This window comes from Sinomicrobium pectinilyticum, from assembly GCF_003725735.1.
In the GTDB taxonomy this organism is placed as follows: domain Bacteria; phylum Bacteroidota; class Bacteroidia; order Flavobacteriales; family Flavobacteriaceae; genus Sinomicrobium; species Sinomicrobium pectinilyticum.
The window spans coordinates 115,343-173,013 of the sequence record NZ_RJTM01000029.1; the positions used below are offsets into that span (position 1 = coordinate 115,343).

Sequence of the window (57,671 nt, forward strand, 5' to 3'; positions counted from 1 at the left end):
TGTTCTGTGTCAGTACAGGAGTGTAGCGTTTAGGAATGGCACCGAGGGTGAGGGACATGTCCAGGACCTGATCGTAAAAGCTGAAATCGTTACAGGGCACCAGGTCTATACCTGCCTCCTGTTGTACTTTCCAGTTCTGCCTGCGGAGCCCTTCCGCAACGGAGAGCAGTTCGTTCCGGTCAATGCCGCCCGACCAATACTGTTCACAGGCTTTTTTCAGTTCACGCCGGGCGCCGATACGGGGGTAGCCCAAATTGTTTTTTTGCATTTTAAAATAGCATTAAGTTAAACATCAAATACATTAATGTTCCTTACCAACTATTTTTCCGTATGCCTTAAATGAATCGTAGAAGAGAGGATAAATCCGTCAGCAGAACACACCACCCGGGCAGGTGATTTTTCCGCAAAAATATCCCGACTACTGCTTCAAAACCGCGAAAGCATACGTCTCTGCATTATAAGCAAGTCTCCTGGCTTGTAACATTGCTGCCATCCTTCTCATCCCGGGAGCTGTAGGGACAATGGATTGTGGTACGGCAGCAACTTCGCGTTACTTACAGTTGCGCGTCAGCCCGTGATTTTCACACGGTTCCTTTTTAAGAAGTAACCCCTGATATTTGGGTGCAACTTCACTTATAATGGGAAATAGTATGTATGAACGGTACAAAGGTAGTTAATAAAAGTTAGAAGTACGAAGTTGGAAGTTAGAAGTTCCGGGTCATTCAGGTAGTCAAGAGGCCCCTCGCGGGCTCAGGGTGATAAGGAATGCTTAGAATAGTAAGGTTTTTACTTCGTACTTCTAACTTCGTACTTCCAACTTTAGTTCGTACTTTTGCCGCAAAATCTGGTTCGGCATTGCCGATGAAAAGGGAACCGGGTGTAAAACCCGGGCTGTACCCGCAACTGTAAGCTCAGTCCCGTCCCGATCCCGATAATTATCGGGATTATCGGGAGCTATCGGGATGCCTGTTACAATCACTTCGTTGCCACTGTTCCGATAATTATCCGAACGGGAAGGCCTGTAACAGGACGCAAGCCAGGAGACCTGCCTGATTTTAAACGGATGTCAAACTTTCGGGATAAAAGTTTGCGTATGCATAGCCATACTTTTTCCCATGTATTAAACACAAAAATGAAGAAAAGAACAATTTCTTTCGGTGCTCTGGCACTGCTATGTACTGCGGGTTTTGCCCAGGAAGTACAAGAACTGGACGAAGTAGTCGTTACAGATTCCCGCTTTGAACTGAAACGGGAGAATTCCGGAAAAACGGTAATTAAAATTACCTCCGAAGAACTGGAGAAGAACCAGGGAAAAACCCTGGCAGAAGTAATCAATACCAAGAGCGGTATAGAAATAGGGGGGAGCCGCAGTAATGCCGGGCAAAACCTGGGGTATTATATCAGGGGCGGAGGTAACCGGCAGGTACTGGTGCTTATAGACGGTGTGCAAATGAGCGACCCGTCTTCCATTTATAACGATTTCGACCTGCGCCTGGTAGATCTCAGCAAGGTAGAATCCGTAGAGATCGTCAAAGGAGCGGCCAGTACCCTTTATGGTAATGCCGCCGCTACGGCAGTAATAAACATTACCACCAAAAAAACGGCAGACAAACCCCTGTCTGCAACCTTCCGTTCCAGTATAGGTACTAACCAGTCGCACAATGACCAGGATTACGACCTGGCCGATTTTTCCAATAGTGTTGCCGTAAGCGGAACTTCCGGTAAGGTAACCTACCAGGCAGGTTTTGCACAACAATATACGGACGGGCTTTCTGCTGCCGTATCCGGAACGGAAAGAGATCCTTTTTCCCGTTTCAATACCAATGTAAAAGTAGGTTATAAAGCAACAGAGCGGTTTTCCGTGGATGTATTCGGTAACTATGATAAGTTCAAGGCGGATATAGACGGGTATACGAACGAAGGTTTTTCCGATACGTCCGACCGGAGTCTGAGTAAACAATACCGTACGGGCATAGCTCCCAGATTTACCTACGGGAACGGCAGTGTACAGGCCAGTGTTGCTTATAACAAGATAGAACGGGAAACCATATCTGACTTTCCTTCGGCATACGATGCCAACAGCCTGGTGGTGGACCTGTATAACAAATACAATTTTAACGACCGTTTCTATACTATAGTAGGGGTGAATTATATTCGCAGCGAAGCGGAATTTGACCGTGACCGTGACTTTACCATTGCCGACCCCTATGCCAATGTGGTATGGGTGTCCGGTTTCGGGCTTAACATGAACGCCGGGGCAAGGCTGAATAACCACAGCGATTATGGCACACATTTTACGTATAACCTGAACCCTTCTTTTACTTTTCCGTTACAGGAAAAGAGTTATATCAAGGCTTTGGGGTCTTTCAGTACATCGTACATAGCTCCCAGCTTATCGCAACTTTACGGAGATTTTGGCCCGAATCCGGATTTGGAACCGGAAGAAGACCGTACGTTGGAAGGAGGATTGGAATACGGTTCCGGGGCGTGGCGGTTAAGTGCTTTGTACTTTAACCGAAAAGAAGAGAATCGTATTGATTACCTGTTGATAAACCCGGATAATTTCGTGTACCAATATAGGAATGTAATGGGGGACTTTACCGTGAATGGTGTAGAAACCGAACTTTCTGTAAAGCCTGTGGACTTCCTTCAGCTGGATGCGAATTATACCTTTACCGAAAAACGCGACCAGGTAGCACTTCGTATTCCGAAACATAAAGTCAATGCCACTGCCGGGTTTACCCTGTGCCCCACAACTTTTGCGTCTGTCAGTTACCAGTACGTGGATGACCGCCTGGACTCCGGCGAAATCCTGATGGATAGCTTTTCCACTTTCGATGCCTATATAAGCCACAGCATCCTGAAAAACAAAATGAAACTCTTTGCCAATGTAAGCAATATTTTCAATGAGGATTATGTAGAACTGGTAGGGTATACGACCAGGGGGAGGAATGTGAGAGTAGGGTTTAGTTTGGTGTTTTAAGCAAACAAATAAGTAAGAAAATAACGCCCCGGGTTCGCATAAAAGATCCCGGGGCGTTATTTATGGCAGATTGAAATTTGCGATTAGGTTTTTATTCTTCCGGATCTTTAGGTGTTATATACATATTATCTTTCATTGGGGTAAATCTTTTACTGTCCGTCAGTATTTCAATGGACATTCCCGGCCCGGTTTTCGCCAGCCTTGCAGAAACTCCGGTTATTTCCTGGATAGCCCTGGCCAAAAGCGGTTCATTGGTGCTACCCAATATTCCCATATTTTCCAGGTCTTCATAAAGTTCGATATCGGGAATAAGTCCCTCAGTGTAATCCGAAAAGCCGTCCGCATTTTCGCTTCTGCCTATAAGTGGCTGCATTCCCCAGGAGTTGTTCGGGTTGATTGCGTTTTTGCGAGATTCATTATATATATAATTATACTCAGGAGCATCTACCAGGGTTATGGAAAATTCATTTTTTCCTGTGGTTTCTGAACCGATATGGATTACATCAATGTACGGAGCTAACCCATTCATCACTAATTCACTTGCTGAAGCACTGCTTTCTAATGCCAGTACATATACCTTGTTTAGTCCGAGGCTGTTTATTGCCGTTCCGTCCGAGAGTTCGTCCGGGAAATAATCCTCTAAATCACTTTTTGAAAATTGAGATTGTAACTTTTCATTATAGCGCTGCTTAATAAATAATTCTCCGGTGAACTGGCCGGTAATCATGCTTGACAATTGAAGTGCCGAATTAACGGAGCCTCCCGGGTTGTATCGTAAATCCAGGACGAGGTCTGTTACGCCCTGGCTTTTAAAGTCACTGAAAACATCGTTCAGTGTATTATCGAAAGAAGCTGTAAAGCCATTATATACAAGATACCCTATTTTATGACTTCCAATGGTAAATACATCATACAGGTAAACAGGATCTTCGGTATATTCATGTTTGGTCAGTGTTACTTCTTCGCCGTTAGGAGAAATAGTATTATTCTCTACATCACCCATATTGAGTGTGTAAGTATCATTTTGCCCGAAAAGTAACTCACTATAATTGTCGACGGTAAGCGTTGTTCCGTTAACAGCTACAAATACATCCCCACGCCGGATATTTTTGGTAGAAGCATCGGAATTGGGTAATATATACCTTACATATCCGAATACATCATCGCTGTTCGAATACTTACTCAATCCAAACTCTACGCCATTGGTTTTGTATATTCCCTGTTGCGAATTGACAAGTTCATTATAGTCCTCCACGATCCAGGAGAAACGGTCCCTGTCTGATTCACTTCTGTTATATTTTAAGTGCTCAAACAATGCTTCCGGATCGGAATAATTACTTAAAAAATCTCGGTATTCCTGGTTACTGGAAAACCGTGTATCGCTAAGGTCAGCGACATCTCCCTGCCAGTAATACCACAAGTTAAGCGCCTTCCAGACAAAATCCTGGACTTCCAGGTTTTCCGATGGCTTAGGTACAAAAGCATCATCGTCCTTATCGGAACAGCTCCATAAAACCAGGCCGGATACAAAGAGGTAAAAAAGCTTTTTCATACATTTATGTTTTTTGATCGCAAGACAAAAGGCAGGGGGGTGTGTTTCGTCTTTGGTACAGTTAGGATTAGGTTATTGAAATTACTATTATTTGTTGGTTAAACTAACACATAGATAACGGTTATCCGTATAAGCAAGGAGGGGGCACCCGGTTATAAAACGCTAAATTTACTTTAATTATTGGCTTTTGGAAATTTTTTGTAACATTTTTTCAACTCGTTCGTCTCCCTTTTGAACGACCGCTATTAAGGTACCTTTAAAAACAGATGCGGAACAGAAAAAACAAAGTAACCAATAGTAATTGTTTTCCCGGGAAGGAAACAGACTAACCGACAAAAAATGAAACAGGCAGAGTTTTTACATACTGTGATGCCTTTTAAGGACAAGCTGTTCCGGCTGGCCAAACGGCTCCTAGTATCTACTGAAGAGGCTGAAGATGCCATGCAGGAGGTACTGCTGAAATTGTGGGCCAATAAAAGTAAGATAGGTACCTACAGAAGTGTAGAGGCCTTTGCGGTTACGGCGACCAAAAATTATTGCCTGGACAGGCTGCGTTCCAAACAGGCAGGAAACCTGAAACTGGTGCACAGTAATTATACGGATGAAAATATTTCTTTGCAACGGGAGATAGAGGCCAGAGACAGCGTGTCCCTCATGCAGGAGATCATGGAAAGCCTGCCCGAACAGCAAAAGATCATATTGCAGTTGCGGGATGTGGAACAATACGAATTCGAAGAAATAAGTGAAATGCTGGACATGAACCCCACCGCGGTGCGGGTAGCCTTGTCGAGAGCCCGGAAAACGGTCCGGGAAGAACTGATAAAAAAACACAATTATGGAGTTGGCTAGGATAGAAAAACTGGTGGAAAAGTACTTTGAGGGTACAACCACAACAGCAGAAGAAAAGGAACTTAGGGCTTATTTCTCACAAGACGAGGTGGCTCCGCACCTGGTGGCTTACCGGCCTATGTTCCGGTATTTTTCGGAAGCAAGAAAAGAAAAGTCTGAAAAGGAATTTCGGATTAAACCCGGTAAGAGACGAAATTACGCCTGGCTTTCGGTTGCGGCTACAGTAGCAATAGCTGTGGGGATATGGTTTTCCAGCCGTCCGTCCGCGGAAGAAAAAGAGGCTTTGCTCGCTTACCAGGAAACTGTAGAGGCCCTCTATATGATAGGGGAAAACCTGAACAAAGGGACAGACAAAATAGAATACCTGAACGAGTTCGAAGAAACAAAAAATAAAATATTACCTGTAGAGAACAGGTGAAAAACCGAAAACAAAAAGAAAAAACAAAACCATAACGATTTACAGTAAAACAGAAAAAGATGAAAAAGTTGAGAGAATTCCATGGACTTTCCTGTTCGGAAAGCCGGGAAAAGCACGGTAAAACCTCCGGATTGACCAGAATGACGAGCAGAAAATGGATGGTGTGCATGCTGCTTGCGATATTGCCTGCCCTGGGGTTTTCACAGTCCGAATTTGATAGGTTTGAGGCTATGGATGACGTGTCGGCAGTGATAGTAAACCAGAACATGTTTAAATTATTTTCAAGAATAGAAGCAGACGATCCGGAAGCGAAGGAGTTTATGAGTATGGTGAAATCATTGAAGAACCTGAAAGTGTTCTCTACCGAAAACAAGGCCATAGCGAAAGAAATGCAGTCTACCATGAATGACTATATTAAAAAATCCTCCCTGGAAGAACTCATGAGGGTCAAAGACAAGGGGTCCAATGTAAAGTTCTATATCCGTCCGGGCCGCGATGAAGACCATGTAAGCGAATTGCTGATGTTTGTTTCCGGAATGAAAGACGTGGAAATAGGAGGTACCAATATAGAAACGGTATTGCTGTCCCTTACCGGGGATATAGACCTGAACAAGATAAGTATGCTTACCAAAAAAATGAACCTTCCTTCCGAACTGGATGAGGCCGGGAAGAACCGATAGGTAGAGTTGACAGGGGAATTTCGGGTAGCGTTAAGGCATGACTGAAAAGCGGAGACCTTTATTCTGCCCGGAATCCTGTAATTAAAACCGGAAACTAACCGGATATATGGAGAATAAAACAGGATGTAATCAAAATAATATACCAATGAAGCGACGAAATAATTTATGGACAGGTGCATTTCTGGCCCTCTTTCTGGCGGTAATGAGTGCGTGCGGTGACGGGCAGAGCCTTCAGCAATACTATGTAGATAGTGCTGAAAAAGAAGGCTTTATCAGCCTGGATATACCTTCCAGCATGCTGAATATATCTAATGCCGATCTTACGGAAGAACAGAAAGAGGCTTATAGATCAGTTAAAAAGCTTAATGTCCTCGCCCTCCCGGTGACGACAGAGAACAGGGAAGTCTTCGAGACTGAGAAAGCAAAAGTGAATGCCATACTTGCGGAGGGTGGTTTCCAGGAATTATTCCGGATGTCCGATAAAAACAGGCGTGCGGTGCTGAAATATCTTGGAGATGACAAATCTATTGATGAAGTAGTGTTTTTCGGGGCAGACCCCGATCGCGGTTTTGCTTTGGTACGTATTCTCGGAAAAGGAATGAACCCGGAAAAAATGATGGAATTCGTAAAGCTCATCGAAAAATCGGATATCGATGAAGGACAGCTCGGAGACCTGAAAAAGCTTTTGGGGGAATAGTTTAAAGAACAGGATCGCTCTAAAAAAAGATGTCTGAAAAGTAACTTATTTCCTGTTATTTTCAGACATCTCCTTTAAATTTCCCTTTTTCAGATCCCTGTATAATTGGCAGGGGTTATTTGCTTCAGTTCGTTCTTAATGGCGTCCGGGACATCTAGGGTATCTATAAACTTTGCTATGGATTGACGGTTTATTTTCTCATTGGTACGGGTAAGGCCTTTCAGGGCTTCGTAGGGGTTAGGATAACCTTCCCGCCGGAGTATGGTCTGAATGGCTTCCGCTACAACAGCCCAGTTGTTTTCCAGGTCTTCGGCAAATTTCTCTTTATTCAGCAGCAGTTTGTTTAATCCTTTAAGGGTAGACAAAAAGCCGATCAGCGTATGTCCGAAAGGTACACCGATATTTCGCAGCACGGTACTGTCCGTCAGGTCGCGTTGCAGCCTGGATACGGGTAGTTTGGCCGACAGGTGTTCGAATATGGCATTGGCAATTCCCAGGTTTCCTTCCGAATTCTCAAAATCTATCGGGTTCACCTTATGCGGCATGGCCGAAGACCCCACTTCACCTTCTTTGATCTTCTGTTTGAAATAGTCCATGGAAATATAGGTCCAGATATCCCTGTCCAGATCAATTAAAATGGTATTGATGCGTTTTAGTGCGTCGAACAGGCCGGCCATATGATCGTAATGTTCTATTTGCGTAGTGGGGAAAGAATGGCTTAATCCCAGCATTTCTTCTACGAAATGGGTACCGAAGGCTTTCCAGTTGGTTTCGGGGTATGCTACGTGGTGTGCATTGTAATTTCCTGTGGCCCCACCGAATTTAGCAGCATACGGAATGGTTTTCAGGACTGCCAGCTGCTCTTCGATACGGGTAATGAAGACCTGTATTTCCTTGCCGAGACGGGTAGGGGAAGCCGGTTGGCCGTGTGTGCGGGCCAGCATGGGAATATCGGCCCAGCCGGCTGCAAGTTCCTTTAGCTTTACAAGTACTTTATCCAGGCACGGAATATATGTTTCCTCCACCGCTTCTTTCAGTGACAAGGGGATGGATGTATTGTTGATGTCCTGGGAGGTAAGTCCGAAGTGGATAAATTCCTTCGAAGCGGACAGCCCGAGGCCATCGAACTTTTGTTTGATGAAATATTCCACCGCTTTCACATCGTGGTTGGTGGTTTTTTCGATCTCTTTTATAGCTTCGGCATCTTGTGCTGAAAAGTTGGTATATATACCTCTCAGGTCTCCGAAAAGGGCCCGGTCAAAATCCTTTAATTGCGGTAAGGGAAGGTTGCAGAGGGCAATAAAATACTCGATCTCTACCCGTACCCGGTATTTGATAAGGGCTTCTTCGGAAAAGAAAGGGGCCAGGTTTTCGGTTTTGTTCCGGTATCTCCCGTCAATAGGGGAAATGGCATTCAGTTCAGTAAGTTGCATTGTTGATAGTCTGTAAAAGAGATGATTTATTCGGTTTTGTGAAACAGTATTTCTTACAGGAATATGATAATCCCGAGCCTCAGTTCGTTCAGGTCCAGGCCGAAACCGTAGTTGTCCGAATCTTTACCTTCATTATCATAACCGAACCGGCCTATGATGGCGTCAAAGGCAATGCTGTCGTTGAGCCGGTAAGTGAGGCCGGGCCGCAGGTTAACACCCCACGCAAAATTGTCCGCACTACTGTCTTTGGCCCACCCGAGTCTCACGTCTCCCTGTGCAAAGGGCATCAGTTTTGAAGCAGGAAACCAGTATTTCCTGGCGTAGGGAAGTACGCCGTAAAATTCTTTTTTGGAACTTACCCCGTCAATTTTTACTTTGGATTGTTCGTATCCGGCACTGAGACCTACTACAAAATCATTTTCCAGGAAAATACCGATGGAAGGTAATATGGAAAAATCGGTGGTCTCGGTGCCCGAGTTGTTATCTTTGGAAAAACCAAAAGATCCCCCTACCATCCATTTTCCCTTAAGTAGCTCTTCGCCTTCCTGTGCATGAAGGTTGGAAACGGCAATAAAGCCCATGGCCATTAACAATACGATCTTTTTCATTTTATCAGCATTTAGGTGTTAATCTGGCAAAAATAAGATATATCCCGAAGTTAGGTCATAACTTAGGCATTAAATAGTCTCAAAAGCCGGTGTTTTTCGAATTATTGTCGGGTTATGATGAGGTGGAAAAGGTGTTTTGATCTTCCCTGAGGTATTTTTTCTCGGCGTAAAAGGTACCGAAAGGTAGCAGCGCGGCGATAAAGAGCAGCGAGAACCGTTTCAGTCCCCAGTTCTTTTGATAACATACCAGTACGGCAAGAATCACATAAAGAATAAAAAGAAAACCGTGGATATACCCGATCATCATATTAGTGGCCGTATGTGCAAAAATATATTTTAACGGCATGCCTACCAGAAACAGCAATAAATATGAAATACCTTCCAGAATGGCGGTTATCCTGAAGCTTTTTAACATGATATAGGATTTAAAAAAAGCTTCCGCTAAAATACCGCAGAAGCTTTTGTATGGTGTTAGGTTATCTCTTAGAGATGGATTACTTCGTCATAAGCATCTGCAACGGCTTCCATCACTGCTTCACTCATTGTGGGGTGTGGGTGTACGGCTTTGAGTACTTCATGACCGGTAGTTTCCAGTTTCCGGGCTACAACGGCCTCTGCGATCATGTCGGTAACCCCGGCGCCGATCATATGGCAGCCCAGCCATTCGCCATACTTGGCATCGAAGATCACTTTTACAAAACCATCGGCATTGCCACTGGCTTTTGCCTTACCGGAAGCAGAGAAAGGGAATTTACCTACTTTGATATCATATCCTTTTTCCCTGGCCTGTTTTTCGGTCAGTCCTACGGAAGCTACTTCGGGTATGCAATATGTACATCCGGGTATGTTGCCATAGTCCAGGGCTTCCACATGCATACCTGCAATTTTCTCTACGCAGAGAATACCTTCGGCAGAAGCTACGTGTGCCAAAGCCTGCCCCGGAGTTACATCGCCTATGGCATAGTATCCCGGTATATTGGTCTGGTAGTAATCGTTAACCACTATTTTGTCCCTGTCGGTAGCGATACCGACGTCCTCCAGGCCTATGTTTTCGATATTGGTTTTGATACCTACGGCAGAGAGCACAATGTCCGCTTCCAGTACTTCTTCGCCTTTTTTGGTTTTTACCGTGGCTTTGACCCCTTTTCCGGAAGTGTCTACTTTAGTAACTTCGGCAGAGGTCATTATTTTTACTCCTGCTTTTTTAAAGCTTCTTTCCAGTTGTTTGGAGACGTCCTCGTCCTCTACGGGAACGATATTCGGCAAATATTCCACTACGGTCACTTCCGTTCCCATGGTATTGTAGAAGTAAGCAAATTCGATCCCGATGGCCCCGGAACCTACTACAATCAGTTTTTTAGGTTGTTCCGGCAGGTTCATGGCTTCGCGATAGCCTATCACTTTTTTCCCGTCCTGTGGCAGACTTGGTAATTCCCTGGAACGTGCGCCGGTAGCTATGATAATATGATCGGCCTGGTATTCGGTTTTTTTGTCATCACTTCCGGTTACTTCTACCTTTTTACCCGGTTTCACCTTCCCGTAACCGTTGATAACATCTATTTTGTTCTTTTTCATCAGGAACTGTACTCCTTTGCTCATGCCATCGGCAACACCCCTGCTTCTTTTTATTACGGCACCGAAATCCTTGTCATATTCCTTTACACTAAGTCCGTAGTCTCCGGCATGTTTCAGGTATTCGAATACCTGTGCGCTCTTGAGCAATGCCTTGGTAGGGATACAACCCCAGTTCAGACAAACGCCCCCCAGGTTCTCTTTTTCTACAATAGCGGTTTTAAAGCCCAATTGTGAGGCTCTGATGGCAGTAACATATCCTCCGGGGCCACTGCCCACAACTATGACATCGTATTTACTCATTTTTATCGTTTTTTATGACCAAAAAATTCGGTTACGAAGGTACGCAATTAGTTTTAAAATTCGGGAACGGCATTTCCATATTATGACAGCTGTGACATTTTGGGTCAAAACGGTGATAAATGAGGCATGATGGTATGTGAGAGGGATGTGTGTCTCACCGGTATCAGGGTTTTTCCGGAACTATTTTTACAATACCTTTGCCTTCTATGGCGGCATAGATATACCCGTCGGGTCCTTGTCTTACGTCGCGTACACGGCCTGTACCGGGGAGCAGTTTTTCCCGGTAGGTCACTTCGTTGCCGTTCATTACAAGCCTTTCCAGGTACTGGAATGACAGAGAACCGGCAAGGAGATTTCCCTTCCAGTCCGGGTATATATCGGAAGTAACAAAAGCCATGCCGCTCGGGGCTATGGAAGGTACCCAATAATATACGGGCTGTTCCATACCTTCTTTTTCGGTTTCTTCGGAAATGACCGTACCGTCATAATCGATACCATAGGTAATGACCGGCCAGCCGTAATTGGCTCCCTTTTTAACGATATTTATTTCATCTCCGCCTTTCGGGCCGTGTTCATGCACCCATATCTCCCCGGTTTCCGGATGAACGACCATACCTTGCGGATTGCGGTGGCCGTAACTGTAAATGGCATGTTTGGCTTCGGGATTCCCGGTAAAGGGATTATCCCGCGGAATGCTGCCGTCTTCCTGAATGCGGTATACTTTTCCGCCATCGCGGGTAATATCCTGTGGATTAATATCACGATCGCCACGTTCCCCTATGGAAAAATAAAGATAACCGTCCCGTCCAAAAACCATACGCGACCCGAAGTGGTGGGATTTGCGGGTATTGGGTGTGCCTTTATAAAGAAGCTGTTTGTCGCTCAGGGCATTACCCTGGATTCTAGCTCGTATAATAGCAGTATGGGCCCCGCTTTCTTCGCCTTCGGGGGAAGCGTAGGACAAGTATATCCAGCCGTTGTTTTCATAATCCGGGTGAAGCAGTATGTCCATTAGTCCGCCCTGTCCGCGGGCGTATACTTCAGGTACATTGCTTATAGTGGTTTTTTCTCCGTCTCTGAAGCGGATCAGCTCTCCCGATCGTTCGGTAATAAGCATGCTGCCATCGGGAAGAAATGCCATGCCCCAGGGAACGCTGAGATCGTCTACAATAGTTTCTACGGTATAATCTACACTTTCGGGTTCGTGTATTGTAGTGTCTTTCTGTTGTGCACAGGCAACTAAGGAGACAATAAACAGCAAAGGAATTATATGTATTTTTCTCATCAGGTCCTTATGAAAATCAGGGTTAATTATTGATTACGGTATGTGTCGTATTTTGCTTTACCTGAACAATTTACAAAGTTTTAGGTGTAAAAAACACAATCGGAATTTTTTTAACAAAAAAATCCTATATTTGCAGCCTTCATACACTTTTAGTTGTATTTCGGGGTGTAGCGCAGCCCGGTAGCGCGCGTCGTTCGGGACGACGAGGTCGTAGGTTCGAATCCTGTCACCCCGACTTTTCAGTATAAAAAGCACTGTTAATCGTATGATTTTCCAGTGTTTTTCATTTTTTATGATCTGAACTGAAATCATCTGAAATCTATGACTGTTTTTCCGGGCATTAAACGTGAGGCCCGCGTTAAATGCTGTTTTGGCCCTGCCACGGACAGGTATACTTTATTATGGCTCCGTTGTTGTGGCTAATCATTCCATTTCCGGCGTTTTGGATTTATTGCAGTTACTGTGGCTTTTATAAACTTTTTTTGCGACGAGTACCCGAATACTTCTAAATATATTATCAGTCATTAATAAAAAGTGCATTTTATTAAAAATCAATTTGTATATTATTCCGTAAATCCAAAGCAATGTATAAGAACCGAAGGATAGCATTTAAAACAGTTTCTTAAACATTTATTAATAACAGCCTCCCGTAAATTTTATACTATTGCCTTTGCTACTATGGAAGTTACAGATAACAAGCTTTTTGACCTTATCCGGGAAAACAACGAACTCGCTTTTCACGAGATCTACAACAGGTATTGGCAGAAACTCCTTGCAATCTCCTTTTCTATTTTACAGGACCGGGAGGCTGCAAAGGATGTAGTGCAGGATGTTTTTATCCGCATATGGATAAAACGCGGGGAACTTGATATCGAAAATGTCAATGCCTATCTGCACCAGGCGGTAAAGCTCAAGTGTTTCGAATATCTTCGCAAAAACAAGATCAATCAGAAACTGCTGGACCGGGTTAATCATATCCTCCATGCCAATGATGTCGAAGAGGCAATGAACCTGAAAGAGACCCAGAGCATCCTTCAGAAAAGTATCCAGTCTATCCCGGCCAAAAGCCTGGCCATATTCCGCATGAGCCGGGACGATTCCATGTCGAACCGGGAGATAGCGGAAAAAATGCAGATATCCAGAAAAGCGGTGGAATATCACATCACTGTTTCCCTGAAGCACCTTCGCAAACTTATCACGGAATCTACGGTTCTCTTTTTATTTTATTTTTTATAATTTTTTAGGGTCATTGCTTTTTTGTGCATCTATAAGGGTAGAAGATCACTTATAGACAGATGGACGAAAAAGAACTACAACGGCTTTTCCGCAAATATGTGGACGGAAAATGCTCGGAAGACGAGAAAAAACTGCTGGACGGGCTTTTTGACAGTTATACCGAAGAGCATGACCACTCCGAATACCTCGATATACAAGGTTCCCGTATAAAAAAGGAAATGTTTTCCAATATCCGGAAGGGTATTCGCAAACACAAAAACAACAGCAAAAAGAACATCTCCGGGCGCTGGATGGCCATCGCTGCCTCTTTTCTTATCCTGATCGGGTTGGGAGCCACCGTATGGCACTACCAGGATGTGCCTATCGGGGACAAAAGCATTTATGAAACGGTAACCACTCCTCAGGGACAGCGCTACAACCTGACCCTGGAAGACGGGACCCGGGTGAAATTAAATGCGGGAAGTACGCTGAGGTTTCCCGACAAATTTCGCGGTGACTCCCGGAAAGTGGAACTTACGGGAGAAGCATTTTTTGAAGTGACCTCTAATCCGGAAAAGCCGTTTATCATTCACTCCGGGGGACTTAATACCACAGTCCTGGGCACTTCCTTTAATATACAGGCTTACCCCGAAAATGAAACGGTAAAGGTTACCGTGGCCACGGGAAAAGTAAAAGTAACTCCGGAAAAAGACAGCCCCGGAGAAGCCACAATATTTCTCACTCCCGATCAACAGGCTGTTTTTGACAAACAAGCCCATACCATACACACGCGAAAAGTAAATACGGCACATTTCCTGGAATGGACTGACGGTGTCATACGTTTTGACGATACTTCACTTAGTGAAGCCATTGCCATACTGGAGCGCTGGTACGGAGTGAAGATCCTCCGGGAAGGCAACCTGCAACAATGCCATATCACCGCAAAATTCGAGAAAGCGGAACTTCCCGTAATACTGGAAAGCATCACTTTTGCCAAGGAAGGACTGCAATACGAGTTTGTCTCGGAGAAGACTATTATCCTGAAAGGATCCTGTAATAACTAATCATTAAAACACCGGCCTATGATATAAATCCTCAGAAAACAAAAGGCAGCCCGTAACACTTTGGCGAGCAGAACGGGCCGCCGGAAGCTTAACAGTATTGTATAAACAACAACCATTAAACATTATGTAAAAGTATGAATTCATTAACTGGCAAACAATTACTAAGAGTGACATTCCATGTATTTTGCTATCTGCTCATCTTTACGCTGCTCAACCCTATCCTCGCTGCAGAGATCAAGGGGCAGAATCTCGGAGACGTTAACGTGAACCTTTCTGTCAGGAAAGCATCGGTTACGGATATCCTGAAAGATGTGGAAGCACAGACCGAGTTCCGTTTTGTCTATGACAGAAAGGTGAATACTATCGAGAAGAGGTTCGATATCGACAGGGAAAAAATATCCCTGCTAGAAATCCTTGACCTTATTACAAAAAACACAGGGCTGGCCTACAGGCGTATAGACCAATACATCTCGATCGGGATGACCGGCACCGCCGCCGGGGGGAATACCCCCGCATTTCAGACCGTAACAGGTACGGTCACCGACGAAAACGGGCAGCCACTCCCGGGTGCTACCGTTGTCGAAAAGGGGACTTCCAGGGGGACTTCAGCCGATTTTGACGGCAACTTTACCATAACCCCGTCTTCCCCGGATGCCATTCTGCAAATATCCTATATGGGATATGCCACCCGCGAGGAACCGCTGAATGGCCGTACCTCACTGACCATCAGCCTGCAACCGGACAACGAACTGCTGGATGAAGTAGTAGTCATCGGCTACGGGCAACAGGAACGAAGAGAAGTTACCAGTGCCATATCATCCTTTAAGCCCACCGAGGAAAATGCCCGCCCCGTACTCGGGCCCGACCAGGTGATGCAGGGAAGAATGCCCGGTGTTTATATTTCGGCAGGAGCAGGGACTCCCGGCAGTGACGTGAGGGTGAGCATACGGGGTATAGGTTCCCTGAGCGGACAGAACGAGCCCCTCTATGTTATTGATGGTATTCCCCTGGTAAAACACAACGCCGCCATGTATGACATGGGGGAGAGCATGAACCCCCTGGCCGAACTCAATCCCAATGACATCGAGTCCATAGAAGTGCTGAAGGATGCGGCTTCTGCCGCCATCTATGGTTCCCGGGCCACTAACGGGGTGGTGATTATTACTACGAAATCGGGAAAGGCAGGACAGTCTAAACTCGATATCAGCATGCGTTCCGGCATGCAATACCTGCCCAACCTGGACAAACTGAAAATGGCCGGTTCTGACCTTTACCTGGAAGTACTGAACGAAGCCGTTAACAATTACAATAAGCAGTACGGCTACGTTCCGGGCGACAGCGGGTTCGTACGCTATTACGAAAACCCGTATCCCGGCCTTCCGGATACCGATTGGCTCGACCTGGTGCTGCGGCATGCTTTTGTAAATGATGTAAACCTGTCTTTCTCCGGTGGTACCGAAAGGACCAAACTCTATCTTTCCGGAGGATATTTAGACCAGGAAGGCGTTGTAAAGACCAACAAATTCCGGAAATATACCGCCAAGGTAAACGTAACCCACAAACCGCTGGACTGGCTGGAAGTAGGCACCAATTCCAGCATGAGCTTCACCCGGAACAACCGGATACCCAACGGGGAATTCGGTTCGGCCATCATGCTGCGAAGCGTCGGGCAAAGACCGTTTGACCGCCCTTATAAACCCAACGGTGATTACTATGTGGGCGGTACAGAAGAACTCCGGTATCACAATAACCTGCAAATACTCAACGAACAGGATGCACAACTCGACAACTACCGCTACCTGGGGAACTTTTATGCAGATTTTAAATTCAGCCCGTCCTTCAGCCTGAAAAGTTCCTTCGGGGCCGACATCATCCACACGGAAGATTTCCTCTATTATACGGAAACGCACCCCTATGGTGCGGGAGAAGGGAGGATATTGGACAGGAGAAGGACCATCAGGAACCTGTTGGCAGAGAACACGCTCCATTTCAACAAAACCTTCGGGAACCTGAAGATCAATGCCCTTGCCGGACATTCTTTTCAGAAGGTTACCACCAGTACGTCATACATAGACGGGCGGGGATTTCCTTCGCCTTCTTTTGATGTGATCTCCGTGGCAAGTGAAATTGCCGATGCTTCCACAGGTTTTGGCGAAAGTGCCCTGGAATCGTATTACAGCCGGGTCAACCTGTCATGGGCAGACAAATACCTCCTTTCCATGTCTATCCGGACTGACGGTTCTTCCAAATTTTCGTCTGAAAAACGTTACGGCGCTTTTCCTTCCGTATCGGCAGGCTGGAATATTTCTGAAGAATCCTTCTGGACCTCGGACCGGACAGACCTGAAATTAAGAGCGAGCTTCGGGGCCACGGGGAACCAGGACGGTATAGGCAGCTATGCCTACCAGGCACTCATGAGCGGTGGGGCCAATTACTCCAACAACAGTGGTATTGCCATTTCCACCTACGGAAACCCTGACCTCACCTGGGAGACCGCCGAACAATTTAATGTCGGTACGGATCTTTCCTTCTTCCGGGGAAAACTCAACTTTACGGCCGATTATTTTATTAAAAACACCAAAAACCTGCTCTACAGCATGCCTATTCATGCCACCAGCGGTTTTTCCAGTATTACGAGCAATATCGGCTCCATGCGGAACAACGGCCTGGAACTCTCGTTCAATATCAACCATTCCCTGGGCCCCGTAACGTGGACGAGCGATTTTAACATCTCCTTTATCAGGAACAGACTTACCTCCCTCCTGGGGGACGAAGCCCTTCTTATCGGTGCCAACAGGACCTTGCAGGTAGGGGAAGAAGTAGGAAGTTTCTATATGTATAAAATGCTCGGCATTTTCCAATCGGACGACGAGGTCCCCGAACAGCAATACGAACAGGGGGTCCGTGCGGGTGATGTACACTACGAGGACGTCAACGGCGATGGTATCATTAATGTGGATGACCGCCAGATCATCGGATCTTCCAACCCGGATTATTTCGGGGGATGGTCTAACATGTTCCGCTACAAAGGGTTCGATCTGAACGTCTTCTTTACCTATTCCTATGGCAATGACATTTATGCTACCTGGAGAAAGACTACGGACAGGATAGGTTATGGCGATCAGGGATTCCGAGAAGAAGTTGCCCTGAAACGATGGACCGGTCCGGGAACCAGTAACGAAGTGCCACGGGCCATACATGGTAACAATCATAATCTCGACAACTCCAGCCGTTTTCTGGAAGATGGCTCTTTCATCCGTTTGAGGTCGTTGACGCTGGGTTATTCCCTGCCCAAACCCCTGCTGGAAAAACTGGGGATGTCCAGATTAAGGCTTTATCTCCAGGGCGATAACCTTCATCTCTGGACCAATTACTCCGGAATAGACCCCGAGGTATCCAAGAACTTCGACGCGAGATTCATGTCTGACGATAACATGAACCTGCCGCAGCCCAGGACCATCAGCCTCGGTATCAATGCTACTTTTTAACACTAAACCAAAATGATCATGAAATGCCCGTCAGTCAATGGTAAAGAGTCGATAATACCCGTGCAGCTATTATTTTATTATTGGAACTCGTGAAACCTGACGTAGTGGTTCAGCATGGCTCATCTTCGATCTCCATTTGACCTGCTGGAAACAACTGCGGAGCATATCAATGAACATTGCCGGGAAATAAACAATAAGTGAATTAAATAAAAAAGAACAGATGAAATCACTTGCAAAGATATTCCTTATAACAACGGTCCTTCTTTCCGCTTCGTGCAATAACGAGCTCGACCTGTATCCCAGGTCTGCCGTTTCCTCGGACACGGAATTGACGGAAAAGGACGTGGAAACCTTTTTAATAGGTGTATATAATTCCGTGCAAAACAACCCCCGCCGGGAATCCTATATCCTCGGTGACCTTCTCGGGGGCGATCTTAACAGTGGCGGGTCTACCAACGGTGGAGGGACCAATGCTTTTATCAGCAATATCCTCCGGCCCGAACATTCCGTGGTAAACAATACCTGGTCGGGCTATTTTGCAGCACTCTACCAGGTAAATACCCTTCTCAAGAGCCTTGAGGCCCTGCCTGCAAACGAACGCCTCGAAGAAGTAAAGGGTACCGCCCACTATTTCCGGGGGTATCTGTATTACAACCTGGTGACCAGGTACGGAGGCGTTCCCATACTCCGGGAAAACACTTTGGAAAAACTACCCAGGAATTCCGAAGAAGAAGTATGGCGGTTTATCGAAGAAGAACTGGAAACGGCGATATCCCGGGCCCCCTCATTCGGACAGGGGATCGGGGGAGATTTTTATTTTGTTTCTTCAGAAGCGGCCATTGCCCTCATGGCCAGGGTCAAACTGGCGCAGGGAAAAAGAGAAGAGGCTGCAGCACTGGCAGAACAACTGATCAGTTCTCCGGTCTTCCAACTGGATGATTTTAACAAGATATTCCGTAAACAGGGCAATACGGAGGTGATTTTTGCTTTTGAGAACCTGACGGAAGAATCCGGTATTACCCTTTCTACCTTGTTCTACACTTACGCCCACCCCCAGAGCGGGTCATATGTCTACAAACCCAATCCCCAGGCTATGGACATGTTTGAAAGCGGGGATCTGAGAGCCGGTATTTCAGTGGATACTTATGAGGGGCTGAATGTGGTGAACAAATATCCCAGCGGACAAACGGGAACAGATCCGGTGATCATCAGCAGGCTGGGCGAACTTTATCTCATCAGTGCGGAAGCGCAGGGATTGCAGGGCATAAACAGGCTGAACGAACTCCGGGAAGCCCGTGGCCTCGGCCCGGTAAGTGCTTCTTCGGAAGGTGAATACCTCGACCTTATCCTCGAAGAACGCAGAAGGGAACTGTTTGCGGAAGGCTTTCGCTGGTATGATCTCGTCCGCACCGGTAAAGCACAGTCCGTTATCGGCATCATGGACAGGGAAATCCTGCTGCCCCTTCCGGAAACAGAGCTGCTGCTCAATGAAAACCTTACCCAAAATCCCAGTTATTAATCCAGAAACATAAAAAATATACATTATGAATACTTATATCAAACATTATATCTCCTTATTCCTGTGCGTTTTCCTGATGCTGTCTACGGCCAGCTGCCAGAACGATGACGATACCTCTGTAATTGTTGCCAGAGAATATGCCCCGCTGACCCAAACCCTTTTAGAAAATACCGAACTGGTAAGTAAGGTCTTTAAGGATACTACTTTTGTTGTGGCCCCCGGTGTGGAAGAAACCGATATCCATTACCTGTCCATGAAAGGGCTTACCATGCGTATTTTTATACTGAAGGCCGATATGGCACGACAGGATGTATCCCTTGAGCCCCTTACACCTTACGGTAGTACGGGTTATGCCATGCAAACCGTGCCCGACATGCTGAAATGGTTTGATGTTCCCGGGCAAAAAGCCGTTGCGGCCATCAATGCCGATTTCTTTAACATGACTACGGGCGAACCCCGCGGCATTGTCCATATTGAGGGGGAAGCCGTCCGTACAACACCATTGGCGGGCAGGTCTTTTTTCGGAACTACTAAGAACGGTGAGATCATCATCGCCCATACCGACGACTATCCGGAAATGCAGGACCGGCTGCAGGATGCCCTGGGCGGAGGTGACCTGCTGATCAAAAATCATATCCGGACAGCCATCACCAACGAGGATGTGCACCCCCGGACCGCAGTAGGCCTCACGGCTGATAATGTGTTGTATTTCATCGCTATTGACGGAAGGCAGTTCGACTATTCCAACGGCATGACCTTAGCTGAAATTACCGACGTTTTTGAGGCACTCGGGGCCAAAGATGCTGCCAATCTCGACGGGGGCGGCTCTACCACTTTCGTAACCCTGCATTCACTTGCGGACGTATATCATATACGCAACAGGCCTTCTGACGGCGAACCAAGGCCCGTAGGAAACGGATGGGCTATTACCGTATCCGAACAGTAATCCGTTAAACCGAGAAAAACAAAAGGCATGAAAAATATATATCTGTTATTCACCCTGGCGCTGACCGTTCTGTTCAGTGCCTGTAGTTCCGATGACGATACACCGGAAAGGGACCGCTCCCCGATGGTTATGTCCGTTTCTCCCGGACAAGGTATGGCCAGTGACATCATTACGATCCACGGGCGTAATTTCAGCCCGGTAAGGGCACAAAACAAGGTTACCTTTAACGATGCCGAAGCCGTAGTGCTGGAAGCCTCGGAAACCAGACTGGAAGTCGTGGTACCCGAAGGCGAAGGGCAGGGCGAAATTAAAGTGATAGTAAAGGACCTGCCGGCTTCCGGTACCTTGCCGGCTTTCAGCTATATTGCCCCGCAGGAAGTCTATATGGTAACCACCCTTGCCGGAAGCCTGGAATACGGTCTGGCAGACGGGGAGGGGACCGCCGCCCGCTTTCGGAACCCGGAAGGTGTGGCCATGGCTCCGGACGGTACTATTGTGGTTACGGACAGGACGAACAACAGCATACGACGGCTCACTCCCGGGGGTACGGTGACCACTATTACCGGAAACGGTACCAAGGGCCATACGGACGGACCGGCGGACCAGGCCCTGCTCAACTACCCGTGGCGTTCCTGCGTGGACAAGGAAGGGAATATCTACGTCGCCGACAGGGACAACCATGCCATCCGGAAAATCAGTACGGATGGTATGGTGAGTACAGTGGCGGGCACAGGAGTCAGGGGGGGTAAAGATGGCCCTGCTTCGGAAGCACAGTTCAACCAGCCCATTGATGTGGATATCGATGAGGAGGGTAATCTCTACGTAGCCGATAATATCAATCACCGTATCCGCAAGATCACTCCGGACGGGATGGTAAGCACGGTTAGCGGGTCGGTATCCGGATTTAAAGACGGGAACGTATCTGATGCCCTTTTTGCCAATCCTTCCGGTATCAGCCTCGATACTGAAGGAAATATCTATGTGGCCGATCGTTTTAACCACCGGATACGAAAAATAACCACAAACGGTGAGGTGACCACCATAGCCGGAAAAGGAGATGTCGGTGCCGCAGACGGTGATGCCCTCAGCGCACAATTCAATAACCCTTATGGCCTTGATGTAGCGGAAAACGGGGCTATTGTGATAGCCGACCTGTCTAACCACAAGGTACGGCTCATCTCCGAAGGTAATGTGACTACGATAGCCGGGACTTCTTCCGGTTTTCTTAACGGAGCAGGCTTTACGGCAAGATTTTCCAATCCTACGGACGTCGCCATCTCAGGAGAGGTTATTTACGTCGCTGACCTGGGAAACCACTTGGTAAGAAAGATAACCAGGGAATAGCCCCTGCAGGAAACCGGAGTATCCGGCTCCGGTTCCCTGTTTTTATACCTCTTTGCTTTCTTCCGGAAAAAGTTAACCTGATGGACTTCCTTATGAAAAACACCAGAATTATCTTCGGCATTGCCGTATTCCTATGTATGATGCCATCTGTAACCGGCCAGGAAAAACAAGCCAGGTACACCAACGGAAGTGAACTTACCGTTCTGGGTATTTCAGGAGCGGGAGATCCTGTTTCTTTTCACAGGGTAGATTCCGCCAATCTCAACGGTCTTCCTTCAACCGTAAAAAAACTGGCCAAAAACCCTGCGGGCGCTGCTATCCTGTTCAGGACAGATTCGCGGTTCATCAAGGTGAAATGGAGACTCGAAAACTATAAGATATGGTGGAACATGAGCCCTTTGACGGTTAACGGAACAGACCTTTACGGGTGGAACGGTAAATCCTGGCAATATGTAGCATCCGCAAGGCCTTCGGATGCTGAAAATGAAACCGTGGTCATTCGCAATATGGACGGGAAAATGCGACATTATATGATGTACCTCCCGCTGTATTCCACCCTGAAATCTATTGCCGTAGGTATTGAAAACGGAGCTACCATTCAAAAAGCCGATCCGGAATTCCTTCCGGAGCACAGGATCGCCATTTATGGTTCCAGCATTACGCAGGGAGCCTCGGCATCAAGGCCGGGAATGGCATATCCGTCTGTAATCGGCAGGGCATTGAATGCGGAAGTTTATAATTTCGGTTTCAGCGGATCGGGAAAAATGGAACCAGGTGCGGCCGATTTCCTCAAAAAATCGGATGCGGATGTCTATATTCTGGATTGTGTTCCGAATCCATCGCCGGAAGAGATCAGAAGCAGGACGGTACCTTTTGTAAAAAGACTGCGTAAAGCACAGCCGGATACCCCCCTGGTCATGGTGGAAAGTGTATTCCGCGAGCACGGACACTGGGACCTGGAAACGGGAAAACGCGTAAGAGCACAGAACCGCGCTTTTCATGATGCCTATAAACAACTCATAAACAGCGGAGAGAAAAACCTCTATTACATTCGGGGAGATGAACTGACCGGGAGTGACCATGAAGCTACGAGTGACGGCACCCATCTTTCGGATATAGGCCACCATCGTATGGCACAACACCTTATCCCGGTCATCAAAAAATTACTGAGAACGGGGAAGTGATAGTCAGGGGTGATCCGGAAGTTGCTTTCATGAATGTTATTACCGGTAACGAAGCTTTTATACAAGAATTTTCAGCTCAGCTCCGGGTTGCGACGGAATTATTTTCTTTGTCCGCTCGATGTCCTTGTTATATTCCCCAGGGGTAGGTTTCGGGCATTTGTAAGCTATCGGGTTCGATAAGTAAGGGGTGGAGGGCTTCCGTCTTGTCAAGATGAATAAACGCCTCGTAGCGTTCCGGAATGATACTCGGCACATAATTTCCGTATTCGTAATCCGGATCATATACCACACCAATGGCGCGGTGACCGACTGGTGATACCAGGTGCTTAAGATCCCTTGAAAAAAGGAGTTTATCATGGGCCCCTGCCCCGTGTAACAGGTGTTCCCAGCTGCCTTGCCTTGCCCTGGGCATGCGCATTCTTTTCATGGGGGCTCCCCAGTTACGGCCCGCCATTACATTTCCTTCATAAGAGCCGAAACCTATCCGGTATACCCCTTCTTTATGATGTTCTTCCTTTAGTAACTGGCCTATGTTGATAAGTCCTGTTTGCTTCATATCCGTTGCCCTGGCATCACCAATATGCGTATTGTGTTCCCAGATGATTATTTTAGCATCCGGGCCATGAAATTTCATCAACCTGTTTACGGTGTCAAACATGTGACGGTCACGGATGTTCCATGTGAATTCGCCTCCCTTGAGCATGGTTTGGTAATACTTTTCTGCGTTCACGGCTACAAGGGCGTTTTGTTCTGCACTGAAAGCCCCTTCGGGGTCCTTGTCAAACCAGGGCATACGGTTCCTGATATTAACCAGAAGATCTTCGACTTCCTTTTCACAGGAAGAAGGAATGCCATAACTCCTCTCGGCATAAGAAAATCCTTCTTTTACGTTAAAAGGTTCGAAACAGTCCATTGCTTCCTGTACGACTTGAAGTGCCCCGGGATCTTTTTCCTCCAGGTATGCAAAAATCGCATCCATTGATTCCCATAGGCTGTAAACGTCCAGGCCATAAAATCCTATCTTGCCGGAAGACCGTCCGGAGTTGTACTCGCGCAGCCATTCTGCCAGTGCCACAATTTCCCAGTTTGCCCACATCCAGGTAGGCCAGCGGTTAAATGCTTTGAGTATATCTTTGGCGCTTTCGCCTGAATTTTCATAGCCTTTGATATAACGGTTCAGGCGATAGCAATCAGGCCAATCGCCTTCAACGGCGATCATCGAAAAATTTTTTTCCCTGATCAGCCGCTTACTGATATGCATTCGCCAGGTATAATATTCGTGTGTACCATGACTTGCCTCGCCCAATAAAACGAATCTTGCCTCGCCGATTTCGCTTAAGAGCACATCGAGATCGGTATCTGTCTCCAGCGGATGGGAGACCTCTTTTATCAGTTGTTCAATATCGGTATGTATATGTTTTGTAACCTGATCCATTTTCCTGTTTTTTGAGTAGATATTCCTAAAAACGGTTAGTATTCGCAAGCAATAGCTTTACTTCTTCATCGCTTACCTGGGTAAAATCGGTATAATGCAGACCTACGCCGAGAAAAGACGCGGGGGTAAACAGACAGATAAAATCATCTGCCTGTTGCCTGATTTTTTCAGCAGTTTCACGAGGAGCAACGGGGAGGGCTACTACAATTTTTTTTGGTTTTTTCCTCCTGAGCATTTTAATGGCGGATATAATGGTATTACCGGTGGCCGCACCATCGTCAACAATAATCACGGTCTTGTTTTCTACGGAAGAGGGGGGATGGCCACCTGTGAAAGTCTTGTATCGCTCCCTTAATGATTGACGGATACTTTTTACCTGGCTGTCAATATAAGATTGTGGCATGTAATGTTCATCGATAATATGATCTTCCGGGGTCACAGCCCCTATGGCAAATTCGGGATGAGCGGGATGACCGATTTTTTTTGCCATAAGCAGATCAAGTGGCAGATTGTAAGTTTTGGCAATTGGACTGGCAACGGGAACTCCGCCACGGGGAATAGCCATGACCACGCTCTCTTCTTTCCCGTATTTCTTCAGAAGCGGGACCAGTTTGTGCGCTGCATCATTCCTGTTTTTAAAAACCATAATATTTTTAATTTGCCGGGGAATCAGTTTTTTGAAGGGACAGCCGGAAGGTCTTTTAAGCCGGATCTTTTACCGGCCGGATATATGTATTCCACGTAGGGGCTAACCTTTGTTTTTCGGATTATATGAAATTCTTTTTTCTATTTTCCCCGTTTTCCGCTGTATGGTCAATGTACCGTTAACTTCCTTAGTTTCGCGGCGTGCCTGTTTAACTGCTTCCTGCTTGGTATGAAAAACCTTTTCCACTTTTTCCCTTCCTTCCACTTTAATGGCCCATTCTTTTTCATAAGGGATCACATAGCGATCCTGGCCATGTACTTTAACATCGGTACGCTTTGATTTTTCGGGATTATCTGTTTTTTTACCATGTTCGGCTGCCCAGTCTTTGGCTCTGCTGATGGCAGTAGCTATTGCGATTCCTTCCTCCATCTTACGGTCTTCAAGTAGTGCATTGGCTATTTCAATAGCTTTATTACGCACCGCAGCCGGGAGATTCTTCATCGAATTCGGATAATCTGTTTTTGTCCAGGGCATAACTCTCCGTTTTTGTATTTCTTCTGTTCTTTCCGGTCTTTAACCCGGGCGTCCGGGAAGATATGAAAGCCCATATCATCAAAGACCAGGGTATTTACGGTGAGGTTTTTCCGGAAGAATGGTTGGCAACTGCTTTATTTCTACAGGCAATTTCTTGGCTGTAAAAACTTTACAAGCCGGGAAAAACAGGTGTTAATCCCGGCTGTTATGATCAGGTCACCGAAATCTCCTTTTTCGGTTTGGATACGGTTACTTCCTTTTTAGGAATGACTATCTCCAGCATGCCATTATCGTATTTTGCACTGATGTCGTTTTCCTCCACATTATCCGGTAAGGTAAAACTGCGGGAAAAACTGCTGTACAAAAACTCCCTGCGGGTATAATTTCTTTCTTCCTTCCTTCTCTTTTTCTTCTTCCTTTTCACTGCTTATTGTAAGAATACCATTTTCGATATCCACTTTAAAATCTTCCTTGTTCATGCCGGGCACGGACAGGTCGAGTTTAAATTCCTTGTCGGTTTCACTGATATTTACAGGTGGCCCTCCCATATCCGTACTAAAGAGATCATCGTCCGGATCGAACAAGGGGGGAGTGAAGAGCCGGTTGGCAAAAAAGTCGTTCAGGGAAGGAAATAACCCGCTGTTTCCATTTCTTCTTTTCGTCAATTGTGTCATAGTTGTCAAATTTTAAGGTTACTTCTGAAATCAAAAAATGTTTCCGGAGACCGAAAAATTGAACTCATTCTGCACCAGAGTAGGAAAGCACCAAAGAAAATGATTTCAGGTCTTTTAGTCTCCGGGCTTTATCTCAATACTATTCCATCTACTTATTATGGACAATAACGTCTATCAAATTTAAGATTTGTAATGCACAATCTCAACTTATAACAGTTAATTAGCAAAAGAATAACTTTTTTTATTAAAATGTTAATTTCTAAATATTTGCACGCTGTAAAAGCCATTCCGAATGCCTCTGAAATTCCACAGTTACGTGCTCCAAAAAAGCCTTATCGGGAGAATACCCGGATCACTAACCCGGTTGATGATAATCCCGACCGGGTAGACATTGTCCGCTGTGTCTGATGGCAAAGATATTTTGCTGGTTCATCGTTGACCGATTCGTTCATACATGGTTGTACCGAAACGCGCTGATCCTGGCAGGAAATAGTGCTTGCAGCCGTGGCGATCCTTTATTTTGACCATTTCCCAAAAATGGCGTTTATACCAATACCATCCATTACCCGTATGAAGGTAGTCGGGTGACAGCCATCTGAGTAACGTCGCTTACCTTACTGAATGATTTCATATCGTCCGCATGAAGGAGTTTCACATAGTAAGAAAACCGGCCTGAAATCACATTCCCTACATTCCGCTCTGTTCGGCAATGCTATTCTGCTCAACATCTGGCTTTGGTATCGCCCGTCGGGATACTGAAGATTACTTGTTGGCGCTGACCCGCCATATAATACCGGCCTCATCGTCATTCACCAGGAGATCGCCTGCGGGAGTCACGGCAACACCAACCGGACGCCCATAAACTTCACTTTTGTTATCGTTGGCAATAAACCCGGTAAGAAAATCTTCCGGCGGTTGGGGTTTTCCGCCCTTAAAAGGGATAAAAACCACTTTATAGCCACTAAAGACAGATTTGTTCCAGGAACCGTGCTGGCCTACAAATGCGCCGTTTCTGTATTTTTGAGGAAAGGCCTCAGCATCATAAAAGGTGAATCCCAGGGAGGCAGTATGGTTGCCCAGGGGCACATCGGGGACGATGGCCTTTTCCATCAGCTCCAGGTGGGGATCATCTTTCCAGCGCGGATCAGGGATTTGTCCGAAGTATGAATACGGCCATCCGTACCATCCTCCTTCCTTAACACTGGTGGCATAATCGGGTACCAGCCCGTCGCCCAGCTCATCCCGTTCGTTTACTGCGGTCCATAGTTCACCTGTCACCGGATTCCAGTCCATGCCCACGGGATTGCGTAGTCCCGAAGCGTAAACCCTTTTTTCACTTCCGTCAGGATTTACTTCAAAGATCAGTGCCCTGCCTTCTTCTTTTTCCATACCCTGCTCGCCGGCATTACTGGCCGAACCTACTGAGATATATATCTTGCTTCCGTCGGGATTGCTGATGATATTGCGGGTCCAGTGGTTGTTGTAGCCGCTTGCAGAAAGCTCCATGATCTTTTCGCCCCCGGCTTCCAGTTTGGTAGCTCCTTTAGTGTAAGGGTAGCGGTAGAGCCCGTCCGTATTGGCTACATAAAAGTAATCGTTCAAAACCAGCATTCCCAAGGGCTGATTAAGGTTTTCCAGGAATACTTTGCGTAAATCAGGATTACCGTCCCCATTGGTATCGCGCAATAAGGTAATTCGGTCCGCACTGTTTTTAGTATCGGCTTCCGCTACAAAATAATCGCCATTAGGTGCCACATAGGTCCAGCGCGGACTGTCCAGGTCAGTAGCAAAGCGGGAGACCGTAAAGCCTTCCGGTGCCCGGGGACCCTGGTTTTCTCCCCATTCCACCAATTTACTCTCTTTAGTTACTGATTTCGTAGCATATGGTGGCGGGAGCACAATATTGCCCACCGCAGTGGTAACGGTTACCGAATCGCTCGCCCGGACAACTTCTTTCTTTTCCTCCTTGGAAAGCTTTTTCTCGTTTTTGCAACTGCCGAAAACAAAAAAGATCAGCAGTATGCTTATAGATATTACAGGTGTTTTCATCGGTTTAATTTTTATGGTTTTTATGGGACAAACAGAACCTTTAGCCATTTAAAATGATTATCCCTTATAGGGTTAATTATTCTTCTAAACATGTCAGTTTCAGGATCTGTTTAATTTTAATAATATAATGAATTTCTATGGTTTAAGTGTGCTTCAACATCCGGATTAATATATTTTTAACGCTTATTTCTTTTTTGTAATTTCCATGATCTCCGGTTGGTTTTTATGTGTGGAAGGGAAAATAAAAACATCACTTTTCTGTGAATGTGAAATAAAGAAGGCAGTCGGATTATATGTTTTTTAAGATGTAATATGTCCTTATAAATAGATTTAAAAAAAATGTACATTGCACTTATAATTGTGTCGGCAGAAATTCTGGCACCCACAGCAAGTTTTTAATGACATCTGACTTCAATCCGTTATTTCAGAAAATAATTTCACTATTCGATTTGTCGGATGGTGAAAAAGAATTGCTTATGGCTGAGGCAACACTTTCGGCTGTGCCTAATGAAGCATTTTTAATAAAAGAAAACACTCCGGTCACCGGGCTGTATTTTTTACAAAAAGGGATGGTAAGAAGCTTCTACACCAAAGACCATAGGGAAATTAATACCGAATTTTTCTTCGAAAATAATTTTTTCACGGCATTGGCAGGTTTTCTAACAGGTGAAAAGACCAGGCTTAATTTTCAATGTCTGGAAGATTGTGAGGTGGTGACCATACCCAAAACAGCCATAGACCGGTTATTGAACCGGGATAATAAATGGTACAGGCTTACCCATAAGATATTGGAAGAGGAATTTATTAAAAAATGCAGGAGAGAAAGTTCATTTTTACTACATAATGCTGCTGAACGTTATTTTTATTTCCTTTCCCGGTTTCCCAAAGCAGAAACCAGGATTCCTCTTTTTCATATTGCATCCTATCTGGGCCTGAGCCCGGAAACCTTAAGCCGCATCAGAACAAAAAGGATCGGACAAATTGATATAGGTCAAGTGGATAAGATTTGAGGTTTATGATCTTTGCCGTAAAACAATTCATATGGATAAAAGAGTAAAATTCGATTTTGAAATATACTTCACTAACGGGGGGAGTATAAAAGGCGAGGATTTCAGGCTCGATATTACGGGCAATGATATTTCGGACAGGGAACTTGCCGACTATATCGTAGAAGACCTGCGGTTGCTTATGGTGGGGCGTACCAAAATACTCAACAAGGAAATTTTCGCCGAACCTCATAAAAGAGTGCCTGTAAACACAAAAACGGAAGGGGACCTTCTTATTGATCTAAGCCATACCATCGAAGATGGGCTTATTACATATAAAGGTTTACCTGCCCCTGTTATTTGCGATTATCTAAGCAGGGAAGATTCCAGGTCGTATTATGAGGAAGGCACGGAATTTCAGATCGGTAAAATTGAAATGGTTACCAATACGGGCACTTATATCGATTGTCCCTTTCACCGCTTTGAAAACGGAAAAGACCTGGCCGAGACCGGCCTGGCCTGTTTTACGGATTTGGAGGCTACCGTCATTAAAGTTCCTTTCGAAAAAACTCTGGCAATAACAGAAGAGCACCTCAGAAATTACGAAATCAGGAACAGGGCCGTGCTTATCAATACCGGTTGGGACAGGTATTGGAAAACAGACCGGTATTTTGAAAACCACCCGTACCTGACAGAAGGAGCTGCACAATATCTGAAGGATTGCAGTGTAAAACTTGTGGGGATAGACGCTCATAACATAGACAATACAACAGGGAGAACCAGGCCCGTACATACCATACTGTTAGGATCGGAAATATTGATCGTTGAACACCTTTGCAATTTACACTTACTGCCCCCGGATGGGTTTACCTTCAGTGCCGTTCCGCCAAAATTCAAAGGCGTTGGCACTTTTCCCGTCAGGGCCTTTGCTTCTGTCAGGAAAAACTTCCGTTAACAAACCGTTCATAATGCCCCCGGTGGTTTCGGTATGACAACCCGAAGGTTACCCTCAGATACCTCTTTTATGTGTAAAGTGGAATGGAGAAGGAGAAAATTCCGATGCATTGAGGGAGCTGAGCAATTTTCGGAGAAAAGCATATCGAAACCACCGTTTCAACTATTACTGTGTTCGATCTCTTTGTAGGCTTCAATAATATTTTTTACCAGCCTGTGGCGTATCACATCCTTGTCATCCAGGTAAACCATGCCTATACCGTTGATGTCTTTCAGGACAAGCAGGGCTTCTTTCAACCCGGAGATCACCCTTCTGGGCAGGTCTATTTGTCCCGGGTCGCCCGTAATCATAAACTTGGCATTTTTTCCCATCCGGGTGAGGAACATTTTCATCTGGGCATGGGTAGTATTCTGGGCTTCATCGAGAATAACAAAGGCGTTGTCCAGTGTACGGCCACGCATAAAGGCCATAGGGGCAATTTGTATGATACCGGTTTCGATGTAGTTCTGTAATTTTTCCGCGGGGATCATGTCGCGCAGGGCATCGTAGAGCGGTTGCATATACGGATCGAGTTTCTCCTTGAGGTCTCCCGGTAAGAACCCGAGATTTTCCCCGGCCTCTACGGCGGGCCTGGTGAGGATGATACGCTTTACCTGTTTTTCTTTCAATGCTTTTACTGCCAGGGCCACCCCCGTATAGGTTTTCCCGGTACCGGCCGGGCCTATGGCAAAGACCATATCGTTATTTTTCATCATGTCCACCAGGCGCTGCTGGTTTACGGTCTGGGCCTTGATAAGCCTGCCGTTTACCCCGTGAAGCAACACCTGTGCATTTTCAAGCATGGGCGATTCATAAGCTTCTTTATCGTCGCTGGTAAGGATGCGTTCTATGGTGTTCTCGTCCAGTTTGTTGTACTTTCCGAAATACATGACCAGCATGTCCAGGCGTTTGTCAAATTCTTCCAGTAGTTCTTCGTCGCCATAAGCTTTTATTTTGTTGCCACGAGCCACGATCTTTAATTTAGGGAAATATTTTTTGAGCAGTTCGATGTTGATGTTTTGCTCGCCGAAGAATTCTCTCGGGCTGATCTCGGTAAGTTCTACTACTATTTCGTTCAAAAGCTATTGAATTTGATTAATCTTTATATTCACTTTCCGGGAGAAGGGCCGGGTCGCCGCAGCGCGAACCATATCGGGGTTTCCACTTCTCAAAACGATGACTATTCTTCTCTAAAGATACTACAAAAAAGTGTGCTTTGCTATAGGGTTTATCCCCTACTTTTTTAGTACGTTTGTGCTTCATATACCCCTTAAAGAGATAAAAGCGTAACAAGATTATTTTCTTGCTAATTTACACAAAAAAAGCGTCGGTACTATTTTATGGCTATAATAAGTTTAACTACGGATTTCGGGGAGAAAGACCACTTTGCAGGGGCCATCAAAGGAGCTATTTACAGTGAAACAGAAGACGTGAAAATTGTGGATATATCGCATTCCGTGAGTCCGTTTAATGTACAGGAAGCAGCATATATCCTGAAAAATGCCTATAAAAATTTCCCGAAAGGAAGTATTCATGTTTACGGTGTGGATTCCGAACGCCATCCGGAGAACCGGCATATAGCCGTTTTGCTGGATGACCATTATTTTGTAGGGGCCGATAACGGCGTAGTGTCGCTTGTGGCAGGGGAAAGGATACCCGAGAAGATCGTGGAGATAAATATTTATAACGATCTGGATACCATTTTCCCCTCTATGGACGTTTTTGTTAAGGTTGCATGCCATATTGCAAGGGGTGGTACCCTGGAAGTGGTAGGGAAGCCTATAGCCGAACTGAAGTCCCTGAAAACATTTATCCCGATCGTTAATACGGAGCAGGACCTGGTGACCGGACATGTGATTTATGTGGACAACTACGGAAATGTGGTGACGAATATTTCCAGGCAGTTGTTCGAAAATATCAGGAAGGGGAGGGACTTTGAGCTGTATGCCCGCAATTACCGGTTCGAAAAAATATATAATAAATACAGTGACATTGTCAATTTTGCCGTGGAAAAGCCCAAACGTGACGACGACGGCCGGCGGCTGGCGGTCTTTAATTCGGCCGGTTATGTGGAACTCGCCATTTACCGCAGTAACCTCGAAACGGTAGGAGGGGCATCCAGCCTTCTCGGACTGAGTTACCGGGATGTGGTGACGATACGGTTTTTATAATGCGGAACACATGGTTCCGGGATGGAATTGAATCTTAAATATGTTCGCAATATTTAAAAAAGAAATAACCTCATTTTTTGCTTCTCCCGTAGGATACCTGGTCCTTGCCATATTCCTGGTGCTGAACGGATTGTTCCTGTGGGTGTTTGGTGGGGAATACAATATACCGGACTCCGGTTTTGCGGATCTCACCGCATTTTTTAAGCTCGCGCCCTGGATATTGTTGTTCCTTATCCCCGCAGTGACCATGAAAAGTTTTTCCGATGAAAAAAAACTGGGCACGCTGGAACTTTTGTTTACCCGTCCCTTGAATACCTGGCAGATCGTCCTGGGTAAATATGCCGGGGCATTTATCCTTGTGGTCATAGCCCTGATTCCCACCCTGCTGTATGTACTTACGGTATGGAAACTGGGAAACCCGGAAGGTAATCTCGATACGGGCAGCACATTAGGTTCTTATTTCGGGCTGCTTTTCCTGGTACTGTCTTATACCGCTATCGGCATTTTTGCCTCGACCCTGTCCGAAAATCAGATCGTAGCTTTCCTGGTGTCCGTATTTGTGTGTTTCCTCTTTTATTACGGTTTTGAGGGGCTCTATGTGTTAGGGCTGGGAGAAAGCATTTCAGCCCTGGGGATGAAGGCGCATTTCGACAGTATCGGCAGGGGCGTTCTGGATACACGCGATATCATTTATTTCCTGTCCGTCGCTTTCTTTTTTCTGTTTGTCACCGTAGTCAGGCTGAAAGGCAGTCGCGATTGATGATAAAGATAAATGAAATAATATACCAACGGATAAATGAATAAAAAATAACAATATCAAAAAAATACCAATCTCTTCCCGAGGGAGGAGATGCCGCAGGCAGAGGGGGTGTAACCTGCCAGCATAGACTCACATGAACAAGAAAAACATTTTACATATTACCGGGATTCTGCTGCTGCTCATTGCAGTGCATTACCTTTCAGCAATATTCTACGACAGGTTCGACCTTACGCACGACAAGCGTTATACACTTTCCGAAGCTTCGTTAAAACCCCTGGAACGGGCGGAAGCACCAATTTTTATTGATGTTTTCCTAGGAGGGGACCTTCCGCCTCAATTCCGTAAACTGCGGGATGAGACCAGGCAGATCCTCGAAGAATTTGCTGCCGGAAACAGAAATATACAGTTCAACTTCGTCAATCCGCTGGAGGATGAAGAAAACTCCGGTGCCATTATACGCGAATTACAGTCCATAGGCCTTACTCCACTGAACTTTTCCGAGGAAAAAGGAGGGAAGGTTTCCAGGGAAATTCTCTTTCCGTGGGCGCTGGCCAATTATGGTAATCGGAGTGTCCGGGTACCCCTCCTCAAAAACAAGCTCGGGGCCACGGATGAAGAGCGGGTCAGGAACTCGGTACAGCAACTGGAATATGTATTTGCAGATGCTTTTGCCAAACTGACCATCAAAAATAAGCAAAACATAGCTGTACTGAAAGGTAACGGTGAGTTGGACGATATTTATATGGCCGATTTCCTGACCACCCTCCGCGACTATTACAACCTCGCCCCCTTTACGCTCGATTCGGTCGCTGTTTCCCCGAAAAAGACGCTCCGGGAACTGAGAAAGTACGATATGATACTGGTAGCCAAGCCTACCGAACCCTTTTCGGACGAAGAAAAATCGGTGCTGGACCAGTATGTGATGCACGGCGGAAAATCGCTTTGGCTGATAGACCAGGTCCATGCGGAAATGGACAGCCTTTATAACGAATCCGGGAAGACTTATGCGCTTCCCCAGGACCTGAACCTGGGCGATATGTTCTTTTCCTATGGGGTACGGATAAACCCGGTATTGATCAATGATCTGTATTTTACCCAGATCGTCATGGCAACGGGAGAAGGCAGCGCATCCCGCTATGACCCTTATCCGTGGTATTATGCACCGATGGTGATCTCAGAAGACAATCATCCGGTAAACAATAATATTGAAGCAGTCCGTTTCGATTTTGCCAATGCTATGGATACCTTAAAAAATAATATCCGGAAAACAATATTGCTTAGCAGTTCGCCCCTCTCCAAAACCGTGGCAATACCGGCGGAAATTGATCTGGACATCATTACCAGGGAACCGGACAAGGCAAGTTATAACAACGGTAACCTACCACTGGCCGTGCTGCTGGAAGGCAAATTCAATTCCGTATATAAGAACAGGATAAAACCCCTCGACCTGGAAGACAACCGGGAAGAAGGAGAGGAAACCAAAATGATCGTTGTTTCGGATGGGGACCTTATCAAGAATCAGCTCAACAACGGCCGCCCCCTGGAGCTCGGATATGACAAATGGACGAATAATTTTTACGGGAACAAGGAATTCCTGAAGAACTGTATTAACTTCCTGCTGGATGAGAACGGACTGATCTACATCCGAAGTAAGGAAGTGACCATCCCGTTCCTCGACAAAGAAAAAGTTGCGGCGGAAGATACATTCTGGAAAGCCGTAAACCTCGGAGTGCCACTTGTGTTGCTTGCCGGGTTCGGTATCGTGTTTGCGTATATGCGAAAGCGGAGATATGCCTGGGTAAGGCCCCCGGCATAACCGATTGGCCACTGAAATAACACAACATATACCTCTTAGTATTTCCAATAGACATGAGGATCGCCTGGGTTTCTGACAAAGTATAGTTGGGATTATCAGGTACCTGGTTACCGGTGTTGCCCGAATAACTTAACAACCGAAGAGCAATTTCCCCGCCTGCCGGAGGAGCAGGATGACTGCGGGCAATAAATACCGTTAATGCGATATGGATCTGCTGTTGGTGAGCAGGGATACTATAACGTATAACAGTATGATCACCGGGATTGCGGCAAACCGCATAATGGCCAGTAACAGGACACAAAGAACCAGAAAAATATATTTCACGGCATTTTCCCTGAATCCCCGGCTTTTGAATTTTAATGCGAACAGTTTTACCCGTGCGTTTAGCATGTAGCAACTCACGAAGGTAATGAATACAAGCACCCAGGTATTACGGATGACGGAAACGGTGATGTCATTTGCCTGGTAGGCCAGGATAAGGGGGAGCGAAAGAATGAACAGGGTATTGGCGGGTGTGGGGAGTCCTGTAAATGAGGTCTGCTGATCGTCATCGATATTGAATTTGGCAAGCCTGTAGGCAGATGCCAGAGGGATGAGCAAACCCAGGAAAGGAATAAATCCCGTAGGGGCGGAGAGGTCTATACTTATTCCCTGTCCCCACGAACCCGGATCCAGGCTCAGTTGCAGGAGATGATACATAACAATGCCCGGTACCACACCACTGGTAACCATATCCGCAAGAGAATCCAGCTGCAGGCCCATGTCGCTCTGTACTTGTAATTTTCTTGCTGCAAAGCCGTCAAAAAAGTCGAAAAAGATACCGAGAAATACAAAAAGGGCGGCGATTTCCGTACGTCCGGTCACAGCGAGGATCACCGCTATGGTGCCACAAAGCAGGTTGAGTAAGGTGAGTATGTTTGGAATATGTTTCTTCATCGGATAGAAAGTTTCGGTAAAAATACAAGTTTAACTGTACTTTAGTATAAGGATTGGTATGATTTAATACAAGTTTGGTGATATGCACTCTACATTCGGTATAGGGATTCGTATGATCTGATACAAATTAAGTTGAACCTGGTATAGATTAGTATAAAAGTAATTAGCATTATTTAATACGGGTTTCGTTAAACTTTGGTAACTTGGCCGTTTGTAGACGATAGCAAAAGGTTCGTACCGGACCGGAAATACAGTAAGATGACAAAAAACAATTTTCTCCTGGCCTTGTCTTCAGGCCTGTTACTGGCCGCCGGGTGGCCTGTAAACGGTATCCCCGTAATGCTGTTCGTAGCCTTTGTACCGTTACTGCTGGCAGAAAGGAACATCCGTACTTCCGAAGTCCGGAAAAAAGGGCTTAAGGTTTTCGGCCATGCCTATCTGGCTTTTGTAGTGTGGAATGCCATAACTACCTGGTGGATATGGTATTCGACAGCTTTTGGGATGACTTTTGCCATTCTGGTCAATTCCCTGCTGATGACCGTGGTGTTCTGGATATTCCACCTCGTAGCACGGAAACTGCCGCCAAAGATACACCTGGTGTTTCTTCCGGCGATATGGATGGCTTTTGAGAAGTTTCATCTCAACTGGGATTTCTCCTGGCCATGGCTCAATCTCGGTAACGGTTTTTCCGAATATCCCACCTGGATACAGTGGTATGAGTATACCGGGACTTTCGGAGGTAGCCTGTGGATATGGATCGTAAACATAGGTGTGTTCAAAACGGCAGTACATTTCATGCAGACAGGAGAGCGGAGCATCCTGAGACGGGGTATTGCAAAAAACGTACTGATAATTGCTGTTCCGGTAATCATTTCCCTCTTTATTTACGGGAACTACGAGATAGCGGATAAAAAGGCGGATATCGTGGTTTTACAACCCAACGTAGATCCTTACAGCGAGAAATACGGTATAAAAAACGAAGTAGTAGCCAGGAACCTGACAGAACTGGCAAAAGATTTTGTCGATACAAAGACCGATTACCTCATAGCCCCGGAAACGACACTTTCGGAAGGGGTGGACATAGACAGGTTTAAACGGTCCAGAGGAAAGGCCATATTGCAGCAGATGTCCGTACAGTACCCCGGCCTGCACATCATCACCGGGGCGGATTTTTACCGTGGTTACGGCCAGATCGAAAAACCGACACCAACGGCGAACAGGCTCGGGAGGGACGGATGGTTTGATGCTTATAACGCAGCTGTACAAATCGATAATACGGACAGTCTTCAATTTTATATCAAATCGAAACTGGTAGTGGGCGTGGAGAATTTTCCTTTTAAAAATGTTCTGGAGCCGCTTTTGGGGAATATAATGATCGACCTGGGCGGTACCGTAGCTTCCCGGGGGGTGCAGAAAGAACGATCTGTATTTACTTCGGAAAACGGGACAGCAGCCCCTATTATCTGTTATGAATCTATTTATGGCGAATTCGTTACGGCTTATGTGGATAAAGGTGCAGATTTCCTCGCCATCATCACCAACGATGGCTGGTGGAGCAATTCGCAGGGACATAAACAGCATCTCAGTTATGCGCGGTTACGCGCTATAGAAACCCGGAGGAGTGTTGCCCGCAGTGCCAACACGGGAATTTCCGCTTTTATAAACCCCCGGGGAGAAGTACTGCAAACCCTGCCTTATGAAACGAAAGGAGCCCTCCGTGGAGAAGTGGCCCTTAACGATAAACTTACTTTTTACGTAAAATATGGCGATTATATAGCCCGGATAGCTGTCATGATATCCGTTCTGCTCATACTGTATGCCCTTGGTAAGAAGAAATCAACAGGAATTTGAGATATGACTTGCGATTTCGGATTTACCGGAAAAACATGCTCGTAAACCGGAAATCAGGAGGTTTCCTCAGTTTTTTCTGACACTTCCGGATACCGATTTTCCCGCGGAAACAGATGCGGGATTGCCGGAGTAGCGGATATCCCCGCCACTGCTGGCGCTTGCTACGAGGTTTTTGGTCACATACAGGGACACATTTCCGCCGCTGCTCGCTTTGGCGTCACATTTTGCCACTTCCAGCTCGCCGGCTTTTAAAGAGCTTCCGCTGCTTGCCCTGGCATGCATGGAATTGGCCCGGCCTTTAATGCGGATATCCGAACCGCTGCTCGTATCGCAGGAGACATAATCGGCTTCCGTCTCCAGGCGAATAGCACTTCCGCTGGAAGATGTCAGTTCCAGTTTATCTGCTTTGAGCAGGTCTTCCACAAAGATATTGGCCCCGCTGGATGAAGCAATGGCGCTGACTTCCGGGGCACTTACATAGATTTTTTTGGATTTGGACCTACCGATGTTCTTATCCGTATATATATGCAGATCGTTACCCCGTACCTCGGTGCGGATAATGTCGAGCAGGTTTTCATCTGCTTCTACGGTGATGGAATGGGTCGGGTTCTGCCGGATATGGACCTCCAGGCCGTTACTTGCCTTTACAGCGGTGAATCCTCCGGAAACGGAGGCCGTTCTTTTTTCGGTTTGTACATTGCCGTTTCCGGATACTCCTACAATACTTCCGAACTGGCAGGAGGACAGAAAAAAGGAGAGAGCTGCTGCGATTAAGAATTTGACGATTGTGGTCATAACGTTTCGTTTTTTGGTTGATAGATAAATGATTTGATGGATGTCTTCTGTTATTATTTCTGTTACAAAACTGTAATATTCTTCATTGTCTTTATAAAATTTATGGCCGAGTTGTATTTTTTGGTTGATGAACTGTTATACTACGGTATCTTTTTTGTTTCCGGCCTTGATTCGTATTCCTCCTTTGTCTATTTTCATTTCGAAATTATCTCCGTTTTCATCTTTGATATCTATATCGATACCGTTGGAATCTATCCGGATCCTTTCGTCCTTATCGGGAGTCGTTTTTTCTTCGTCCAGTATTTCCTGCTCCTCACAATCCAGGCAGTGAAGCTCTTCTTTTCCCATTTTCCAGTAATGTCCCGGCAGGTCATAGCTGGAATATCCCATATTATTGGCATTTCTGTATCCCAGCTTTCTGCGAAGGGAAGGGGCCGGGTAAATAACCGTACCTTCGGGTATGGATAAAGTGACTTCCACTTCCTGTTCCCTGTACTTGTTTGCGTAATTGGTGAGCAGATAATCCGGGAAATACAGCGTATTGTTTTTCAGGGAAAAGTCATATTCTATTTCTGCTGCCTTTTCCCTGGCTTTCTCATAGCTGCTGCTTTCCGCACTCTTGTGTATTTTTACCCGTCCGAGGGAATCTTCCGAGGCGGTGAAATTGATCTTAATATCCTCCAGGTAGAGCTTTTTGTTACCGTTGTTCACGACAATATCAAAACGCTCGTTGTAATACCTGTCATCCCACGACCCGTAACTTTCCGCTTCTATCCGAAGGGTGTCGGAAATGGGATAGGAAAGTTGCCTGGTTTCCGTAGAGCTTGCGGTAAATGCCTTTTCCGTTGCCTGTTTGATCCCCATTACCGTAAGGCCGATCACTGAAATAAGCCAGAGAGCAAGCAGAACATATTTGGCTGTACTTCCTATGGATTTCAGGTTATTGACCAGTATTTTCAGCCCGAGAAGGAACAAGAAGAAGAAGGGTATGCCCACGGCAAAGAAAGTAAACAGCGATACCACCCAAACCGGAACTCCACTGGTGTTCAGCACTTCGATGTAGTGGGTCCAGGGACCTTCTATGAAACCTACGGAGCCCACGGTAAACAGCCCGATGAACAATCCTATGATAGTGGTTGCGGCACATATGATAAGGATAATGCCTATGAACTTGGCAAACACATTGACCAGTACAGTCATTACATCCCCCAGGAAGTCAAAGAAAGTCCTGGAGCTGGACTTTACCTTATTGCCCATTTTCTTATAATCCACATTCTTTACTTTCTCGGAAACTTCATCAAAGCCTTCCCGTACCTTTTTCTCTATGTTGCTGATGTTCACCGGCTCACCTTTCATGGCCAGTTTCTGAGAGGTCGTGGAAGCCTCGGGAACGAGTATCCAAAGGAGGATATAGATGAGGATACCGGAACCTACTCCCGCTACTACCAGAAATATCCATAGGAGACGTATCCATAAAGCATCCACCCCGAGATAATGCCCCAGTCCGGATGAGACCCCGCCGATGTATTTGTCATCCGGGTCACGGAAAAGTTTTTTGCTTGTCCTTTTCTGGTTTTGAGAGGTTGAGGAAGAGGATGAAGAAGGTTCCTGGTTCGGCTGATCTTCAAAGATCTCATCGTCCACGAGATAATCTTCCGGTTGTCCCATGATGGTAATAACTTCTTCAACCTCGGCCATACCTACGACCTGTCTTTCGTTCTGTATTTTTTCCGAAAAGAGTTCTGCTATACGTGCCTCGATATCGGCAATGATCTCGTCACGGCCCTGCGAGTCGGTAAAGGAACGCTTTATGGCATCCAGGTAGTCCCGGAGTTTTATATAGGCATCCTCGTCGATATGGAAGAAAAGTCCGCCCAGGTTTATATTTGTCGTCTTATTCATTGTCTGAGGTTTTTTGGCTTGTTACAATGGTTACTGCGTTATGTAATTCTTCCCAGGTGGAAGAGAGTTCGTTTAAAAATAATTTTCCCTTGTCGGTCAGGGCATAGTATTTACGCGGTGGTCCGGAAGTGGATTCCTCCCAGCGGTAATTCAGTAACCCTGCATTTTTAAGTCTTGTGAGCAGGGGATATATTGTTCCCTCTACCACAAGCATCTTTGCGTTTTTGAGAGTTTCCAGTATTTCAGAGGCATACTTGTCCTGGTCCCTTAGGATAGACAGGATACAGTATTCCAGAACTCCCTTCCGCATCTGCGCTTTTGTGTTTTCGATATTCATGAGTTCATAAGTGCTTTAATTAACTGTTCGTTTTTTGATGATGTATGATGATGTATGATGGACTTATTTAATGAAATTTATGGTTAACGGATACCGGTATGCTATACCCTCGTGTGCCCGCATGGCGGCAACGATAGTACAGATCACGTTAAAGAGGAAAAGACACAGGCACAGTATGCCATACACCCCCCAGAGTACAAAATGCTCACTGTGGTTAAAAATATTACGGAAACCGGTGTCTATGTTAATAGTATCGAAATCTGTAAGGGAATGGAAACCGATAAAATCCCATGTGGTGAAAAATGCCAGGGGTAAGACTGCGATTCCCAGTACAATGCTGTAAAGCAATATGCTCACCTGAAAATTAATGGCCTGTTTGCCGTGGTGCTCTACAAAAGGGGATGCTTTTTTATTGGACATCCACAATACAAGCGGCAGCAAAAAATTTCCGAATGGTACAATGTACTTGGAGAAAGTAGAAGCGTGTATAATAGCTGCTACATTTTTATGATTTTGAGTGATAGTCGATTCCATAACCTATTATTTTCTTATGCAAATATATATCTAAAAAAAGGTATTATGCAAAACATAGTACTATAAATTAACATTATATTAACATTTGTAATGATAGAATAACTTATTAATTATATGGTTGTTGCGCGTTTTTCCCGCGTTTTTCCGATGGGAATAGGTTTTGTGAGCGGGGAGCCGGTCCGGTTATGACGGGTAGTTTAATTGTTGCGGGAATATACCCGTAACGATATTTTCAATATCTTGTAACATAAAAAGGAATATATGAAAGCCAGCCCTAAAAAGTTGAATGTTTTTACCATGTTCAGGTTACCCTCGGCCTGGTGGTGCGGAGTTCGTGTGAGGTATATAGATGAAAAGGATTGTATAGTAACCGTCCGTCACCGCTGGATCAATCAAAACCCTTTTAATTCCATGTTCTGGGCTGTTCAGGGTATGGCGGCGGAACTGTCTACCGGGGCAATGGTAATAACCAAAATACAGGCAACCGGCAAGAAAATATCCATGCTGGTGGCTAATAACAATGCTAATTTCTCCAAAAAGGCTACGGGCAGGATTACCTTTACCTGTAACGACGGGGAGCGTATTGAAGAAGCCTTGCGGAAAACCCTTGAAACAGGAGAAGGGCAGACCTTCTGGATGCAGTCTGTAGGTACGGATGAGAAAGGGGACGTGGTTTCCACGTTTAATTTTGAATGGACGGTGAGGGCGAAGTAGTTCTGGAAGGACCGTCGGATTATGGAGTCCGGACGTTGACAAATGCTGTCGGATTTACGATGATATGTTTTCCCCGAAATTTAACAATTTCCAGATGAGGTTGCTCAGTGTTTTCCGAAGGAAAATGTAACGAAGCAACCTGGGTTTCGATACAGCGGCCTTCAGGCCGCTGCTCAACCACCTCTATACGGGCCGGATAATATGAAAAGGATTTAAAAAAGTCTATAGACAACGATACATAACCATAACTGAGGTTGCTGAGTGCCCAAGCGAAGCGGAGGGTGTACCGAAGCAACCGGGCATAATCAATCCCTGCTGCTGTCAAAAGAACGCTTTCCGCCAAGTATCTCAAAGAAAAGTTTAAAATCGGAGATCAGGCTCCAGAGGGGATATTTGAATGTAGCCGGTTTGTTTTTTTCGAAAAAAGCATGCCCGATCCACGCAAATCCGTAACCTACGACCGGAACGAGCAGCCATTCCCAGCCCCCGCCGGTAGCAATAAAAACAACAACCAGGACAAATACGAGGAAAGTACCGGTAAAATGGAGAATACGACTGGTTTTATTCCGGTGTTCCGTAAGGTAGAACCTGTAAAATTCCGGGAATGATTTTATTCTTTCTTCCATGGGAAAAACAGCTTGAAAGTGCTCTAAAAGATACGAAAAAACGATAAATGGTATATAATCAGTCAGTTATTTTTCTCGGGATGTTTTTGGAAAGCCTTGCCAGGAGTTCATAATTGAGCTGGTCACTATATTCGCTGAAGGATGCTACAGACATAGTGTCCTTCCCCTGAGTACCGATCATCATTACTTCATCTCCCTTTTTGAGGGTGGGAATTTCGGAGACATCAACGATCATCATGTTCATGCCTACGGTGCCGATGACCACACATCTCCTGCCATGTATCAGCACCCGTCCCTGGTTGCTGAGAGAACGGCTGTAGCCATGGGAATACCCGACGGGCACGACGGCGATTTTCATTTTCTGCCGGGCCATGAACGAAGTACCATAACCTATGAAATCCCCGGTTTTTACCTTTTTGATACTCATAACCTCACTTTTCCAGGTGATGACCCTGCAAAGCGGGTCGGTTTTGGTCTTTCGCTTGTTCAGGAAACTGACAAATGTTTCAGGGCTGGGCCACAGCCCGTATTGCATAATACCTATACGCACCATATCCATACGTGTTTCCGGATAGACCATAGCCGCGGCAGAGCATGCCGTATGGCATATTTCAGGGTCAAGTCCTTCCCCGCTGAACAGGCTGCGTACCTTTTTATAAACCCTTATCTGTTCTGTAACCCGGTAATGATTGGCTACACTTTCCGCTCCTGCGTAATGTGTGCATAACCCTTTGAATTCCAGATGATCCTTTTCTGTTTGTAATAGCCGTATTACCCCCGGGATTTCCCGAATACCGAAACCCGTACGGTTCATGCCGGTTTCAACCTCGATATGTATTCCTGCTTTTTTATGTAATCTTTTCGCCGCCTTAATGGCTTTTTGAAGCCGGTCCTTCTCAAAGACAAAAAAGGAGACCCCGTTGGCAATGGCCCAGGATATGGCATCGTCTTCCATAAATCCCATGATCATTACCTCCGTATTTTTTTTCGTGACCTCCTTTACCTTTCTGGCCTCGTCGGAATCGAAAACGGAAAAGTGATCTATACCGCAACGTGATGCCATATGAACGAATTCTTGTATGCCATGACCATAAGCATTGCCTTTGACCACAGAAGATATCCTGACGTCCCGGCCTAAAGTCCTTTTCAGGAAATGCAGGTTCTTTTTCAGTGCGGAAAGACTTAATTCTATGGTGGAATTAGTGTGCATATTATCTGTCGGATATTATTTTTTGGATTATGTGGTAAAACATCTGCACCCCTGTGGAAATTATCCCGTCCGGAAAATCATAATCCGGATTGTGCAGGGCAGGGGTATTTTCTCCTGCTCCCAATCCGAACAGTGCCCCCGGATATTTCTGGGTAAACAGTCCGAAGTCTTCACCCCAGCCGAAAGGCGTGTCTTTTTCATACAGGTCAAATCCCTGTTGTCCGGCGACCTCACGTATATATTGGATTGCTTTCGGGTGGTTTTCATTTGCAGGAAACCCCTGGGTCCAGGAAATGTAGGGTTTCAGGCCATATCGCTGTGCTGTCTCCCTCGCGATCTTTTCGGCAGTTCCGGCTGTGGTCTTCATCCTGTTATTGTCTTTACAGCGGATGGTAAAATGGACCTCGCCCTCCCCGGCGGAGATACCATAAGCTTTTTCACCCATCCGGAGGTATATGGGGGCCACCTGACAGAAATCATCGGAAGCTATATCCGGCTGCACCAGGGCCTGGAATTGCCGGATGATATCCGCAATGGCAGAAGCCGGATTAATACCTTTTTCCGGTTCGCCCGCATGGGCGGTCTTTCCTTTCAGCATGATGATAATACTGTGGACCGCCGGAGTAAATGTCCCTTCTTTAATAACGATCTGCCCCTCGGGGAACGAAGGGAGGTTGTGCAGGGCAAAGACATAATCCGGATCCATATCTCCGAACCTGTTATCGGCAAGAACACACTTTGCCCCGTTACCATCTTCTTCCGACGGCTGGAACAGCAGTATAACCCGCCCTTTTTCCGGGCGATAACGGTGCAATAGTACTGCCAGCCCGGCAACTATGGCCATATGACCATCATGGCCGCATTTATGGGATATGCCCGGAGTTCCTGAGCGATGGAGAAATGTGTTGACCTCGGGAATGGGCAAAGCATCCAGTTCACACCGTATGAGCACGGTCTTCCCTCTTTCCGTTCCTTTGTAAATGGCCGCAATCCCAGTTCCGCCAAGATGCGTCACAACCTGGTCCGGGGTATGCTTCCGGAGGAAGGACAGTATGGTCTTTGCCGTTTCATGTTCTTTTCCCGATACTTCCGGGTGGCGGTGCAGGTATTTCCGGAGTCGGGTAAGTCTTTCCGTGTCGATATGGATGTCGGTCGTCATAAAGGATGTTTTTTCAGGGGGAAACCCGGAATCTGACGGAATGCGGTCTTACTAAAATAATAAATTAAAGAAGAACGGAACAACGATCGGGCAGAAAAGTCCGTTCCCGGTATTTCCCGCCATTTCGGGAAGGTCTTTTCAGATTTTTTGCGTATTTTATTGGCAAACAAATACTTTTGCTATGAAAATATCCCTGAAAAATCTCAAAAAATTCCTGTTACCCATCCTGATTTTTGTTGTGTCCCTCACCATTTCCATGTTAAAAACTACGTTTTACGGGATTAACGCGGAATTGGGACGGATAATGGAAAAGGCGGGAGCGATCCTGCTTATTGCCAGTTTTGCCTGGGCAGCCATAGTAGCTACGCATATGGCTAAAAGAATATTTCTGCGGCATACGGATATTACTGTTGCGGACAACCTGCATTCGCGGAAACTCTATACCCAGTACACCATTATCGAAAGGATTATCGTATTTATTATTATTCTTGTGGCTATAGCCTTTGTATTGATGTCATTTGAGAATATCCGCAGGATAGGGATCAGCATTTTTGCATCGGCCGGGATAGCAGGCATCATACTCGGGCTTGCGGCGCAGAAAGTCTTCGGCTCCATGCTTGCCGGTCTGCAGATAGCCTTTACCCAGCCTATCCGGATGGATGACGTGGTTATCGTTGAAGGCGAATGGGGCCGTATAGAAGAAATTACCCTTACCTATGTGGTCATAAAAATATGGGACCTGCGCAGACTTGTGGTACCCTCCACTTATTTTATAGAGCATCCGTTCCAGAACTGGACGCGTACAAGTGCCGAACTGCTGGGGACGGTCTTTATCTATACCGATTATTCCGTGGATTTTGACAGGGTCAGGGAAGAGCTTACACGGCTTCTGGAAAGTTCTCAACTCTGGGACGGTAAAGTAAATGTACTGCAGGTGACCGATGCCAAAGAAAACAGGGTAGAGGTACGCGCCCTGATGAGCACGCGGAACTCTTCGGACGGATGGGACCTGCGGGTATATGTCCGCGAACATCTGCTGCTCTTTCTGCAAAGAGAATTTCCCGATAGCCTTCCCAAAACCAGGGTGTATGTGGAAAATAATAGACCCGAAAGCAGGAATTCGGGTTCCGCCTTAAATTCCTGACACCACTTAAAAAATACTTGTCAATTTTTCGGTTGCAGGCTCATGCCGTATTTTGTCCCTTTGTTTCAAAATAAAAATCATGAGCAGATACGAAAAATTTTTAGAATTACATGATCAGCCCGTACCTTTATTTCTCGGTAATGTCTGGGACGTGAAAAGTGCCGTTATCATGGAACAGCAGGGATTTAGGGCTCTTGGAACATCAAGTGCCGCAATTTCCCACATGCTGGGATATGAAGACGGGGAAAACCTGTCTTTTGACGAATTGCTGTTTGTGGTAAAGCGGATCGCCGCTAAAACCGGGCTGCCCTTGTCCGTGGATATCGAAGGAGGGTACGGAAGAGAGATATCCCGGGTTATAGAGAACCTGGAAAAACTCTTCGAACTGGGAGTTGTAGGGATAAATATAGAGGACTCACGTATGGAAGAGGAGAGAGTATTGCTTCCTGCCGGGGATTTCAGCGAATATCTCCGGGAAATAAAAAAATATCTGGAACGGAAAGATATGAATATGTTCATCAATGCGAGGACGGACACTTTTCTCCTCGGGACTCCCTCTCCCCGGGAGGAAACGGTAAGGAGAGCAAAACTATACGGGGAGGCGGGGGCAGACGGGGTGTTTGTCCCCTGTATCGTTGAGGAAGAAGATATACGGTGTGTTGTATCTACTACGGCGCTCCCGGTGAATGTTATGTGTGTGCCGGGCCTGCCTCCTTTTGACCTGCTGCGCGGGTTGGGGGTCAGGCGGATCAGTATGGGGAATTTTATGCATGCCCGGTTAATGGATATATTGAAACATCAGGCGGACAAAATACGGACAGAGGGTTCGTTTAAAAACATATTCGAAAATGCTGGTAACGGAGAATGATAAAATAGAACGGTTTTATAAAGCCCTTATCGAAAGGGACAGCCGTTATCTCGGAATTTTTTACGTATGTGTAAAGACCACGAAAATATTTTGTATTGCTACCTGTCGTGCGAGGAAGCCCAAACAGGAAAATATATTCTTCTGCACTACTGCCGGAGATGCCCTGTTGCACGGCTACCGCCCGTGTAAAGTATGTTGTCCTATGGAGAATGTAGATGAACCTCCGGAAAATGTAAAAGAACTGATGCAGATGACCGCAGCAGATCCCGAAAAGAAAATTTCGGATGATGACATTCGCCAAATGGGATACACCCCCGAAAAAATCCGCAGGTGGTTTAAAAAACATCACGGGATTACTTTTCAGGCATACCAGCGGATGATCCGGATAAACACGGCATTTGTTCAATTGAAAAACGGTAACCGCGTCACAGATTCCGCCTTTGATTCCGGGTACGGATCTTTAAGCGGTTTTGGTTCGGCCTTTAAAAATATTTTCGGGGTTCCCCCGGAAGACGCTTCCGGAAGAAATGTTATCTATATACACAGGTTTACCACCCCGCTGGGGCCTATGTTTGCCTGTGCTACGGAAACGGGCCTTTGTCTTCTTGAATTTACGGACCGCAGAATGCTGGAGTATGAGTTCAGGGACTTGTCCCGCCGGCTCGGGGCAGTCATTATTTCCGGAAGTAATGCCCATCTCGAATCTACGGAACAGCAGGTAGGAGAATATTTCAGAGGAGAGCGAAAAGCATTTGACATTCCCCTGTTAACTCCCGGAACGGATTTTCAGCAGAAGGTATGGCAAAAGCTTATTGAAGTACCTTATGGCACGACCAGTACTTACGGACAGCAGGCCATGGCCATGGGACGGCCCACTGCGGTCCGGGCCGTTGCAAGGGCAAACGGCTATAACCGTATATCCATTATTATTCCCTGTCACCGGATTATCGGGGCGGACGGACAGTTAACCGGTTACGGAGGAGGTATTCCCCGGAAACAATGGCTGCTGGAACATGAAAAACAAAACAAATAAATAGCAGGAGTTGTAACAATTTTATTTTTCTTTATACTTATAATTGTATCAATCTTAGAAATAAAACCAATGACAGCACACGAAATTGATTACCACATTTACGGCGAGGAAATGCAATATGTGGAAATAGAGCTGGACCCGCAGGAGGCCATTGTAGCCGAAGCAGGCAGTTTTATGATGATGGATAACGGTATAAGTATGGATACCATCTTCGGAGATGGCTCCAATCAGGAGAAGGGTGTATTGGGGAAATTGTTTTCTGCCGGGAAACGCCTGTTAACCGGGGAGAGTCTTTTCATGACTGTTTTCCTGAATGCGGAAACCGGAAAGAAAAAGGTGAGCTTCGCTTCTCCGTACCCTGGGAAGATAGTTCCGATAGACCTTACCAACTACGGCGGTAAATTTGTGTGCCAGAAAGATGCTTTTCTCTGCGCAGCAAAAGGGGTAAGTGTGGGAATTGAATTTTCCAAGCGCCTGGGAAGAGGTTTCTTTGGTGGTGAAGGTTTCATTATGCAGAAGCTGGAAGGGGATGGTATGGCCTTTGTCCATGCCGGTGGAACTATGGCGAGAAAGGAACTGACCCCGGGAGAGGTGTTAAAAGTAGATACGGGCTGTATCGTGGGCTTTACCAAAGATGTGGATTACAATATAGAATTCGTAGGAGGAATAAAGAACACCGTCTTCGGGGGTGAAGGACTTTTCTTTGCTACATTGCGTGGTCCCGGAGTGGTATATGTACAGTCGCTTCCGTTCAGCAGGCTTGCCAGCAGGGTATGGGCCGCAGCACCACAGGGAGGTGGAAAGGATAAGGGGGAAGGAAGTGTGCTGGGTGGCCTCGGAGATATTCTCAGTGGGGATAACCGGTTTTAAAAATGTGATAATTAGCCAATGAGGTAATGCGATAATTCAGTAATTTGAATTTAAGGATGTTGCCTGAATAACTCCATAGCTCAATAACCAGAGGGTAATTTTATTGTTTGTCAAAACCTATGGATGTCAAGGCGATAGTAGTTTAGTTATTAACAAGTCAATAACTTCATTATCCCATTGGCTAATTATCAAATCGGCACATTGACCCGTTTATTCCTTTACCCTTACAGTGTCCGGTACCAGTCCGGTATAATCTCCGCCATTGCGGATAACATCCCGAACAATCGAAGAACTGATATAGGATTTCCCGGAAGAAGTGAGCAAAAATACAGTTTCTATTTCCGATAATTTCCGGTTGGTGTGTGCAATGGCCTTCTCAAATTCGAAGTCTGCCGGGTTGCGCAGCCCTCTCAGGATAAACTGGGCATTTATTTTTTTACAGAAATCCACGGTAAGCCCTTCATAGGTCATGACCTTGATTTTCGGGACATCCCGGAAAGCTTCTTCAATGAACTGTTTCCTCTCTTCAACAGAGAACATGTACTTTTTTTCGGCATTGATACCTATGGCAATGACCAGTTCGTCAAACAAGGTGAGTCCCCTGGTAATAATATCGTAATGTCCTAAGGTAATGGGATCAAAAGATCCCGGAAAAATAGCTCGCTTCATGATTTCTGGATCGGAGTTGTTGTCTTTTCTTCTTTTAAATATAACTATTTTTTCAGAGCCTCTTCCACCGCGTTGTTAAAAAGTTCTTTAAGGGATATACCTGCAACACCTGCCTGCTGCGGCAAAATACTTTCCGTAGTAAGTCCGGGGATGGTATTTATTTCCAACAGGTGCGGAATATCGTTTACTATAATGTATTCACTTCGGCTGAAGCCTTTTAATTTCAGGATATCGTAAACCTTTTTCGCTATTTCCGATACTTTTGCGGTCATTTCCGCGGATAATCGCGCCGGGGTTATTTCCTGGGACTGACCGAGATATTTGGCATTGTAGTCAAAAAAGTCGTTTTCCGAAACTATTTCCGTAACAGGCAGAACCATCGTCTCTCCCCGGTACTGAATGACGCCCACGGAAACTTCCGTCCCGTCGAGAAAAGATTCTATAATAATTTCGTCATCTTCCTTAAAGGAATATTCTATGGCCCGGGGGAGGTCCTCCTCCTTATGTACTTTGGAAACCCCGAAGCTGGAGCCGGCCTTGTTGGCCTTGACAAAACACGGAAGACCTACTTTGGCTACAATATAACTGGTATTAATGATATCTCCCTTATTGATATAGAAAGAAGCAGCACACGGAATGCCATATGCTTTCAGTACGGAAAGACAATCCCTTTTGTTAAACGTAAGGGCAGCCTGGTAAAATCCGCAGGAAGTATGCGGAATGTTCAGGAGGTCCAGGTAGGCTTGTATGTAACCGTCCTCACCGGGTGACCCGTGTATGGCGATGAAAACAGCATCGAAATTTATTTTTTCACCCTTCGGTGAAATGCTGAAATCGTGTTTGTCTACCGGGAATTCAGCTTCATTATCGTCTACATACACCCATTTGTCCGGGAAGATATGGACCCGGAAAAGATTGTAAATTTCACGGTTCAGGTGCTGGTATACTACATTACCGCTTTTTAGGGAAATCTGGTATTCGCTGGAATACCCCCCCATCAGAATAGCAATATTTTTTTTCATCGGCTACACGAAAGAGTTCCGTAAATTCGTTTAATCAAAAGTATCATTAATAAATCAAAAGATAAAAAAACTTTTAGGATTAAATTTGATGCCGGTAAGCGATGGCAGGTGCGTGGAACTCCCTTGGTAGTGGCGATCGGAGAGAATGACGCCCGAAGGCGGTTTCCCCTCCCGAAATAAGTAAACAGTTTCATATCTTTGTCAACTAAATAAAGAACATGAGTATTTTTAGATTCCTGGGGAGTAAAACTTTTCTGACCCAGATAATAATAGCAGTGGTGGTATCGGTAGCATTGGTTCTTCTCGCATTGCAATGGCTGAAGATCACAACAAATCACGGTGAGTTTGTCACCGTACCCGACCTTTCCAAGAAAACCCTGAACGAGGTTAAGGAGACCCTCGAGAATGCGGACCTCCGTTTTGAAGTGCTGGATTCAGCCAATTTTAACCCGGGGTACCCCCGATATTCCGTTATAGAGCAGGAACCCGTAGGGGGGAGTACCGTAAAACAGAACAGAAAAATATATCTCACTATAAATCCTTCCGGATACCGGGAGGTAAGTGTACCGAATATCATACAGGTCACCAGGCGGAATGCCGAATCCATGCTCCGCGCCGTAGGATTGGAAGTCGGAAGGGTGGAATACATAGACGAGATAGGTAAAGACATGGTTTACTATATCCAATACCAGGGGAAAAAGATCGCCCCGGGAGACCAGTTTCCGAAAACCACCAAAATAGACCTCGTATGCGGGAACGGGGGGGAAGAAGAGCGGAAAAAAGAAGAAGCGGCAAAAGAGGAGGCGGAAACGGAAGATACAAATAACGAAGGTGATGGCGGAGCATAACGATATTGAAGAACAGGACGACGAATTATACGAACACTACAGTTTTAAGGCAGGAAAAGGGCAGGAACCGCTGCGGGTAGATAAATTTCTGATGAATTTCATAGAAAATGCAACCCGGAATAAAATACAGCAGGCGGCCAGGAACGGTAATATATGGGTTAACGGAACAGCCGTTAAATCCAATTACCGCGTAAAGGCCGAGGATGAGGTAAAAGTATTGTTCGAACACCCGCCATACGAATACCTGCTTACCCCTGAAAATATTCCGCTGGATATTGTTTATGAAGATGATGAGCTGCTGGTGGTCAATAAACCGGCAGGTATGGTTGTGCATCCCGGTCACGGTAATTATAGCGGAACACTTATCAATGCCCTGGTGTATCACTTTGAACACCTTCCGAAAAACAGTAATGAACGTCCGGGACTGGTGCACCGCATAGATAAAGATACCAGTGGGCTATTGGTTATTGCCAAAACGGAACAGGCCATGACCCACCTGGCAAGGCAGTTTTTCGACAAGACCAGTGAAAGGGAGTATGTGGCCCTGGTATGGGGAAATATAGAGGAAGAAGAAGGTACGGTGGAAGGACATATAGGAAGGCATCCCAAAAACCGTTTGCAGATGGCTGTTTTCGAAGACGGGACGCACGGTAAAGAAGCCGTAACCCATTACAAGGTCCTGGAACGGCTCGGTTATGTAACCCTGGTATCCTGTAAACTGGAAACGGGGCGTACACATCAGATAAGGGTGCATATGAAGCACATAGGGCATACACTTTTCAATGATGAACGTTACGGGGGAGAAAAAATACTCAAAGGGACCACCTTTACCAAATACAAACAGTTTGTGGATAATTGTTTTAAAACACTGCCTCGCCAGGCCTTACATGCCAAAACCCTGGGCTTCGAACACCCGGTTACCGGAAAGTTCATGAGTTTTGATTCTCCCCTGCCGGAAGATATGGTCGCATGTATAGAGAAATGGCGGAATTATGCCCGGCATATGGAATTGTGATTTTTACGATTTTAATTTCAGATTTTATTGGTGTTTTTCCTACTTTTACAAGAACCCTAAACAATTAGCCACCCCCATGAAAAAGACCCTCTTTTCTATAGCGGCACTTATGCTTGCTCTAAATTCGTGTAAAAAAAGACAACCCGTAGACATTGTAGTAACCAATGCCAATGTATACACCGTAAACGACCATTTTGACAAAGCAGGATCCTTTGCCATAAAAGACGGGAAATTTATTGATGTAGGAAATGTAGAGGACATAGGAAATAAATATTCCGCAAGGGAGATCATTGATGTAAACGGAAAAACCGTGGTTCCCGGGCTTATCGATGCTCATTGTCATTTTTACGGGCTGGGGCTTAACCGGCAGCATGTAGATCTCGAGGGAACTGCAAGTTTTGATGAAGTAGTGGAAAGAGTGGTCGTCTTTCAGAAAGAGAAACAACCGGAAGTTATATTCGGAAGAGGATGGGACCAGAACGATTGGGAGGTAAAGGAATTCCCGGAGAAAGACGTGCTGGATTCCCTGTTCCCCGATACACCCGTAGTATTGGAACGTATAGACGGACATGCCTATCTCGTAAACAGCAAAGTGCTGCAAATGGCCGGAATAAACGGGCAAACCATTGTGGACAACGGTGAAATCGTAATGAAGAACGAAGAACCGACCGGAGTATTGGTAGACGGGCCTATGGCCCTCGTAGATGCCGTACTTCCCCCGCCGGACAGGAAGACACAGGTACAGGCATTACTGGACGCGCAGAAAATATGTTTCGGGTACGGGCTAACTACGGTAAATGATGCCGGGCTCACCCGGGAAACCATAGAACTTATAGACAGTCTGCAACGTATGAACGCTATGGACATGCGGGTATATGCCATGGTAAGCAACAGTAAAAAAGATGTTGTTTACTTTTTGTCAAGAGGAGTGAAAAAAACCGACAAACTCCACGTCCGGTCCGTAAAAGTATATGCGGACGGTGCACTGGGATCGAGAGGAGCAGCGTTGAAAGCCCCTTATACGGACAAGCCGGGGCATTACGGGGCCATGGTAACACCCGTTGCGGATATCGAAGCACTGGCCTTAAAAATAGCAGCTTCCGACTTTCAGATGAATACCCATGCCATTGGAGATTCTGCCAATGTTGCCGTATTACGGGCATATGCCAAAGCGCTGGAAGGAAAAAAGGACAGGCGATGGAAAATAGAACACGCGCAGGTGATAAGCCCCGAAGATTTTGATTATTTTGAACAGGGTATCATACCTTCCGTACAACCCACACATGCTACCAGCGATATGTACTGGGCACAGGACAGGTTGGGGAAAGACCGTGTACAAGGGGCATATGCCTATAAAACGCTTCTGGATAAGGCCGGGGTTATTGCCCTGGGTACGGATTTTCCGGTAGAGCATGTTAATCCGTTCTATACTTTTTACGCTGCTGTGGGAAGAAAGGACCTCGATGGGTATCCTAACGGGGGATTCCAGCCTGAAAACGCCCTGAGCAGGAAAGAGGCGCTGAAAGGTATGACCATATGGGCGGCGTATTCCAATTTTGAAGAAGAGGAGAAGGGAAGTATAGAAACCGGTAAACTGGCCGATTTTATTATACTGGACAAGGATATTATGCAGGTTCCCCTGGAAGAAATCCCCGCAACAAAGGTGGAGGGGACTTTCATAGGAGGGAAGAAGGTATATTAAATTGTTCCGGACATGTCATAAATCGGTTTATCTTTGTAAGAAGCTGTATTTATATGCATGACCTTCCGGATATAAGAAAGCACTTCAAACCCCTTCAGCCGACTGTGGGAGGGAACGATTCGGGGGTGACTTATTCGGAACTGTTTCCGCATATGCACCTGGGCAATTATATTTATTGTTACTGGGAACTGAAGACTACCCGGAGGCTCACAACCCCTTTCCCTTATAAAGTAGTGGCGGATGCCTGTACGGATATATTTTTTGAGACCGGGAATCCGGAGGACATGTTCGTTATGGGTTTTTCCACCGAATATACCGAATTTCCGCTCGACCCCCAGTTCCGTTATATAGGTATCCGTTTTTTGCCCGCGGCTTTTCCGCTTTTATTTCGTATCGGTGGCAACGAACTTACAGGGCGCGTAGAAGCATTACACCATCTTTTGCCTCACGTATTCAATGGATTGATACCTCGTGTTTCCGGTAATATGACTTTCCCGGAATATGCAGGTACATTCGATTGTTATTTCAGGGAAGTGGTAGGGCTGGCAAACCTGAATACGGACCATCGCTTTTTCAATGCCCTGGACATTATCATAAAAAAACAGGGCATATTGCAGGTACAGGAAGAACTGGATACCGGGGTCAGTCCGAGACAGTTGCGGCGCCTGTTCGATTTTTATATAGGGAGCACGCCCAAAACATTCAGCAAGGTAGTGCGTTTTCAGCATATTCTGCAGGCCAAACCCTCCACACAAAGCCTGAGGGAAAACAAAGTGTTTTTTGATGCGGGATACTACGATCAGTCCCATTTCATCAAAGAGTTCAAAAACATGTATGGCATGACACCTTCCCTGGCATGGAAAATCCGGACATAAAAAATCCGGAAATTTTTCAATTAAGGAAATTTTCCGGATTTTTCGGATATAATTAAAAAAACTATCTTTCGCTGATCGGTACCTTAACCCGTGTAGTATCCCATCCCATATACATGTCGGCTCCGTTATCTCCGGGTTCGAAAGTAATGGAGAAAGCTTCCAGGGATTGACTGTCCTTCTCGACAGGGACCGTTGTCCTGGCTACATCGTTGGCTTCTTTATAATCGAAAGCGCCCCATACGTCCGTATCACTGTTCAGGATTACCACCCATTCTTTTACCCCGGGAATGGTGAACAGGGTATAAGTACCAGCTTCAACCTCCTTATCTCCGAACATTACGTCTTTGAAAAAGGTGATCTCTGTTGCCTCATTGGCCCCGGTACGCCACACTTTGTCAAAAGGTACGAGTGTCCCGAAAACCGGCCTGTCTTTTTTCTGGGGCCTTCCGTAAACCACCTTTGCGACAGGGGCTGCCTTGCGGTCTGTACGGTAATATGCGATATCGCACGGACTTTTATCCAGTCCGCTGAATTTCTGTGCATTAGTTTCTGGGGCGAAGGTCAGTGCCACAACAAGTGCCAGTAAGCTGATATATCTCTTCATAACAGGAAAATTGTATTTTTTGGATTGTTATGGTCTAAATTAACAAATCTTTTTTAATCCCGCTCTGATGATCAGGAAACTTTGGGATATTTTTATAAGTTGTAGGAAAGCACCTCTTAAGATGATAATGCCTGGTCCAGGTCTGCAATAACATCCGCTACGTTTTCCAGTCCTACCGAAACTCTTACGAGCCCGTCCGTTATACTTACCTGCAAGCGATCTTCTTCACTGAGTTTGCTGTGTGTGGTGGATGCCGGGTGGGTTACTATGGTACGGGTATCTCCCAGGTTGGCGGATAGCGAGCACATTTTTATGGAATTCAGGAATTTACGGCCCGCTTCCACACCGCCTTTAACCTCAAAGGCCACAATGCTTCCACCGGCTTTCATCTGCTTTTTGGCTATTTCATATTGGGGATGGGACCTGAGAAAAGGATATTTCACCCAGTTTACCCGGGGATGATTTTCCAGGAATTCCGCTACCTTAAGTGCATTTTCACAATGCCTGTCCACACGTACGGCCAGGGTTTCGAGGCTTTTGGATAGTATCCAGGCGTTAAAAGGCGACAGGGATGGCCCCGTATTGCGGGAAAAGAGATAAATCTCCCGGATAAGATCTTTTTTACCCACGGTAATACCTCCCAGTACACGGCCCTGTCCGTCTATGAGTTTGGTAGCGGAATGAATAACCAGGTCCGCCCCGAATGCTATGGGGTTCTGGAGATACGGAGTAGCAAAGCAGTTGTCTATGACCAGGATAAGGTTGTGTTTTTTTGCTATTTCACCCAATAGTTCCAGGTCCAGGATGTCTACTGCCGGATTCGTCGGGGTCTCTGCGAAGAGTATTTTAGTATCCGGTTGTATGAGCGATTCTATCTTTTCCGTTTCGTCTACCCTGAAATAGGAAGTATTGATGTTCCACTTCGGTAAAAACTTGGTGAACAGGGTATGGGTGGACCCGAAGACCGACCGTGCAGCGACAATATGGTCACCGCTGTTCAGCAGGGCGGCAAAGGTAGAGAATACGGCCGCCATCCCGGTAGCGAAGGCATAACCGCTTTCCGCTCCTTCCATTTTACATATTTTATCTACGAATTCGGAGGTATTGGGATTGGTAAATCTGCTGTAAATGTTTCTTTCTTTTTCTTCTGCAAAAGAAGCCCTCATATCTTCCGCATCTTCAAAAACAAAACTGGAAGTAAGATATAACGGGCTGGTGTGTTCCAGGAATTCTGTTTTTTCTATACGGGTTCGTACGGCATCGGTTTCAAAGTGGGATTTGCTCATTATCTCGTGTTTTATTTTTTTATCTGTTAGGAATGTGTTTTTATAAAATTTCTTCGGCAATACGGTCCATTTGTTCCGTAATTATGGTCACATCTTCTTTACTGGTCATCCAGTTTACAAAAGCTGCCCGGATACCTTTTTTACCCTGATATACCGTTGGGGTCATAAAGACTTTTCCGCTGCGGTTGAGAGCAGTGAGGAAAGGCCGGACGTTCTCCTGGTTTTCTTCTCCGCTCAGCGTAAAACATACGGTGTTAAGCCGCACGGGGGCCAGCAGGTCAAATTTAGGGTTTTGTACTATAAAATCGCCCATCAGGAGTGTCATTTCAACGGAATTTTCCACGATATGCCTGTAACCTTTTTTACCGTAGGCCATTAATGTAAACCAGACGGGAAGAGCCCTGAGCCTCCTGGAATTTTCCGGCAGAAAATTGAGGTAGCTGAAATTCTCCATGGGATCTCCGAG

54 protein-coding genes, 1 tRNA gene and 2 riboswitches (2 of these 57 running past the window's edge) are annotated in these 57,671 nt (G+C 45.9%); of the genes, 28 read left to right on the plus strand and 27 right to left on the minus strand.

Annotation, left to right across the window (positions count from 1 at the left end):
• A protein-coding gene (gene metE / locus ED312_RS05865; protein WP_123215077.1) for a 5-methyltetrahydropteroyltriglutamate--homocysteine S-methyltransferase crosses the window boundary here: on the minus strand, positions 1 to 268 show its 5' end (the start). It extends 2,036 nt beyond the left edge of the window; the window shows 268 of its 2,304 coding nt (coding positions 1–268); the start codon lies at positions 266 to 268; the stop codon falls past the left edge of the window.
• A 175-nt stretch (positions 269 to 443) separates the two neighbouring features.
• A riboswitch (cobalamin riboswitch) is annotated at positions 444 to 652 on the minus strand.
• A 176-nt stretch (positions 653 to 828) separates the two neighbouring features.
• Positions 829 to 1,067: riboswitch (cobalamin riboswitch) on the plus strand.
• A gap of 65 nt (positions 1,068 to 1,132) precedes the next feature.
• Here metE and ED312_RS05870 point away from each other — a divergent pair.
• Complete coding sequence (locus ED312_RS05870; RefSeq protein ID WP_123215167.1) at positions 1,133 to 2,983, plus strand: TonB-dependent receptor plug domain-containing protein; 1,851 nt, start codon at positions 1,133 to 1,135, stop codon at positions 2,981 to 2,983.
• 91 nt (positions 2,984 to 3,074) lie between these two features.
• On the opposite strand, the gene ED312_RS05875 is transcribed toward ED312_RS05870, so the two are convergent.
• On the minus strand, positions 3,075 to 4,535 hold the full coding sequence (locus ED312_RS05875; protein WP_123215078.1) for a S41 family peptidase: 1,461 nt from the start codon (positions 4,533 to 4,535) through the stop codon (positions 3,075 to 3,077).
• A 339-nt stretch (positions 4,536 to 4,874) separates the two neighbouring features.
• Between ED312_RS05875 and ED312_RS05880 the strand changes: the two genes are divergently transcribed.
• The 4 genes from ED312_RS05880 to ED312_RS05895 all read left to right on the plus strand — a co-directional run bounded on the left by ED312_RS05880 (position 4,875) and on the right by ED312_RS05895 (position 7,179).
• Entirely contained in the window at positions 4,875 to 5,384 is a 510-nt protein-coding gene (locus ED312_RS05880) for an RNA polymerase sigma factor (RefSeq protein WP_123215079.1), read from the plus strand.
• Positions 5,371 to 5,802 carry a hypothetical protein gene (locus tag ED312_RS05885; protein ID WP_123215080.1) on the plus strand — a complete coding sequence of 144 codons (432 nt, stop codon included), beginning with the start codon at positions 5,371 to 5,373 and terminating at the stop codon, positions 5,800 to 5,802. The genes ED312_RS05880 and ED312_RS05885 overlap by 14 nt, the downstream gene beginning before the upstream one ends.
• Before the next feature lie 140 nt (positions 5,803 to 5,942).
• The gene (locus tag ED312_RS05890; RefSeq protein WP_123215168.1) at positions 5,943 to 6,482 is read left to right on the plus strand and encodes a DUF4252 domain-containing protein; all 540 of its coding nucleotides are present in this window, start codon (positions 5,943 to 5,945) and stop codon (positions 6,480 to 6,482) included.
• 145 nt (positions 6,483 to 6,627) lie between these two features.
• The gene (locus tag ED312_RS05895) at positions 6,628 to 7,179 is read left to right on the plus strand and encodes a DUF4252 domain-containing protein (protein ID WP_170164452.1); all 552 of its coding nucleotides are present in this window, start codon (positions 6,628 to 6,630) and stop codon (positions 7,177 to 7,179) included.
• Positions 7,180 to 7,268: 89 nt separating this feature from the next.
• Here the strand turns inward: ED312_RS05895 and purB are convergent, their stop codons facing one another.
• From purB to ED312_RS05920, 5 genes are all read right to left on the minus strand, one after another.
• Complete coding sequence (gene purB / locus ED312_RS05900; protein WP_123215082.1) at positions 7,269 to 8,612, minus strand: adenylosuccinate lyase; 1,344 nt, start codon at positions 8,610 to 8,612, stop codon at positions 7,269 to 7,271.
• A 53-nt stretch (positions 8,613 to 8,665) separates the two neighbouring features.
• Positions 8,666 to 9,220: an outer membrane beta-barrel protein gene (locus tag ED312_RS05905; protein ID WP_123215083.1), complete on the minus strand. Its 555-nt coding sequence runs from the start codon at positions 9,218 to 9,220 to the stop codon at positions 8,666 to 8,668.
• Positions 9,221 to 9,332: 112 nt separating this feature from the next.
• Positions 9,333 to 9,635 carry a DUF3817 domain-containing protein gene (locus ED312_RS05910; RefSeq protein ID WP_123215084.1) on the minus strand — a complete coding sequence of 101 codons (303 nt, stop codon included), beginning with the start codon at positions 9,633 to 9,635 and terminating at the stop codon, positions 9,333 to 9,335.
• A 68-nt stretch (positions 9,636 to 9,703) separates the two neighbouring features.
• Entirely contained in the window at positions 9,704 to 11,095 is a 1,392-nt protein-coding gene (gene lpdA, locus ED312_RS05915; protein ID WP_123215085.1) for a dihydrolipoyl dehydrogenase, read from the minus strand.
• Between the two features lie 163 nt (positions 11,096 to 11,258).
• Entirely contained in the window at positions 11,259 to 12,380 is a 1,122-nt protein-coding gene (locus ED312_RS05920) for a PQQ-dependent sugar dehydrogenase (protein ID WP_123215086.1), read from the minus strand.
• Between the two features lie 161 nt (positions 12,381 to 12,541).
• Between ED312_RS05920 and ED312_RS05925 the strand changes: the two genes are divergently transcribed.
• From ED312_RS05925 to ED312_RS05960, 8 genes are all read left to right on the plus strand, one after another.
• Positions 12,542 to 12,615 (plus strand) — tRNA-Pro (locus ED312_RS05925).
• Positions 12,616 to 13,058: 443 nt separating this feature from the next.
• Complete coding sequence (locus ED312_RS05930) at positions 13,059 to 13,616, plus strand: RNA polymerase sigma-70 factor (protein ID WP_123215087.1); 558 nt, start codon at positions 13,059 to 13,061, stop codon at positions 13,614 to 13,616.
• A gap of 59 nt (positions 13,617 to 13,675) precedes the next feature.
• Positions 13,676 to 14,659, plus strand: coding sequence for a FecR family protein (locus ED312_RS05935; RefSeq protein WP_123215088.1), 984 nt, complete (start codon positions 13,676 to 13,678; stop codon positions 14,657 to 14,659).
• A gap of 134 nt (positions 14,660 to 14,793) precedes the next feature.
• The gene (locus ED312_RS05940) at positions 14,794 to 18,147 is read left to right on the plus strand and encodes a SusC/RagA family TonB-linked outer membrane protein (protein ID WP_123215089.1); all 3,354 of its coding nucleotides are present in this window, start codon (positions 14,794 to 14,796) and stop codon (positions 18,145 to 18,147) included.
• 220 nt (positions 18,148 to 18,367) lie between these two features.
• Positions 18,368 to 19,666 (plus strand): RagB/SusD family nutrient uptake outer membrane protein, encoded by a 1,299-nt coding sequence (locus ED312_RS05945; RefSeq protein WP_123215090.1) that lies wholly within the window; start codon positions 18,368 to 18,370, stop codon positions 19,664 to 19,666.
• 25 nt (positions 19,667 to 19,691) lie between these two features.
• Positions 19,692 to 20,612, plus strand: a complete 921-nt coding sequence (locus ED312_RS05950) for a phosphodiester glycosidase family protein (RefSeq protein ID WP_123215091.1) — start codon at positions 19,692 to 19,694, stop codon at positions 20,610 to 20,612.
• Between the two features lie 27 nt (positions 20,613 to 20,639).
• Entirely contained in the window at positions 20,640 to 21,956 is a 1,317-nt protein-coding gene (locus tag ED312_RS05955; RefSeq protein ID WP_123215092.1) for an IPT/TIG domain-containing protein, read from the plus strand.
• Between the two features lie 92 nt (positions 21,957 to 22,048).
• Positions 22,049 to 23,140 carry an SGNH/GDSL hydrolase family protein gene (locus ED312_RS05960; protein WP_170164453.1) on the plus strand — a complete coding sequence of 364 codons (1,092 nt, stop codon included), beginning with the start codon at positions 22,049 to 22,051 and terminating at the stop codon, positions 23,138 to 23,140.
• A gap of 127 nt (positions 23,141 to 23,267) precedes the next feature.
• Here ED312_RS05960 and ED312_RS05965 read toward each other — a convergent pair whose 3' ends face one another.
• The 6 genes from ED312_RS05965 to ED312_RS05985 all read right to left on the minus strand — a co-directional run bounded on the left by ED312_RS05965 (position 23,268) and on the right by ED312_RS05985 (position 28,478).
• On the minus strand, positions 23,268 to 24,575 hold the full coding sequence (locus ED312_RS05965) for an erythromycin esterase family protein (RefSeq protein WP_206363208.1): 1,308 nt from the start codon (positions 24,573 to 24,575) through the stop codon (positions 23,268 to 23,270).
• Between the two features lie 25 nt (positions 24,576 to 24,600).
• The gene (locus ED312_RS05970) at positions 24,601 to 25,221 is read right to left on the minus strand and encodes a phosphoribosyltransferase (protein WP_123215094.1); all 621 of its coding nucleotides are present in this window, start codon (positions 25,219 to 25,221) and stop codon (positions 24,601 to 24,603) included.
• A 102-nt stretch (positions 25,222 to 25,323) separates the two neighbouring features.
• Positions 25,324 to 25,755, minus strand: a complete 432-nt coding sequence (locus tag ED312_RS05975) for a DUF2188 domain-containing protein (protein WP_123215095.1) — start codon at positions 25,753 to 25,755, stop codon at positions 25,324 to 25,326.
• A gap of 211 nt (positions 25,756 to 25,966) precedes the next feature.
• Positions 25,967 to 26,077, minus strand: a complete 111-nt coding sequence (locus tag ED312_RS24480) for an Hsp20 family protein (RefSeq protein WP_394342851.1) — start codon at positions 26,075 to 26,077, stop codon at positions 25,967 to 25,969.
• A gap of 1 nt (position 26,078) precedes the next feature.
• The gene (locus ED312_RS05980; RefSeq protein ID WP_240643035.1) at positions 26,079 to 26,429 is read right to left on the minus strand and encodes an Hsp20/alpha crystallin family protein; all 351 of its coding nucleotides are present in this window, start codon (positions 26,427 to 26,429) and stop codon (positions 26,079 to 26,081) included.
• A 762-nt stretch (positions 26,430 to 27,191) separates the two neighbouring features.
• Positions 27,192 to 28,478 (minus strand): PQQ-dependent sugar dehydrogenase, encoded by a 1,287-nt coding sequence (locus tag ED312_RS05985; protein WP_123215096.1) that lies wholly within the window; start codon positions 28,476 to 28,478, stop codon positions 27,192 to 27,194.
• A gap of 476 nt (positions 28,479 to 28,954) precedes the next feature.
• On the opposite strand from ED312_RS05985, the gene ED312_RS05990 reads away from it, so the two are divergent.
• Positions 28,955 to 29,488 carry a Crp/Fnr family transcriptional regulator gene (locus ED312_RS05990; RefSeq protein WP_170164454.1) on the plus strand — a complete coding sequence of 178 codons (534 nt, stop codon included), beginning with the start codon at positions 28,955 to 28,957 and terminating at the stop codon, positions 29,486 to 29,488.
• Positions 29,489 to 29,519: 31 nt separating this feature from the next.
• Positions 29,520 to 30,419 carry a cyclase family protein gene (locus tag ED312_RS05995; protein ID WP_123215098.1) on the plus strand — a complete coding sequence of 300 codons (900 nt, stop codon included), beginning with the start codon at positions 29,520 to 29,522 and terminating at the stop codon, positions 30,417 to 30,419.
• A gap of 158 nt (positions 30,420 to 30,577) precedes the next feature.
• On the opposite strand, the gene ED312_RS06000 is transcribed toward ED312_RS05995, so the two are convergent.
• A complete protein-coding gene (locus ED312_RS06000; protein WP_123215099.1) occupies positions 30,578 to 31,537 on the minus strand; it encodes a PhoH family protein in 960 nt (319 codons plus the stop codon).
• Between the two features lie 261 nt (positions 31,538 to 31,798).
• Between ED312_RS06000 and ED312_RS06005 the strand changes: the two genes are divergently transcribed.
• From ED312_RS06005 to gldG, 3 genes are all read left to right on the plus strand, one after another.
• Entirely contained in the window at positions 31,799 to 32,629 is an 831-nt protein-coding gene (locus tag ED312_RS06005) for an SAM hydrolase/SAM-dependent halogenase family protein (RefSeq protein WP_123215100.1), read from the plus strand.
• A gap of 40 nt (positions 32,630 to 32,669) precedes the next feature.
• On the plus strand, positions 32,670 to 33,389 hold the full coding sequence (gldF, locus tag ED312_RS06010; RefSeq protein ID WP_123215101.1) for a gliding motility-associated ABC transporter permease subunit GldF: 720 nt from the start codon (positions 32,670 to 32,672) through the stop codon (positions 33,387 to 33,389).
• Positions 33,390 to 33,522: 133 nt separating this feature from the next.
• Positions 33,523 to 35,205, plus strand: a complete 1,683-nt coding sequence (gldG, locus tag ED312_RS06015; RefSeq protein ID WP_123215102.1) for a gliding motility-associated ABC transporter substrate-binding protein GldG — start codon at positions 33,523 to 33,525, stop codon at positions 35,203 to 35,205.
• A gap of 195 nt (positions 35,206 to 35,400) precedes the next feature.
• On the opposite strand, the gene ED312_RS06020 is transcribed toward gldG, so the two are convergent.
• The gene (locus ED312_RS06020) at positions 35,401 to 36,141 is read right to left on the minus strand and encodes a CDP-alcohol phosphatidyltransferase family protein (RefSeq protein ID WP_123215103.1); all 741 of its coding nucleotides are present in this window, start codon (positions 36,139 to 36,141) and stop codon (positions 35,401 to 35,403) included.
• Between the two features lie 258 nt (positions 36,142 to 36,399).
• On the opposite strand from ED312_RS06020, the gene lnt reads away from it, so the two are divergent.
• Positions 36,400 to 37,992, plus strand: coding sequence for an apolipoprotein N-acyltransferase (lnt, locus tag ED312_RS06025; protein WP_123215170.1), 1,593 nt, complete (start codon positions 36,400 to 36,402; stop codon positions 37,990 to 37,992).
• A gap of 66 nt (positions 37,993 to 38,058) precedes the next feature.
• Here lnt and ED312_RS06030 read toward each other — a convergent pair whose 3' ends face one another.
• From ED312_RS06030 to ED312_RS06045, 4 genes are all read right to left on the minus strand, one after another.
• Positions 38,059 to 38,787, minus strand: coding sequence for a head GIN domain-containing protein (locus ED312_RS06030; protein ID WP_123215104.1), 729 nt, complete (start codon positions 38,785 to 38,787; stop codon positions 38,059 to 38,061).
• Between the two features lie 135 nt (positions 38,788 to 38,922).
• Positions 38,923 to 40,689 (minus strand): PspC domain-containing protein, encoded by a 1,767-nt coding sequence (locus tag ED312_RS06035; protein WP_123215105.1) that lies wholly within the window; start codon positions 40,687 to 40,689, stop codon positions 38,923 to 38,925.
• Entirely contained in the window at positions 40,682 to 41,026 is a 345-nt protein-coding gene (locus tag ED312_RS06040) for a PadR family transcriptional regulator (RefSeq protein ID WP_123215106.1), read from the minus strand. The genes ED312_RS06035 and ED312_RS06040 overlap by 8 nt, the downstream gene beginning before the upstream one ends.
• Before the next feature lie 63 nt (positions 41,027 to 41,089).
• Positions 41,090 to 41,560 (minus strand): DUF4870 domain-containing protein, encoded by a 471-nt coding sequence (locus ED312_RS06045; protein WP_123215107.1) that lies wholly within the window; start codon positions 41,558 to 41,560, stop codon positions 41,090 to 41,092.
• Between the two features lie 261 nt (positions 41,561 to 41,821).
• Here ED312_RS06045 and ED312_RS06050 point away from each other — a divergent pair, with 261 nt between their 5' ends.
• On the plus strand, positions 41,822 to 42,274 hold the full coding sequence (locus tag ED312_RS06050) for a DUF4442 domain-containing protein (RefSeq protein WP_123215108.1): 453 nt from the start codon (positions 41,822 to 41,824) through the stop codon (positions 42,272 to 42,274).
• A 305-nt stretch (positions 42,275 to 42,579) separates the two neighbouring features.
• Here the strand turns inward: ED312_RS06050 and ED312_RS06060 are convergent, their stop codons facing one another.
• The 3 genes from ED312_RS06060 to ED312_RS06070 are packed head-to-tail and all read right to left on the minus strand — an operon-like array spanning position 42,580 to position 45,269.
• A complete protein-coding gene (locus ED312_RS06060; RefSeq protein WP_123215110.1) occupies positions 42,580 to 42,900 on the minus strand; it encodes a DUF962 domain-containing protein in 321 nt (106 codons plus the stop codon).
• Between the two features lie 58 nt (positions 42,901 to 42,958).
• On the minus strand, positions 42,959 to 44,110 hold the full coding sequence (gene alr, locus ED312_RS06065; protein WP_123215111.1) for an alanine racemase: 1,152 nt from the start codon (positions 44,108 to 44,110) through the stop codon (positions 42,959 to 42,961).
• A gap of 1 nt (position 44,111) precedes the next feature.
• On the minus strand, positions 44,112 to 45,269 hold the full coding sequence (locus ED312_RS06070) for an amidohydrolase (RefSeq protein ID WP_123215112.1): 1,158 nt from the start codon (positions 45,267 to 45,269) through the stop codon (positions 44,112 to 44,114).
• A 181-nt stretch (positions 45,270 to 45,450) separates the two neighbouring features.
• On the opposite strand from ED312_RS06070, the gene ED312_RS06075 reads away from it, so the two are divergent.
• From ED312_RS06075 to ED312_RS06090, 4 genes are all read left to right on the plus strand, one after another.
• Complete coding sequence (locus ED312_RS06075) at positions 45,451 to 46,413, plus strand: mechanosensitive ion channel family protein (protein WP_123215113.1); 963 nt, start codon at positions 45,451 to 45,453, stop codon at positions 46,411 to 46,413.
• 79 nt (positions 46,414 to 46,492) lie between these two features.
• Complete coding sequence (locus ED312_RS06080) at positions 46,493 to 47,281, plus strand: isocitrate lyase/PEP mutase family protein (RefSeq protein WP_123215114.1); 789 nt, start codon at positions 46,493 to 46,495, stop codon at positions 47,279 to 47,281.
• Positions 47,262 to 48,314, plus strand: a complete 1,053-nt coding sequence (locus ED312_RS06085; RefSeq protein WP_123215115.1) for a bifunctional transcriptional activator/DNA repair enzyme AdaA — start codon at positions 47,262 to 47,264, stop codon at positions 48,312 to 48,314. The genes ED312_RS06080 and ED312_RS06085 overlap by 20 nt, the downstream gene beginning before the upstream one ends.
• Positions 48,315 to 48,383: 69 nt before the next feature.
• Positions 48,384 to 49,184 (plus strand): TIGR00266 family protein, encoded by an 801-nt coding sequence (locus tag ED312_RS06090; protein WP_123215116.1) that lies wholly within the window; start codon positions 48,384 to 48,386, stop codon positions 49,182 to 49,184.
• Between the two features lie 210 nt (positions 49,185 to 49,394).
• On the opposite strand, the gene coaD is transcribed toward ED312_RS06090, so the two are convergent.
• Both coaD and ED312_RS06100 read right to left on the minus strand, forming a co-directional pair.
• On the minus strand, positions 49,395 to 49,853 hold the full coding sequence (coaD, locus tag ED312_RS06095) for a pantetheine-phosphate adenylyltransferase (protein ID WP_123215117.1): 459 nt from the start codon (positions 49,851 to 49,853) through the stop codon (positions 49,395 to 49,397).
• A 44-nt stretch (positions 49,854 to 49,897) separates the two neighbouring features.
• On the minus strand, positions 49,898 to 50,875 hold the full coding sequence (locus ED312_RS06100; RefSeq protein ID WP_123215118.1) for a D-alanine--D-alanine ligase: 978 nt from the start codon (positions 50,873 to 50,875) through the stop codon (positions 49,898 to 49,900).
• A gap of 218 nt (positions 50,876 to 51,093) precedes the next feature.
• Here ED312_RS06100 and ED312_RS06105 point away from each other — a divergent pair, with 218 nt between their 5' ends.
• The 4 genes from ED312_RS06105 to ED312_RS06120 all read left to right on the plus strand — a co-directional run bounded on the left by ED312_RS06105 (position 51,094) and on the right by ED312_RS06120 (position 55,315).
• A complete protein-coding gene (locus tag ED312_RS06105; protein WP_123215119.1) occupies positions 51,094 to 51,723 on the plus strand; it encodes a PASTA domain-containing protein in 630 nt (209 codons plus the stop codon).
• On the plus strand, positions 51,710 to 52,738 hold the full coding sequence (locus ED312_RS06110; protein WP_123215120.1) for an RluA family pseudouridine synthase: 1,029 nt from the start codon (positions 51,710 to 51,712) through the stop codon (positions 52,736 to 52,738). The genes ED312_RS06105 and ED312_RS06110 overlap by 14 nt, the downstream gene beginning before the upstream one ends.
• 76 nt (positions 52,739 to 52,814) lie before the next feature.
• Complete coding sequence (locus ED312_RS06115) at positions 52,815 to 54,440, plus strand: amidohydrolase (RefSeq protein WP_123215171.1); 1,626 nt, start codon at positions 52,815 to 52,817, stop codon at positions 54,438 to 54,440.
• Between the two features lie 53 nt (positions 54,441 to 54,493).
• The gene (locus tag ED312_RS06120; protein WP_123215121.1) at positions 54,494 to 55,315 is read left to right on the plus strand and encodes an AraC family transcriptional regulator; all 822 of its coding nucleotides are present in this window, start codon (positions 54,494 to 54,496) and stop codon (positions 55,313 to 55,315) included.
• A 61-nt stretch (positions 55,316 to 55,376) separates the two neighbouring features.
• On the opposite strand, the gene ED312_RS06125 is transcribed toward ED312_RS06120, so the two are convergent.
• The 3 genes from ED312_RS06125 to ED312_RS06135 all read right to left on the minus strand — a co-directional run.
• Positions 55,377 to 55,919 carry a DUF2911 domain-containing protein gene (locus ED312_RS06125; protein WP_123215122.1) on the minus strand — a complete coding sequence of 181 codons (543 nt, stop codon included), beginning with the start codon at positions 55,917 to 55,919 and terminating at the stop codon, positions 55,377 to 55,379.
• A gap of 116 nt (positions 55,920 to 56,035) precedes the next feature.
• Entirely contained in the window at positions 56,036 to 57,205 is a 1,170-nt protein-coding gene (locus tag ED312_RS06130; protein ID WP_123215172.1) for a trans-sulfuration enzyme family protein, read from the minus strand.
• A gap of 40 nt (positions 57,206 to 57,245) precedes the next feature.
• Positions 57,246 to 57,671, minus strand: partial view of a pyridoxal phosphate-dependent decarboxylase family protein gene (locus ED312_RS06135; protein ID WP_123215123.1) — the 3' end only. It continues 981 nt past the right edge of the window; 426 of the gene's 1,407 nt are visible here — the last part of the coding sequence; its start codon lies beyond the right edge, outside the window — the gene reads right to left on this strand; the stop codon is at positions 57,246 to 57,248.

Coding starts and splice junctions, on each gene's coding strand:
- ED312_RS05870 (WP_123215167.1), top strand. CDS start 1,133: ATGAAGAAAAGAACAATTTCTTTCGGTGCTCTGGCACTGCTATGTACT.
- ED312_RS05875 (WP_123215078.1), bottom strand. CDS start 4,535: ATGAAAAAGCTTTTTTACCTCTTTGTATCCGGCCTGGTTTTATGGAGC.
- ED312_RS05880 (WP_123215079.1), top strand. CDS start 4,875: ATGAAACAGGCAGAGTTTTTACATACTGTGATGCCTTTTAAGGACAAG.
- ED312_RS05885 (WP_123215080.1), top strand. CDS start 5,371: ATGGAGTTGGCTAGGATAGAAAAACTGGTGGAAAAGTACTTTGAGGGT.
- ED312_RS05890 (WP_123215168.1), top strand. CDS start 5,943: ATGACGAGCAGAAAATGGATGGTGTGCATGCTGCTTGCGATATTGCCT.
- ED312_RS05895 (WP_170164452.1), top strand. CDS start 6,628: ATGAAGCGACGAAATAATTTATGGACAGGTGCATTTCTGGCCCTCTTT.
- purB (WP_123215082.1), bottom strand. CDS start 8,612: ATGCAACTTACTGAACTGAATGCCATTTCCCCTATTGACGGGAGATAC.
- ED312_RS05905 (WP_123215083.1), bottom strand. CDS start 9,220: ATGAAAAAGATCGTATTGTTAATGGCCATGGGCTTTATTGCCGTTTCC.
- ED312_RS05910 (WP_123215084.1), bottom strand. CDS start 9,635: ATGTTAAAAAGCTTCAGGATAACCGCCATTCTGGAAGGTATTTCATAT.
- lpdA (WP_123215085.1), bottom strand. CDS start 11,095: ATGAGTAAATACGATGTCATAGTTGTGGGCAGTGGCCCCGGAGGATAT.
- ED312_RS05920 (WP_123215086.1), bottom strand. CDS start 12,380: ATGAGAAAAATACATATAATTCCTTTGCTGTTTATTGTCTCCTTAGTT.
- ED312_RS05930 (WP_123215087.1), top strand. CDS start 13,059: ATGGAAGTTACAGATAACAAGCTTTTTGACCTTATCCGGGAAAACAAC.
- ED312_RS05935 (WP_123215088.1), top strand. CDS start 13,676: ATGGACGAAAAAGAACTACAACGGCTTTTCCGCAAATATGTGGACGGA.
- ED312_RS05940 (WP_123215089.1), top strand. CDS start 14,794: ATGAATTCATTAACTGGCAAACAATTACTAAGAGTGACATTCCATGTA.
- ED312_RS05945 (WP_123215090.1), top strand. CDS start 18,368: ATGAAATCACTTGCAAAGATATTCCTTATAACAACGGTCCTTCTTTCC.
- ED312_RS05950 (WP_123215091.1), top strand. CDS start 19,692: ATGAATACTTATATCAAACATTATATCTCCTTATTCCTGTGCGTTTTC.
- ED312_RS05955 (WP_123215092.1), top strand. CDS start 20,640: ATGAAAAATATATATCTGTTATTCACCCTGGCGCTGACCGTTCTGTTC.
- ED312_RS05960 (WP_170164453.1), top strand. CDS start 22,049: ATGAAAAACACCAGAATTATCTTCGGCATTGCCGTATTCCTATGTATG.
- ED312_RS05965 (WP_206363208.1), bottom strand. CDS start 24,575: ATGGATCAGGTTACAAAACATATACATACCGATATTGAACAACTGATA.
- ED312_RS05970 (WP_123215094.1), bottom strand. CDS start 25,221: ATGGTTTTTAAAAACAGGAATGATGCAGCGCACAAACTGGTCCCGCTT.
- ED312_RS05975 (WP_123215095.1), bottom strand. CDS start 25,755: ATGCCCTGGACAAAAACAGATTATCCGAATTCGATGAAGAATCTCCCG.
- ED312_RS05980 (WP_240643035.1), bottom strand. CDS start 26,429: ATGACACAATTGACGAAAAGAAGAAATGGAAACAGCGGGTTATTTCCT.
- ED312_RS05985 (WP_123215096.1), bottom strand. CDS start 28,478: ATGAAAACACCTGTAATATCTATAAGCATACTGCTGATCTTTTTTGTT.
- ED312_RS05990 (WP_170164454.1), top strand. CDS start 28,955: ATGGCTGAGGCAACACTTTCGGCTGTGCCTAATGAAGCATTTTTAATA.
- ED312_RS05995 (WP_123215098.1), top strand. CDS start 29,520: ATGGATAAAAGAGTAAAATTCGATTTTGAAATATACTTCACTAACGGG.
- ED312_RS06005 (WP_123215100.1), top strand. CDS start 31,799: ATGGCTATAATAAGTTTAACTACGGATTTCGGGGAGAAAGACCACTTT.
- gldF (WP_123215101.1), top strand. CDS start 32,670: ATGTTCGCAATATTTAAAAAAGAAATAACCTCATTTTTTGCTTCTCCC.
- gldG (WP_123215102.1), top strand. CDS start 33,523: ATGAACAAGAAAAACATTTTACATATTACCGGGATTCTGCTGCTGCTC.
- ED312_RS06020 (WP_123215103.1), bottom strand. CDS start 36,141: ATGAAGAAACATATTCCAAACATACTCACCTTACTCAACCTGCTTTGT.
- lnt (WP_123215170.1), top strand. CDS start 36,400: ATGACAAAAAACAATTTTCTCCTGGCCTTGTCTTCAGGCCTGTTACTG.
- ED312_RS06030 (WP_123215104.1), bottom strand. CDS start 38,787: ATGACCACAATCGTCAAATTCTTAATCGCAGCAGCTCTCTCCTTTTTT.
- ED312_RS06035 (WP_123215105.1), bottom strand. CDS start 40,689: ATGAATAAGACGACAAATATAAACCTGGGCGGACTTTTCTTCCATATC.
- ED312_RS06040 (WP_123215106.1), bottom strand. CDS start 41,026: ATGAATATCGAAAACACAAAAGCGCAGATGCGGAAGGGAGTTCTGGAA.
- ED312_RS06045 (WP_123215107.1), bottom strand. CDS start 41,560: ATGGAATCGACTATCACTCAAAATCATAAAAATGTAGCAGCTATTATA.
- ED312_RS06050 (WP_123215108.1), top strand. CDS start 41,822: ATGAAAGCCAGCCCTAAAAAGTTGAATGTTTTTACCATGTTCAGGTTA.
- ED312_RS06060 (WP_123215110.1), bottom strand. CDS start 42,900: ATGGAAGAAAGAATAAAATCATTCCCGGAATTTTACAGGTTCTACCTT.
- alr (WP_123215111.1), bottom strand. CDS start 44,110: ATGCACACTAATTCCACCATAGAATTAAGTCTTTCCGCACTGAAAAAG.
- ED312_RS06070 (WP_123215112.1), bottom strand. CDS start 45,269: ATGACGACCGACATCCATATCGACACGGAAAGACTTACCCGACTCCGG.
- ED312_RS06075 (WP_123215113.1), top strand. CDS start 45,451: ATGAAAATATCCCTGAAAAATCTCAAAAAATTCCTGTTACCCATCCTG.
- ED312_RS06080 (WP_123215114.1), top strand. CDS start 46,493: ATGAGCAGATACGAAAAATTTTTAGAATTACATGATCAGCCCGTACCT.
- ED312_RS06085 (WP_123215115.1), top strand. CDS start 47,262: ATGCTGGTAACGGAGAATGATAAAATAGAACGGTTTTATAAAGCCCTT.
- ED312_RS06090 (WP_123215116.1), top strand. CDS start 48,384: ATGACAGCACACGAAATTGATTACCACATTTACGGCGAGGAAATGCAA.
- coaD (WP_123215117.1), bottom strand. CDS start 49,853: ATGAAGCGAGCTATTTTTCCGGGATCTTTTGATCCCATTACCTTAGGA.
- ED312_RS06100 (WP_123215118.1), bottom strand. CDS start 50,875: ATGAAAAAAAATATTGCTATTCTGATGGGGGGGTATTCCAGCGAATAC.
- ED312_RS06105 (WP_123215119.1), top strand. CDS start 51,094: ATGAGTATTTTTAGATTCCTGGGGAGTAAAACTTTTCTGACCCAGATA.
- ED312_RS06110 (WP_123215120.1), top strand. CDS start 51,710: ATGGCGGAGCATAACGATATTGAAGAACAGGACGACGAATTATACGAA.
- ED312_RS06115 (WP_123215171.1), top strand. CDS start 52,815: ATGAAAAAGACCCTCTTTTCTATAGCGGCACTTATGCTTGCTCTAAAT.
- ED312_RS06120 (WP_123215121.1), top strand. CDS start 54,494: ATGCATGACCTTCCGGATATAAGAAAGCACTTCAAACCCCTTCAGCCG.
- ED312_RS06125 (WP_123215122.1), bottom strand. CDS start 55,919: ATGAAGAGATATATCAGCTTACTGGCACTTGTTGTGGCACTGACCTTC.
- ED312_RS06130 (WP_123215172.1), bottom strand. CDS start 57,205: ATGAGCAAATCCCACTTTGAAACCGATGCCGTACGAACCCGTATAGAA.